The sequence below is a fragment of the Enterobacter cloacae complex sp. IR5422 genome (assembly GCF_049238165.1).
Classification (GTDB): domain Bacteria; phylum Pseudomonadota; class Gammaproteobacteria; order Enterobacterales; family Enterobacteriaceae; genus Enterobacter; species Enterobacter roggenkampii.
Genome location: NZ_JBMKHT010000011.1, coordinates 1 through 56,166, shown reverse-complemented (window position 1 = coordinate 56,166; position 56,166 = coordinate 1). Strand labels below are relative to the sequence as shown.

Annotated in this window: 56 protein-coding genes, 1 tRNA gene, 2 pseudogenes and 1 riboswitch (1 of these 60 only partly in view); of the genes and pseudogenes, 32 read left to right on the top strand and 27 right to left on the bottom strand. The window is 55.1% G+C overall.

Annotation, left to right across the window (positions count from 1 at the left end; all coding sequences use genetic code 11):
• The 5 genes in view from ACOTXT_RS07890 to ACOTXT_RS07870 are tightly spaced (at most 9 nt apart) and all read right to left on the bottom strand, a layout consistent with a single transcriptional unit that may run on beyond the window.
• Positions 1-828, bottom strand: partial view of a MurR/RpiR family transcriptional regulator gene (locus ACOTXT_RS07890; protein WP_032664435.1) — the 5' portion only. It extends 60 nt beyond the left edge of the window; only the first 828 of its 888 coding nucleotides appear in the window; it begins with the start codon at positions 826-828; the stop codon falls past the left edge of the window.
• Positions 825-1,775, bottom strand: coding sequence for an iron-siderophore ABC transporter substrate-binding protein (locus ACOTXT_RS07885; RefSeq protein ID WP_063617876.1), 951 nt, complete (start codon positions 1,773-1,775; stop codon positions 825-827). The genes ACOTXT_RS07890 and ACOTXT_RS07885 overlap by 4 nt, the downstream gene beginning before the upstream one ends.
• A 9-nt stretch (positions 1,776-1,784) precedes the next feature.
• Entirely contained in the window at positions 1,785-2,825 is a 1,041-nt protein-coding gene (locus ACOTXT_RS07880) for a FecCD family ABC transporter permease (protein WP_023294566.1), read from the bottom strand.
• Positions 2,822-3,805 carry an iron ABC transporter permease gene (locus ACOTXT_RS07875; RefSeq protein WP_333165473.1) on the bottom strand — a complete coding sequence of 328 codons (984 nt, stop codon included), beginning with the start codon at positions 3,803-3,805 and terminating at the stop codon, positions 2,822-2,824. The genes ACOTXT_RS07880 and ACOTXT_RS07875 overlap by 4 nt, the downstream gene beginning before the upstream one ends.
• Entirely contained in the window at positions 3,802-4,614 is an 813-nt protein-coding gene (locus tag ACOTXT_RS07870) for an ABC transporter ATP-binding protein (protein ID WP_333165476.1), read from the bottom strand. The genes ACOTXT_RS07875 and ACOTXT_RS07870 overlap by 4 nt, the downstream gene beginning before the upstream one ends.
• Positions 4,615-4,999: 385 nt before the next feature.
• Between ACOTXT_RS07870 and ACOTXT_RS07865 the strand changes: the two genes are divergently transcribed.
• Entirely contained in the window at positions 5,000-7,141 is a 2,142-nt protein-coding gene (locus ACOTXT_RS07865; protein ID WP_333165480.1) for a TonB-dependent siderophore receptor, read from the top strand.
• A gap of 83 nt (positions 7,142-7,224) precedes the next feature.
• Here the strand turns inward: ACOTXT_RS07865 and parE are convergent, their stop codons facing one another.
• The 5 genes from parE to nudF are packed head-to-tail and all read right to left on the bottom strand — an operon-like array spanning position 7,225 to position 11,633.
• Complete coding sequence (parE, locus tag ACOTXT_RS07860; protein WP_008502977.1) at positions 7,225-9,117, bottom strand: DNA topoisomerase IV subunit B; 1,893 nt, start codon at positions 9,115-9,117, stop codon at positions 7,225-7,227.
• A gap of 28 nt (positions 9,118-9,145) precedes the next feature.
• Positions 9,146-9,727, bottom strand: a complete 582-nt coding sequence (gene yqiA, locus ACOTXT_RS07855) for an esterase YqiA (RefSeq protein WP_032675509.1) — start codon at positions 9,725-9,727, stop codon at positions 9,146-9,148.
• The gene (cpdA, locus tag ACOTXT_RS07850; protein ID WP_008502975.1) at positions 9,727-10,554 is read right to left on the bottom strand and encodes a 3',5'-cyclic-AMP phosphodiesterase; all 828 of its coding nucleotides are present in this window, start codon (positions 10,552-10,554) and stop codon (positions 9,727-9,729) included. Before cpdA ends, yqiA begins: the two co-directional genes overlap by 1 nt.
• 27 nt (positions 10,555-10,581) lie before the next feature.
• Positions 10,582-11,004: a DUF1249 family protein gene (locus tag ACOTXT_RS07845; protein WP_003862516.1), complete on the bottom strand. Its 423-nt coding sequence runs from the start codon at positions 11,002-11,004 to the stop codon at positions 10,582-10,584.
• Entirely contained in the window at positions 11,001-11,633 is a 633-nt protein-coding gene (gene nudF / locus ACOTXT_RS07840; RefSeq protein WP_008502974.1) for an ADP-ribose diphosphatase, read from the bottom strand. Before nudF ends, ACOTXT_RS07845 begins: the two co-directional genes overlap by 4 nt.
• A 204-nt stretch (positions 11,634-11,837) precedes the next feature.
• On the opposite strand from nudF, the gene tolC reads away from it, so the two are divergent.
• The 3 genes from tolC to ACOTXT_RS07825 all read left to right on the top strand — a co-directional run bounded on the left by tolC (position 11,838) and on the right by ACOTXT_RS07825 (position 15,339).
• Positions 11,838-13,316: an outer membrane channel protein TolC gene (gene tolC / locus ACOTXT_RS07835; RefSeq protein ID WP_032664451.1), complete on the top strand. Its 1,479-nt coding sequence runs from the start codon at positions 11,838-11,840 to the stop codon at positions 13,314-13,316.
• Between the two features lie 194 nt (positions 13,317-13,510).
• On the top strand, positions 13,511-14,176 hold the full coding sequence (locus tag ACOTXT_RS07830) for a DUF1190 family protein (protein ID WP_008502972.1): 666 nt from the start codon (positions 13,511-13,513) through the stop codon (positions 14,174-14,176).
• 2 nt (positions 14,177-14,178) lie between these two features.
• A complete protein-coding gene (locus tag ACOTXT_RS07825; protein WP_055322139.1) occupies positions 14,179-15,339 on the top strand; it encodes a glutathionylspermidine synthase family protein in 1,161 nt (386 codons plus the stop codon).
• 82 nt (positions 15,340-15,421) lie between these two features.
• Here ACOTXT_RS07825 and ygiD read toward each other — a convergent pair whose 3' ends face one another.
• Complete coding sequence (gene ygiD / locus ACOTXT_RS07820; RefSeq protein ID WP_055322140.1) at positions 15,422-16,210, bottom strand: 4,5-DOPA dioxygenase extradiol; 789 nt, start codon at positions 16,208-16,210, stop codon at positions 15,422-15,424.
• Between the two features lie 196 nt (positions 16,211-16,406).
• On the opposite strand from ygiD, the gene zupT reads away from it, so the two are divergent.
• From zupT to ACOTXT_RS07795, 5 genes are all read left to right on the top strand, one after another.
• Entirely contained in the window at positions 16,407-17,180 is a 774-nt protein-coding gene (gene zupT / locus ACOTXT_RS07815) for a zinc transporter ZupT (RefSeq protein WP_008502969.1), read from the top strand.
• Positions 17,181-17,512: 332 nt separating this feature from the next.
• A complete protein-coding gene (locus ACOTXT_RS07810; RefSeq protein WP_021242311.1) occupies positions 17,513-18,073 on the top strand; it encodes a fimbrial protein in 561 nt (186 codons plus the stop codon).
• A gap of 78 nt (positions 18,074-18,151) precedes the next feature.
• A complete protein-coding gene (locus ACOTXT_RS07805; protein ID WP_055322142.1) occupies positions 18,152-20,590 on the top strand; it encodes a fimbria/pilus outer membrane usher protein in 2,439 nt (812 codons plus the stop codon).
• A gap of 9 nt (positions 20,591-20,599) precedes the next feature.
• Positions 20,600-21,361 (top strand): fimbrial biogenesis chaperone, encoded by a 762-nt coding sequence (locus tag ACOTXT_RS07800; RefSeq protein WP_055322143.1) that lies wholly within the window; start codon positions 20,600-20,602, stop codon positions 21,359-21,361.
• Complete coding sequence (locus ACOTXT_RS07795) at positions 21,345-22,406, top strand: type 1 fimbrial protein (RefSeq protein WP_021242314.1); 1,062 nt, start codon at positions 21,345-21,347, stop codon at positions 22,404-22,406. The genes ACOTXT_RS07800 and ACOTXT_RS07795 overlap by 17 nt, the downstream gene beginning before the upstream one ends.
• A 44-nt stretch (positions 22,407-22,450) precedes the next feature.
• Here the strand turns inward: ACOTXT_RS07795 and ribB are convergent, their stop codons facing one another.
• On the bottom strand, positions 22,451-23,104 hold the full coding sequence (gene ribB / locus ACOTXT_RS07790; RefSeq protein ID WP_008502964.1) for a 3,4-dihydroxy-2-butanone-4-phosphate synthase: 654 nt from the start codon (positions 23,102-23,104) through the stop codon (positions 22,451-22,453).
• 106 nt (positions 23,105-23,210) lie between these two features.
• A riboswitch (FMN riboswitch) is annotated at positions 23,211-23,361 on the bottom strand.
• 119 nt (positions 23,362-23,480) lie between these two features.
• Between ribB and ubiK the strand changes: the two genes are divergently transcribed.
• Complete coding sequence (ubiK, locus tag ACOTXT_RS07785; protein ID WP_003862539.1) at positions 23,481-23,777, top strand: ubiquinone biosynthesis accessory factor UbiK; 297 nt, start codon at positions 23,481-23,483, stop codon at positions 23,775-23,777.
• A gap of 114 nt (positions 23,778-23,891) precedes the next feature.
• Here ubiK and hldE read toward each other — a convergent pair whose 3' ends face one another.
• From hldE to ACOTXT_RS07770, 3 genes are read right to left on the bottom strand one after another with little or no spacing between them, the layout of a single operon-like run.
• On the bottom strand, positions 23,892-25,322 hold the full coding sequence (hldE, locus tag ACOTXT_RS07780; protein WP_008502962.1) for a bifunctional D-glycero-beta-D-manno-heptose-7-phosphate kinase/D-glycero-beta-D-manno-heptose 1-phosphate adenylyltransferase HldE: 1,431 nt from the start codon (positions 25,320-25,322) through the stop codon (positions 23,892-23,894).
• A 40-nt stretch (positions 25,323-25,362) separates the two neighbouring features.
• Positions 25,363-28,218: a bifunctional [glutamate--ammonia ligase]-adenylyl-L-tyrosine phosphorylase/[glutamate--ammonia-ligase] adenylyltransferase gene (gene glnE, locus ACOTXT_RS07775; RefSeq protein ID WP_333165489.1), complete on the bottom strand. Its 2,856-nt coding sequence runs from the start codon at positions 28,216-28,218 to the stop codon at positions 25,363-25,365.
• Between the two features lie 21 nt (positions 28,219-28,239).
• A complete protein-coding gene (locus ACOTXT_RS07770) occupies positions 28,240-29,541 on the bottom strand; it encodes an inorganic triphosphatase (protein WP_421625299.1) in 1,302 nt (433 codons plus the stop codon).
• 229 nt (positions 29,542-29,770) lie between these two features.
• Between ACOTXT_RS07770 and ACOTXT_RS07765 the strand changes: the two genes are divergently transcribed.
• Both ACOTXT_RS07765 and ACOTXT_RS07760 read left to right on the top strand, forming a co-directional pair.
• Positions 29,771-30,391, top strand: a complete 621-nt coding sequence (locus ACOTXT_RS07765) for a TIGR04211 family SH3 domain-containing protein (protein ID WP_025912514.1) — start codon at positions 29,771-29,773, stop codon at positions 30,389-30,391.
• Between the two features lie 60 nt (positions 30,392-30,451).
• Positions 30,452-31,693 (top strand): multifunctional CCA addition/repair protein, encoded by a 1,242-nt coding sequence (locus ACOTXT_RS07760; RefSeq protein ID WP_008502958.1) that lies wholly within the window; start codon positions 30,452-30,454, stop codon positions 31,691-31,693.
• A gap of 10 nt (positions 31,694-31,703) precedes the next feature.
• Here the strand turns inward: ACOTXT_RS07760 and bacA are convergent, their stop codons facing one another.
• Together bacA and folB are read right to left on the bottom strand one after the other, a co-directional pair.
• Positions 31,704-32,525 (bottom strand): undecaprenyl-diphosphate phosphatase, encoded by an 822-nt coding sequence (gene bacA / locus ACOTXT_RS07755; RefSeq protein WP_008502957.1) that lies wholly within the window; start codon positions 32,523-32,525, stop codon positions 31,704-31,706.
• Positions 32,526-32,631: 106 nt separating this feature from the next.
• Entirely contained in the window at positions 32,632-33,000 is a 369-nt protein-coding gene (folB, locus tag ACOTXT_RS07750) for a bifunctional dihydroneopterin aldolase/7,8-dihydroneopterin epimerase (RefSeq protein WP_045408901.1), read from the bottom strand.
• Positions 33,001-33,107: 107 nt separating this feature from the next.
• Here folB and plsY point away from each other — a divergent pair, with 107 nt between their 5' ends.
• The 10 genes from plsY to ureG all read left to right on the top strand — a co-directional run bounded on the left by plsY (position 33,108) and on the right by ureG (position 40,913).
• The gene (gene plsY, locus ACOTXT_RS07745) at positions 33,108-33,722 is read left to right on the top strand and encodes a glycerol-3-phosphate 1-O-acyltransferase PlsY (RefSeq protein ID WP_008502955.1); all 615 of its coding nucleotides are present in this window, start codon (positions 33,108-33,110) and stop codon (positions 33,720-33,722) included.
• Between the two features lie 90 nt (positions 33,723-33,812).
• Positions 33,813-35,279, top strand: a complete 1,467-nt coding sequence (locus tag ACOTXT_RS07740; RefSeq protein ID WP_063929754.1) for an MFS transporter — start codon at positions 33,813-33,815, stop codon at positions 35,277-35,279.
• A 148-nt stretch (positions 35,280-35,427) separates the two neighbouring features.
• Entirely contained in the window at positions 35,428-36,255 is an 828-nt protein-coding gene (locus ACOTXT_RS07735; RefSeq protein ID WP_055321600.1) for an urease accessory protein UreD, read from the top strand.
• 10 nt (positions 36,256-36,265) lie between these two features.
• A complete protein-coding gene (locus tag ACOTXT_RS07730) occupies positions 36,266-36,568 on the top strand; it encodes an urease subunit gamma (protein WP_003862556.1) in 303 nt (100 codons plus the stop codon).
• Positions 36,569-36,578: 10 nt separating this feature from the next.
• On the top strand, positions 36,579-36,893 hold the full coding sequence (locus tag ACOTXT_RS07725; protein ID WP_048028967.1) for an urease subunit beta: 315 nt from the start codon (positions 36,579-36,581) through the stop codon (positions 36,891-36,893).
• Entirely contained in the window at positions 36,886-38,589 is a 1,704-nt protein-coding gene (gene ureC / locus ACOTXT_RS07720; protein ID WP_055321599.1) for an urease subunit alpha, read from the top strand. Before ACOTXT_RS07725 ends, ureC begins: the two co-directional genes overlap by 8 nt.
• Before the next feature lie 9 nt (positions 38,590-38,598).
• Positions 38,599-39,063 carry an urease accessory protein UreE gene (ureE, locus tag ACOTXT_RS07715; RefSeq protein ID WP_055321598.1) on the top strand — a complete coding sequence of 155 codons (465 nt, stop codon included), beginning with the start codon at positions 38,599-38,601 and terminating at the stop codon, positions 39,061-39,063.
• A gap of 9 nt (positions 39,064-39,072) precedes the next feature.
• Positions 39,073-39,612 carry a HupE/UreJ family protein gene (locus ACOTXT_RS07710; RefSeq protein WP_021242324.1) on the top strand — a complete coding sequence of 180 codons (540 nt, stop codon included), beginning with the start codon at positions 39,073-39,075 and terminating at the stop codon, positions 39,610-39,612.
• A complete protein-coding gene (locus tag ACOTXT_RS07705; protein ID WP_023344944.1) occupies positions 39,612-40,286 on the top strand; it encodes an urease accessory protein UreF in 675 nt (224 codons plus the stop codon). Before ACOTXT_RS07710 ends, ACOTXT_RS07705 begins: the two co-directional genes overlap by 1 nt.
• Positions 40,287-40,295: 9 nt before the next feature.
• Positions 40,296-40,913: an urease accessory protein UreG gene (ureG, locus tag ACOTXT_RS07700; RefSeq protein WP_008503187.1), complete on the top strand. Its 618-nt coding sequence runs from the start codon at positions 40,296-40,298 to the stop codon at positions 40,911-40,913.
• A gap of 87 nt (positions 40,914-41,000) precedes the next feature.
• Here ureG and tsaD read toward each other — a convergent pair whose 3' ends face one another.
• A complete protein-coding gene (gene tsaD / locus ACOTXT_RS07695) occupies positions 41,001-42,014 on the bottom strand; it encodes a tRNA (adenosine(37)-N6)-threonylcarbamoyltransferase complex transferase subunit TsaD (RefSeq protein WP_008503186.1) in 1,014 nt (337 codons plus the stop codon).
• Between the two features lie 236 nt (positions 42,015-42,250).
• On the opposite strand from tsaD, the gene rpsU reads away from it, so the two are divergent.
• From rpsU to rpoD, 3 genes are all read left to right on the top strand, one after another.
• A complete protein-coding gene (gene rpsU / locus ACOTXT_RS07690) occupies positions 42,251-42,466 on the top strand; it encodes a 30S ribosomal protein S21 (RefSeq protein ID WP_001144069.1) in 216 nt (71 codons plus the stop codon).
• A 114-nt stretch (positions 42,467-42,580) separates the two neighbouring features.
• Positions 42,581-44,326: a DNA primase gene (gene dnaG / locus ACOTXT_RS07685; RefSeq protein ID WP_023294585.1), complete on the top strand. Its 1,746-nt coding sequence runs from the start codon at positions 42,581-42,583 to the stop codon at positions 44,324-44,326.
• 154 nt (positions 44,327-44,480) lie between these two features.
• Positions 44,481-46,328 carry an RNA polymerase sigma factor RpoD gene (gene rpoD, locus ACOTXT_RS07680; RefSeq protein ID WP_008503184.1) on the top strand — a complete coding sequence of 616 codons (1,848 nt, stop codon included), beginning with the start codon at positions 44,481-44,483 and terminating at the stop codon, positions 46,326-46,328.
• Between the two features lie 98 nt (positions 46,329-46,426).
• Here rpoD and mug read toward each other — a convergent pair whose 3' ends face one another.
• On the bottom strand, positions 46,427-46,933 hold the full coding sequence (gene mug / locus ACOTXT_RS07675; RefSeq protein WP_008503183.1) for a G/U mismatch-specific DNA glycosylase: 507 nt from the start codon (positions 46,931-46,933) through the stop codon (positions 46,427-46,429).
• 124 nt (positions 46,934-47,057) lie between these two features.
• On the opposite strand from mug, the gene ACOTXT_RS07670 reads away from it, so the two are divergent.
• A tRNA-Ile gene (locus tag ACOTXT_RS07670) sits at positions 47,058-47,133 on the top strand.
• A 120-nt stretch (positions 47,134-47,253) separates the two neighbouring features.
• On the opposite strand, the gene ACOTXT_RS07665 is transcribed toward ACOTXT_RS07670, so the two are convergent.
• From ACOTXT_RS07665 to ACOTXT_RS07630, 8 genes are all read right to left on the bottom strand, one after another.
• Entirely contained in the window at positions 47,254-47,469 is a 216-nt protein-coding gene (locus tag ACOTXT_RS07665; protein ID WP_032681944.1) for an ogr/Delta-like zinc finger family protein, read from the bottom strand.
• Positions 47,470-47,537: 68 nt separating this feature from the next.
• Positions 47,538-48,392, bottom strand: coding sequence for a Dam family site-specific DNA-(adenine-N6)-methyltransferase (locus tag ACOTXT_RS07660; protein ID WP_071946148.1), 855 nt, complete (start codon positions 48,390-48,392; stop codon positions 47,538-47,540).
• Positions 48,389-48,616 (bottom strand): TraR/DksA family transcriptional regulator, encoded by a 228-nt coding sequence (locus ACOTXT_RS07655; RefSeq protein ID WP_055321577.1) that lies wholly within the window; start codon positions 48,614-48,616, stop codon positions 48,389-48,391. The genes ACOTXT_RS07660 and ACOTXT_RS07655 overlap by 4 nt, the downstream gene beginning before the upstream one ends.
• Positions 48,616-48,849: a DUF2732 family protein gene (locus ACOTXT_RS07650; protein ID WP_023298664.1), complete on the bottom strand. Its 234-nt coding sequence runs from the start codon at positions 48,847-48,849 to the stop codon at positions 48,616-48,618. The genes ACOTXT_RS07655 and ACOTXT_RS07650 overlap by 1 nt, the downstream gene beginning before the upstream one ends.
• Positions 48,850-48,918: 69 nt before the next feature.
• The gene (locus ACOTXT_RS07645) at positions 48,919-49,119 is read right to left on the bottom strand and encodes a hypothetical protein (protein ID WP_055321578.1); all 201 of its coding nucleotides are present in this window, start codon (positions 49,117-49,119) and stop codon (positions 48,919-48,921) included.
• Positions 49,109-49,333 (bottom strand): phage filamentation protein Fil family protein, encoded by a 225-nt coding sequence (locus ACOTXT_RS07640; RefSeq protein ID WP_055321579.1) that lies wholly within the window; start codon positions 49,331-49,333, stop codon positions 49,109-49,111. Before ACOTXT_RS07640 ends, ACOTXT_RS07645 begins: the two co-directional genes overlap by 11 nt.
• Positions 49,334-49,340: 7 nt before the next feature.
• A complete protein-coding gene (locus ACOTXT_RS07635; protein WP_333166585.1) occupies positions 49,341-49,850 on the bottom strand; it encodes a phage regulatory CII family protein in 510 nt (169 codons plus the stop codon).
• 34 nt (positions 49,851-49,884) lie between these two features.
• Complete coding sequence (locus ACOTXT_RS07630) at positions 49,885-50,121, bottom strand: hypothetical protein (protein ID WP_055321581.1); 237 nt, start codon at positions 50,119-50,121, stop codon at positions 49,885-49,887.
• 97 nt (positions 50,122-50,218) lie between these two features.
• Between ACOTXT_RS07630 and ACOTXT_RS07625 the strand changes: the two genes are divergently transcribed.
• The 6 genes and pseudogenes from ACOTXT_RS07625 to ACOTXT_RS07600 all read left to right on the top strand — a co-directional run bounded on the left by ACOTXT_RS07625 (position 50,219) and on the right by ACOTXT_RS07600 (position 55,509).
• Positions 50,219-50,842, top strand: a complete 624-nt coding sequence (locus tag ACOTXT_RS07625) for a phage repressor protein CI (RefSeq protein WP_084832403.1) — start codon at positions 50,219-50,221, stop codon at positions 50,840-50,842.
• A 9-nt stretch (positions 50,843-50,851) separates the two neighbouring features.
• Complete coding sequence (locus ACOTXT_RS07620; RefSeq protein WP_131798158.1) at positions 50,852-51,742, top strand: hypothetical protein; 891 nt, start codon at positions 50,852-50,854, stop codon at positions 51,740-51,742.
• A gap of 5 nt (positions 51,743-51,747) precedes the next feature.
• Positions 51,748-52,760: pseudogene (locus ACOTXT_RS07615) on the top strand (phage integrase).
• A gap of 55 nt (positions 52,761-52,815) precedes the next feature.
• Positions 52,816-53,766 (top strand): hypothetical protein, encoded by a 951-nt coding sequence (locus tag ACOTXT_RS07610; RefSeq protein ID WP_055321583.1) that lies wholly within the window; start codon positions 52,816-52,818, stop codon positions 53,764-53,766.
• Between the two features lie 132 nt (positions 53,767-53,898).
• A pseudogene (locus ACOTXT_RS07605) lies at positions 53,899-54,174 on the top strand (tyrosine-type recombinase/integrase); the annotation flags it as partial.
• A 96-nt stretch (positions 54,175-54,270) separates the two neighbouring features.
• Positions 54,271-55,509, top strand: a complete 1,239-nt coding sequence (locus ACOTXT_RS07600; protein WP_055321584.1) for a hypothetical protein — start codon at positions 54,271-54,273, stop codon at positions 55,507-55,509.
• Positions 55,510-56,166: the final 657 nt, after the last annotated feature.

Sequence of the window (56,166 nt, the reverse complement as noted above, 5' to 3'; positions counted from 1 at the left end):
CTTGATGGTGCGCTGCGGTTCGGTGGAGGCGACGGACAAAATGATCATCTCCAGACAGAGCAGCACCGTGCCGTGGAGCGGGATTTTACCCTTTTCACCGCCGCGCGGAACGTGGATCACCACGCTGGCCTCCTTACTGAAACGCGAATCAAGGGCGTTGGTCAGCAGGATGGTGGGAATGCCCAGACGTTTAGCTTCACGCAGGGTGGTTTGCCCTTCCCGGTGCGCGGATTTCTGCGCCATCATCACCAGCACGTCACCGCGCTGAAGCGCAATCAGCTGTTCGGCAAGCCCGATCCCGGTACGGTTGAGCGGCGTGGCGGGTAACCCCATACGGCTGAACAGCCTGGCGGTGTACTCGGCCAGAATGCCGGAGGCGCCAATGCCAAATATGGCGACCTGCCTTGCCTGCGCCAGCAGTGAGACCGCCTGCGCCATCGCGTAGCGGTTGTGGGGCTCGGATAACACCTCGCAGGTGTGCTGATGTCCCTCCAGCACGAAATCAATGCTCGCGTTGACGTCGCTGGCGAGCGTGTTCACCGTGGTGGACATCTTTTCGCTGGAGGTGACCACCGGGCCAAACCACTGCTCCAGCGTCTGCTTGAGATCGCGCAGCCCGGCGAACCCCAGCGCCTGTATGGCGCGGACCACCGTGGCATCCGAGGTTTTCAGTACGGCGGCAATCTCCATGGCGGTCTGCTCCATCACCGCTTCGCGGTTGTCATGTATATAGCGTGCGACCTGCAGCAGACGCGGCGTCAGCTGATGCGCCCGCGCGCGAAAGCGGTCGCCATAGACATCCACGCGCCCCTTCTCTTTGCGGATCACCGTGAGGCCTCCGGCAGCGGACGCCCGGCAATCTGCGACTGCACCTGCGCGGCCATCAGCCCTAAAGACGCGAACGAATTCGAGATCGCCTCTTCACGCGAGATCAGCACGTAGTGCCCGCTCCGGCAGGCAGTCAGGAACTGACACCAGCCCGGCATCACCGCCTCCATCGCTGCCAGCTCGTCCTGCGGTTTACCGCCCGTATCCCCGCGCCAGGTAGCAAAGACGAAATCGGCATCCAGCTCCGGCAGGCGCTCGGCGCTGACGTCGATGCGCCCCCCTTCCGGGATGGACTCAATCAGTGGCGGGAATTTGAATCCGGCGTCGCGCAGAACGCGGCCCAGCGAGTGGTAGCTGTGCATGGCGTTGATTTTCCCCTGATTGGCCTGAATCACCGATACGGTGATTTTGCGCGTGTCGATGGTCGCCTTCAGCGCCTTGATTTGCTCCTGATATCGCCGCTCCAGAACCTTAAGCCGCGCCTGCGTTCCTGTCAGCTGAGCCAGCTTGCGGTAGATTTCCGGCGCGCCGCCGTCGAGATGATCGATGCTCACCGTCGGGGCAATTTTCGCTAATTGTTCCACCGGCGTGTTGCGGGTCGGCTCGGTAACGATCAGGTCAGGTTTGGCGGCGGCGATGGCTTCGATGTCAATATCGGCCGTGCCGATAAATTTGATATCGGAATTATCGAAGTCGACGCCGGTTAACATGCCGCTGGAGCGCAGAAAATGGCTGCCGTCCGGCCGCGTGCGGCCATGGCTCGCCACCGGCGGCACGCCAAGCTCAATCAGCGGAATGGTGATGTCCAGATCGTGTAAGGAGACAATCCGTTTCGGGTGCACCGGCACCACCACCTTTCGGTTCAGATCGTCGGTAAAGACCTGCGTCGGCTCCGCCGCGCTCACCGCGAACCCCACCAGCAACAGCATCGAAAACAGTACACGCATCATAATCCCCTAAAATCTGTCCCGACGCTGCCAGAGCAGCAGCAGGAAAAACGGTCCGCCAATCAATGAAATGACAATTCCCGCCGGCAGCTGCAGCGGGAGGAATGCCAGACGCCCGACGTTATCCGCCAGCAGCACCAGCAGCGCGCCCAGCACGGCGCTTCCCGTCAGGAGCGCGGTCTGACCACCGCGCAGCAGCAGGCGCGCCATATGCGGGGCAATCAGCCCCACAAAGCCAATGCTGCCCACGCAGGAGACGCAGGCCGCCGTCAGCACTACCGGGGCGAGAACCCGCAGCAGTGCCAGCCGGGTTGTGCGCACGCCAAGACCTGCGGCGGCCTGATTGCCGAGCAGCGCCACGTCCGCTGCCCGCGCGGTAAAGAGCAGCAGCGCAAACGCGGGGGCAGCCCAGAGCGCGGCCAGCCCTACCAGCGTCCAGTTTGCCGCGTGCAGGCTGCCCGCCAGCCACAGCATCGCCGTCTGCACGTCGCGCACGTCGGCGGTGGTCATAAAGACGCCCATTGCCGCGGCAAACGCCCACGACACGCCGATGCCGATCAAAATAAACCGCGGGCGCGAGATATCGCGCGCCAGAGCTATCACCAGCAGCGCGGTGAGCAGCCCGCCGGCCATGCCAACCAGCGGACGCCAGGCCAGGCTCAGCGCCGGGAACTGAAAAATCAGCAGCAGTACCGCCGCGCTACAGCCCTCCTTCACGCCGATAAGCCCCGGGTCAGCCAGTCCGTTGCGGGTGATGGACTGCATCGCCGCCCCCGCCATGCCGAGCATCGCGCCGCACAGCACCGCCATCAGCAGGCGCGGCAGGCGGATATCCATCACGACGTAGCGCGTCTCCGCCGTCAGACTTTCAGGCGAAAACAGCGCCCGCCCGATGGCAGAGGCGGGAATGGGCAGAGAACCGTGCGTCAGGCCAAAGCCCAGCAGGCCTAGCGCCATCAGCGCGAAAAGCGACAGGTACGCCAGCGCCTTCGGGCGAACCAGCGCCGACAGGCGGCCAACACGGATCGCGCGGAGTCCGGACCGGTTCATTTGAACATCCTCGAGGCCATAAGGATGAACACGGGCGCGCCGACAAGGGCCGTCATGATGCCGGTTGCCAGCTCCCAGGGGGTAAACAGCGTGCGGGCAGCGATATCCGCCAGCAGCAACACCAGCGCACCGCAGAGGGCCGACAGCGGCACCATCGCGCGTAAATCTACCGACACCAGACGGCGAATGAGCTGCGGCACCACAAGGCCGATAAAGCCAATCGGTCCGGCGATGGAGACGGCCGCGCCGCAGAGCAGCGCAATGGCCAGCAGGGCAAGGAGGCGGGTTTTCAGCAGCGACACGCCAAGCCCCTGCGCCATTCTGTCGCCCAGCGCCAGCATGTTGAGCGAGGGCGACAGCCCGATAGCAAGAAGAAAACCAGCGGCTGCAGCCCACAGGGCGCTCTGGAGCATCTGCGCGTTGATCCCGGCGATATCACCCGCCAGCCAGGTTCGCAGAGAGAGCAGCGTCTGTTCATCCAGGATTAACACCGCGGCGGTAATCGACGAGGCAAACGCCGACATCGCCACGCCGCACAGGGTGACCTTCATCGGCGTGAGCCCGGTGCGACCGGTCGAGGAGAACATCAGCACCAGCAGAAACAGCGCGGCGGCACCGGCGGCGGCAATCAGCGGACGACCAAACGGCAGCGAAAGCCCAAGCGCGCTGGTCACCACCACCGCGAGCGCTGCCCCGGCGTTGAGCCCCAGAATATGCGGCTCGCCGAGCGGGTTGCGGATCACGGACTGCAGCAGCACGCCCGCCACGCCGAGCGCGGCGCCTGTCACCATTGCGGCGCAGAGGCGCAGCAGCCGTAGTCTGATGATGATGTTATGGTCGAAATTGCGCGGGTCGAAGTGAAAGAATGCCTCCACTACCGTTTGCGGGGCGATAAAGCGTGCACCGATCCCCAGATGAGCAATCGCCCCCATTGCCAACAGCAGGGTGAAAATCAGGAAAGCCAGAGAGATGCGCATCATGGCTTCTGAATGCTCTGGCGAAACGGCATAAAGAACGGTTTGCCGGTCAAGGGGTTGATGGACATATGCACGTCCACATCAAACACCGTTTTGATCAGCTCCGGCGTGCAGGCGTCGCCTTCATGTAACACCCCCTCGACTTTTCCCTGGCGTAAAAAGACCAGGGAATCACCGTAGTTCACGGCAAAGTTGAGATCGTGCAGCACCACCACGACGGTACGCCCATGCTGGCGGGTCAGGGCGTGCAGCAGTTCCAGGATCTCCACCTGATAGCGGAGATCGAGGTACGTCGTCGGCTCGTCAAGCAGGATATACGGCGTTTGCTGCGCCAGCGCCATGGCGATCCAGCAGCGCTGACGCTGGCCGCCGGATAAGCTTTCCACCGGCATATGGGCAAACACTGCAGTGCCGGTCAGGCGCAGGGCCTCTTCCACCGCCAGTTCGTCCTCGTCGCTCCACTGGCGCATAACGTTTTGCCAGGGAAAGCGCCCGCGCGAGACCAGCTCAAAAACGGTTAACCCTTCCGGGAGCAGCGGGGACTGCGGGAGAATACCAAGCTGGCGGGCGACGGCTTTGGTCGGCTGCTCGTGGATCGCCTTGCCGTCGAGAACCGCCGCGCCGCCAAGCGGCTGGAGCAGCCGCGCAATGGTGCTCAACAGCGTGGATTTCCCGCAGCCGTTTGCGCCCACCAGAACGGTTATTTTCTGCTGGGGGATCGCAAGAGAGATATCATCAACGATGATTTTTTTCTGATAGCCCGCAGAGAGGTTCTCCAGAACCAGTCCCGGTTGTTTTGTGTTGTAAGCCACGTGAACGCCAACGTAATAAAAAAGCGCAACAAATATAAATAAAAATCATTCTCTTTTGAGAGTTTGACGCCACGCCATGTAGTAGTCAAGAGAAGAAACACCCTGAAAAAACCAGGGGTAACGGAGCGTTACCATGCAGACCACGAAATTAATAAATCATTATTTTTCAATTAAATAATTAATTACCCTTGTACTTTCCCGTTGCGTTTCATGCATGTAGCCGATTTTTATCATTTTTCATTTACTACTACATTTCCGCATGATTGAATGATTCTCAATTACATGTTCGATGCCGGTTCTGGCTAACGAGCAGAGCATAAAAGGGCAATGACTCACACATTCTTCCGTGAAGGTGATTCACGGATATTTTGGGATAACAGATGTAATGGCTACGTTCACACCTTCACTCTCTGGGGTAAAAGGGCGCGCGCTCTTTTCACTGCTGTTTATGGCGCCGCTGGCCCAGGCGGCGGACACCACCGCGGCTAAAGACGGCGAAACGCTTACCGTCACTGCCGATCCAAATGCTCCGGCGGAAGCCACCAACGGCTACCAGCCGCTGAACACCTCCACCGCAACGCTGACCAACATGCCGATGCTGGATATCCCGCAGGTGGTGAATACCGTCAGCGATCAAGTGCTGGAGGATCAGCACGCCACCACGCTGGATGAGGCGCTCTATAACGTCAGCAACGTGGTCCAGACCAACACCCTCGGCGGTACGCAGGATGCCTTCGTGCGCCGCGGGTTTGGCGCGAACCGGGACGGCTCGATCATGACCAACGGCCTGCGCACCGTCCTGCCGCGCAGCTTTAACGCCGCCACCGAGCGCGTGGAGGTGCTTAAAGGCCCGGCCTCAACGCTGTATGGCATTCTCGATCCGGGCGGCCTGATTAACGTCGTCACCAAACGCCCGGAGAAAACCTTCGGTGGTTCTCTGTCCGCCACCTCCTCCAGCTTTGGCGGCGGCACCGGACAGGTCGATGTGACCGGCCCGATCGACGGCACGCGTCTGGCGTATCGCCTCACGGGTGAGTATCAGGACGAAGATTACTGGCGTAATTTTGGCAACGAACGCAGCACCTTTATCGCCCCGTCGCTCACCTGGTTCGGCGATGATGCCACCGTGACCGTGCTCTATTCGCATCGCGACTATAAGACGCCGTTCGATCGCGGAACGATCTTCGATCTCAACACCAAAAAGGCCGTTGATGTCGATCGTAAAACCCGCTTTGACGAGCCGTTTAACGTGACCGATGGTCAGTCCGATCTGGCGCAGCTGAATGCGGAATACCGTCTTAACAGCCAGTGGACCGCGAAGTTCGACTACAGCTACAGCCAGGACAAATACAGCGATAACCAGGCCCGCGTGATGGCCTACGATGCAAAAACCGGCAACCTGACCCGCCGCGTGGATGCGACCCAGGGCTCGACCCAGCGCATGCACAGCACCCGCGCGGATCTGCAGGGGAATGTCGATATTGCAGGCTTTTACAATGAGATCCTGACCGGCGTGTCGTATGAGAATTACGATTTGCTGCGTACGGACATGATGCGCTGTAAGAACGTCAAAGGTTTCAACATCTACCATCCGGTTTACGGCAAACTCAACAAGTGTACAACCGTCTCCGCCGCAGACAGCGACCAGACGCTCAAGCAGGAGAGTTATTCGGCCTACGCGCAGGATGCCCTGTACCTGACGGATAAGTGGATCGCCGTCGCCGGGATGCGCTACCAGTATTACACCCAGTACGCGGGTAAAGGTCGTCCGTTCAACGTCAACACCGACAGCCGCGACGAACAGTGGACGCCAAAGCTGGGGCTGGTTTACAAGCTCACGCCATCCGTCTCGCTGTTTGCCAACTACTCGCAGACGTTTATGCCGCAGTCGTCCATTGCAAGTTACATTGGCGACCTGCCGCCGGAAACCTCAAACGCCTACGAACTGGGCGCGAAGTTCGACCTGTTCGACGGCGTTACCGCCAATATCGCGCTGTTTGATATCCACAAACGCAACGTGCTGTACAACGAAAGCGTGGGAGGTGAAACCATCGCCAAAACCGCGGGACGCGTGCGATCCCAGGGCGTGGAGGTGGATCTTGCCGGATCGCTGACCGAGAACACCAATATTATCGCCAGCTACGGCTACACCGACGCGAAGGTGCTGGAAGACCCGGACTACACGGGCAAACCGCTGCCGAATGTGCCGCGCCATACCGGCTCCCTGTTCCTGACGTACGACATTCACAATGCGTTTGCGGGGAATACGCTGACAATTGGCGGTGGCGGGCACGGCGTGAGCCGTCGTTCAGCGACCAACGGCGCGGATTATTATCTGCCGGGCTATTTTGTGGCGGATGCCTTTGCGGCCTATAAGATGAAGCTGCAGTATCCGGTGACGCTGCAGGTCAACGTGAAGAACCTGTTTGATAAGACCTACTACACCTCGTCCATTGCGACCAACAACCTGGGCAACCAGATTGGCGACCCTCGCGAAGTGCAGTTTACGGTGAAGATGGAGTTTTGATGTAAAAAAGCCCGGTGGCGCTGGCGCTTACCGGGCCTACGATCCATTCCCTCTCCCTGCGGGAGAGGGTTAGGGTGAGGGCATCAAGCCTCAATATCCGCCATATCACCTTTCTCCTGCAGCCAGTTACGACGGTCTTCCGAACGTTTCTTGGCAAGGAGCATATCCATCATGGCGTTGGTCTGCTGTTCGTCTTCATCGCTGATCGTCAGCTGCACCAGACGGCGCGTGTTCGGATCCAGCGTCGTTTCGCGCAGCTGCATCGGGTTCATCTCGCCCAGCCCTTTAAAGCGCTGCACGTTAGGCTTGCCCTTCTTACGCTTCAGCTGTTCCAGCACGCCCGCTTTTTCTTCTTCCGTCAGCGCGTAGTAAACCTCTTTGCCGAGATCGATACGGTAAAGCGGCGGCAGCGCCACGTAGACGTGACCGTTTTTCACCAGCGTGCGGAAGTGCTTCACAAACAGCGCGCACAGCAGCGTGGCGATGTGCAGACCGTCGGAGTCCGCATCCGCGAGAATGCAGATCTTGCCGTAGCGCAGCTGGCTCAGATCGTCGCTGTCCGGATCGATGCCGATCGCGACCGAGATATCGTGGACTTCCTGCGAGGCCAGCACTTCATCAGACGAGACCTCCCAGGTGTTCAGGATCTTACCCTTGAGCGGCATGATCGCCTGATATTCACGATCGCGCGCCTGCTTGGCCGACCCGCCCGCCGAGTCCCCTTCCACGAGGAACAGCTCGGTGCGGTTGAGATCCTGTGCGGTACAGTCTGCCAGCTTGCCCGGCAGCGCAGGGCCGCTGGTCAGCTTTTTACGCACCACTTTCTTGGCGGCGCGCAGACGACGCTGGGCGCTGGAGATCGCCATTTCGGCCAGCATCTCCGCCGCCTGAACGTTCTGGTTCAGCCACAGGGTAAAGGCATCTTTCACCACGCCGGAGACAAACGCCGCGCACTGGCGTGACGACAGACGTTCTTTGGTCTGACCGGCAAACTGCGGATCCTGCATCTTCACGGAGAGCACGTAGGCGCAGCGGTCCCAGATATCTTCCGCCGACAGCTTCACGCCGCGCGGCAGGATATTACGGTATTCGCAGAATTCGCGCATCGCGTCCAGCAGCCCCTGACGCAGGCCGTTGACGTGGGTCCCGCCGAGCATAGTGGGGATCAGGTTAACGTAGCTTTCGGTCAGCAGCTCGCCGCCTTCCGGCAGCCACAGCAGCGCCCAGTCCACCGCTTCGGTATCGCCGCTAAAGTTGCCGACGAACGGTTTTTCCGGCAGCGTTGGCAGGCCGTTTACCGCTTCGCACAGGTAGTCGTTCAGGCCATCGGCGTAGCACCAGGTCTGCTCGGTATTGTTAACGTGATCTTTAAAGGTGATTTCCACGCCCGGGCAAAGCACCGCTTTGGCTTTCAGCAGGTGCGTCAGGCGGGATACGGAAAAGCGCGGGCTGTCGAAGAAACTCTCGTCAGGCCAGAAGTGGACGCTGGTGCCGGTGTTGCGTTTGCCGCACGTGCCGACAACCTGCAGATCCTGCACCTTCTCGCCGTTTTCAAACGCGATGTTGTAGACCTGACCATCGCGACGGACGTTCACTTCCACGCGTTTGGACAGGGCGTTGACGACGGAAATCCCCACGCCGTGCAGGCCACCGGAGAACTGGTAGTTTTTGTTGGAGAACTTACCGCCAGCATGCAGACGACAGAGGATCAGCTCAACGGCCGGGACGCCCTCTTCCGGGTGGATATCCACCGGCATGCCGCGCCCGTCGTCAATGACTTCCAGCGACTGATCGGCGTGCAGGATGACGTCAACGCGTTTGGCATGGCCCGCCAGCGCTTCGTCCACACTGTTATCAATAACTTCCTGGCCCAGATGGTTTGGGCGCGTCGTATCGGTGTACATCCCCGGGCGGCGGCGAACCGGCTCTAGCCCGGTGAGGACCTCAATGGCATCAGCGTTATAGGTTTGCGTCATGATTTAAACTAGCAATTCGCATTGATTGTCAGTGGCTGTGCAGTCCAAGAAAATCGACAATCTGGGTGAAATGATTCTCAAAGCCCGTGAAAGCATGGTTTCCGCCCTCTTCTATAGTCTGGCGGCAGGAGGCGTAATACGCCACTGCCTGGCGGTAATCCAGCACTTCATCACCCGTCTGCTGCAGCAGCCAGATGAGATCCGGCGCCTCGAGCGGGTCGACCTGCATAACTTTGAGATCGTAAATATGGCGTGACTCTAGCACATATTGCTGGCCGGTGTAGGGGTTCTCGTTTTCGCCAAGAAAGTCCCGCAGCAGCTCAAATGGCCGTACCGCCGGATTAACCACCACGGCGGGCAGCATAAAGCATTGCGAGAGCCAGGTGGCGTAATATCCCCCCAGCGATGAACCGACCACACCAAAGGTTTCGCCGCCGTGCGCAAGCACGATGGATTCCAGCATTTCCGCGGCTTCTGCCGGGTAAGGCGGCAGCTGTGGGATAATCATCTCAACGTCAGGGTGATGCGCGCTCAGCCACTGGCGAAACTGTGTCGCTTTTGCGGAGCGCGGCGAACTGTTAAATCCGTGCAGATAAAGGAGCGTAGACATCAATAGCCTTCTGAAGCGGTGTCCGGGCGGAACTGTGCGCCGGTCAAACGGCAGACTTCCGTGGTCAGCGTGCCGTCGGGATGCAGTTCCAGCCAGCGCCAGCCTGGCGCGATGGTATCCAGCGTAAAGTTGGCGCAGTGCGGCTTAAACTGAACGCAGGTCGACGGCGTCGCCAGCATGCGGCGTCCGTTCCAGTCGAGATCCTGCTCCTGGTGAATATGCCCACACAGCAGATTTTTCACCCGCGGGAACTTCGCCAGCACGCGATCCAGCGCCGCGGAGTTGCGCAGGCTGTGCTGATCGAGCCAGCTGCAGCCCGCTGGCAGAGGATGATGATGAAGCAACAGCAGCGTATGACGTTCAGGTTCAGCCGCCAGTTTGGTCTCCAGCCAGTCGAGTTGAAACTCACTGAGTTCACCGTGCGGGACGCCGAACACCTGGCTGTCCAGCAGCAGGATCTGCCACTGTTCACCCGCAAAAACACATTTCGCCGGAGAAATCCCCGCATCCTGGAGAGAACTGTACATGGCGGGCTGAAAATCGTGGTTACCCGGCAGCCAGACGCAGGGCGCGCTAAAGCTCGCGATGCCTTCAGCAAAATGCTGGTAGGCCGCGGAAGATTGGTCCTGCGCCAGATCGCCCGTTGCGACAATCAGATCGCATGCACGGTTTTCAGCGTGAATGGCGCTCAGTACCGCCTGATAACTCTCCCAGGTATTCACCCCCAGCAGCGTTTCATGCTTTTCGGCAAAAAGGTGGGTATCGGTGATTTGTAATATCCTGACTGGCGCCCCACCAGCAACAGTCAGGTTCAACAGGCTTTCCAAATGGTGTCCTTAGGTAGGTTTATGACGCTAACAAACCGGAATCGCCATTGCTCCATGTGCTAAACAATACCTTAGCCAGTCGGCTAAAAACTGGTTAATTTGATGCTTTTCGTCGCGTTGATGCAACTTTTTATTCGGGTAATCATACCGCGCCTTGAAGCGAAAGATCTGCTGGCTTGAACACACTTCAGCGACCATCGCGTCGTGATAGAGGCGTACCGTCATCGACGGCAGGCTCCAGTAGCTAATGCTGGGTGCCGTTTGCTCAATCTCCACCAGCGTAGTGTAGCGCGTTGATTCTGTTATCGTTAATCGATACTGCGCGTTGCTCACCTGATAGCTTACCGTTTCGCCGGGTGCGTCGTTTCTCGGCAGCAGGCGGCGCAATTGTGCAAAATTCGTTTCGCACAGGCGCATCATTTCTGGGAAGTCAGGCGTATAGCGCTTCATTTTTTCCACTCGTTTCGTAATGTCTGATAATGCAGCTGCAGCCATTGCAGGGCGATGACAGACGCTGCGTTGTCGATTTTCCCCTCTTCTACCCACTGATAAGCCTGTTCCCGGCTCACCACATGAACCCGAATATCTTCGTTTTCATCAGCCAGACCGTGAATGCCTTCTGCGGTCGTGGCGTCCACTTCGCCCACCATAATGGATAAGCGTTCGCTGGTGCCACCCGGACTCGCCAGATAGCTCAACACCGGTTTGGTTCGGCCCACCACCAGCCCCGCCTCTTCCAGCGCCTCGCGCCGGGCGACGTCTTCAACCGTCTCGCCTTCTTCGATCATCCCGGCCACCATCTCCAGGAGCCACGGGCTCTCACTGACGTCATAAGCGGCGATGCGGATCTGCTCCACCAGCACGACTTCGTCACGCACTGGGTCAAAGGGTAGCAAGACTGCCGCATGCCCGCGCTCAAAAATTTCGCGTCTGATTTCGCCGCTCATTTCACCGTTAAACAGGCGATGCCTGAAACGGTAAAGATCCATTGAAAAAAAACCGCTATAAAGCGTTTCTCGTGCAATAATTTCTACATCGTTTTTGGCGAATGTCACGGGCAACTTTTCTGGTTTTTGCATGAGTCGAGTCCTGGTAGCAATGGTGATGAAATTGTGAATTTCAAGGCTGTTTGGCTGCCGTTTGTAAGGCTATATGATAGATTGGTGCAAATTACCGCCAGATGGCACGTAACGCCAACCTTTTGGTGTGGATGATTCTGTTAGAATCGGCAATTATTTTTTAATTAGATCAGCGCTAATACTGCTTCACAACAAGGAATGCAAATGAAGAAATTGCTCCCCATCCTTATCGGCCTGAGCCTGACGGGCTTCAGTGCAATGAGCCAGGCGGAAAACCTGTTACAGGTCTACCAGCAGGCACGTCTGGGCAACCCTGATTTACGTAAATCAGCGGCCGATCGTGATGCTGCGTTTGAAAAGATTAACGAAGCGCGTAGCCCCTTGCTGCCACAGTTAGGGTTAGGTGCAGATTATACCTACAGCAACGGTTTCCGCGACGCTAACGGCGTAAACTCCAATGCTACCAGTGCCTCACTGCAATTAACACAGACGCTGTTTGATATGTCCAAATGGCGTGCCCTGACCCTGCAGGAAAAAAGCGCGGGCATCCAGGATGTGACCTATCAGACCGACCAGCAGACGCTGATCCTGAATACAGCTACGGCGTACTTCAACGTGCTGAGCGCCATTGACGCGCTCTCCTACACCGAAGCGCAGAAACAGGCCATTTACCGTCAGTTAGATCAAACCACCCAGCGCTTCAACGTGGGTCTGGTGGCGATCACCGACGTGCAGAACGCCCGTTCACAGTACGACACCGTGCTGGCCAACGAAGTGACGGCGCGTAACAACCTCGACAACGCGCTGGAATCCCTGCGCCAGGTGACCGGGAACTACTATCCTGAGCTGGCCTCCCTGAACGTCGACAGCTTCAAAACGGATAAGCCGCAGGCCGTTAACGCCCTGCTGAAAGAGGCGGAAAACCGCAACCTGACGTTGCTGCAGGCGCGTCTGAACCAGGACCTGGCCCGCGAGCAGATTCGTCAGGCGCAGGACGGCCATTTGCCAACCCTGAGCCTGAGCGCCTCTACCGGCGTTTCTGACACCACCTACAGTGGCTCTAAAACCAATTCTGCCCAGTATGACGACAGCAATATGGGTCAGAACAAAGTGGGCCTGAGCTTCTCCCTGCCGCTGTATCAGGGCGGTCAGGTTAACTCCCAGGTGAAACAGGCGCAGTACAACTTTGTTGGCGCGAGCGAGCAGCTGGAAAGCGCCCATCGTAACGTGGTGCAGACCGTACGTTCATCCTTCAACAACGTGAACGCCTCAATCAGCAGCATCAACGCCTATAAACAGGCCGTTGTGTCTGCACAGAGCTCCCTGGACGCGATGGAAGCGGGTTACTCGGTCGGTACACGTACTATCGTTGACGTGCTCGACGCCACCACCACGCTGTACAACGCGAAGCAGCAGCTCTCCAGCGCGCGTTATCAGTACCTGATTAACCAGCTGAACATTAAGCAGGCTCTGGGTACGCTGAACGAGCAAGACCTGCAGATGCTGAACAGCGCACTGGGCAAGCCGGTCTCTACCTCACCGGACAGCGTTGCACCGGAGAACCCGGAGCAGGTTGCCGCGGTTGATAACTTCAACGCTAACGGCACTACCCCTGCTGCACAGCCTGCTGCCGCGCGCACCACAGCGCCTGCCAGCAAGGGCAACAATCCGTTCCGTAACTAAGCATTGCCCGATGGCGCTTCGCTTATCGGGCCTACTGAATCGTAGGCCGGGTAAGCGCAGCGCCACCCGGCGCAAAATCACATCCGAACGTAAGCCAACGTAAAGATCCCCCTTATTCCGCCCCTCTTCGCTTCATTTTCAACCACTCATCCTCTATCCTGAGCGTTATTACCACTGGGTCCTGGAAGACAAACATGAAACGGACAAAAACGATCAATCACGCGTCGTTCCGCAAGAGCTGGAATGCACGTCACCTCACCCCTGTTGCGCTGGCGGTTACCGCTGTCTTTATGCTGGCAGGCTGTGAGAAAAATGATGAAACGGTTTCGCTGTATCAAAACGCGGACGACTGCTCCGCCGCAACCGGTAAAGCGGCCGAATGTAAAACGGCCTACACCAACGCGCTGAAAGAAGCGGAACGCACCGCGCCGAAATATGCCTCACGCGAAGACTGCGTAGCGGAATTTGGTGAAGGTCAGTGCCAGCAGGCACCGGCTCAGGCAGGCACGGCACCTGAAAATCAGGCACAGGCGCAGTCCAGCGGCAGCTTCTGGATGCCGCTGATGGCAGGCTACATGATGGGCCGTCTGATGGGCGGCGGTGCAGGCTACCAGCAGCAGCCGCTGTTTAGCTCGAAAAACCCGGCCAGCCCGGCTTACGGTCAATATACCGATGCCAGCGGTAAAGGCTACGGCGCAGCGACTCCGGGCCGCACCGTAACCGTACCGAAAACCGCGATGGCGCCGAAGCCTGCGACCACCAGCACCATCACCCGCGGCGGGTTCGGTGAGTCTGTGGCGAAACAGACCAGCATGCAGCGCAGTGCATCAGGCACCTCTACTCGCTCAATGGGCGGCTAATCATGGAACGAGTCAGTATTACCGAGCGCCCGGACTGGCGCGAAAAAGCCACCGAGTACGGCTTTAACTTCCACACCATGTACGGCGAGCCGTACTGGTGTGAAGACGCTTACTACAAGCTCACCCTGGCCCAGGTTGAGAAGCTGGAAGAGGTCACGGCTGAGCTGCACCAGATGTGCCTCAAGGTGGTGGAAAAAGTCATCGACAGCGACGAGCTGATGGCCAAGTTTCGCATTCCAAAGCACACCTGGAGCTTTGTCCGCCAGTCGTGGAAAACGAATCAGCCTTCGCTTTACTCTCGCATGGATCTGGCGTGGGACGGCAAAGGCGAGCCTAAGCTGCTGGAAAACAACGCCGATACCCCAACGTCCCTGTACGAGGCGGCGTTCTTCCAGTGGATCTGGCTGGAAGACCAAGCCAATGCCGGAAACCTGCCGGAAGGCAGCGACCAGTTCAACAGCCTGCAGGAGAAGCTGATCGAGCGCTTTGCCGAGCTGCGCGAGCAGTTTGGCTTCAACCTGCTGCATCTCGCCTGCTGCCGCGACACGGAAGAAGATCGTGGCACGGTTCAGTATCTGCAGGATTGCGCCGCCGAAGCGGAAGTGGCGACCGAGTTCCTCTATATCGAGGATATCGGCCTGGGTGAAAAAGGTCAGTTTACGGACATGCAGGATCAGGTCATCAGCAACCTGTTCAAGCTCTACCCGTGGGAGTACATGCTGCGCGAGATGTTCTCCACCAAGCTGGAAGATGCGGGCGTGCGCTGGCTGGAACCGGCCTGGAAGAGCATTATCTCCAACAAGGCCCTGCTGCCGATGCTGTGGGAGATGTTCCCGAATCACCCGAACCTGCTGCCAGCGTACTTTGCGGAAGATGATTACCCGCAGATGGAGAAATACGTCGTTAAGCCGATCTTCTCCCGCGAAGGCGCGAACGTGTCGATCATCGAAAACGGTAAAACGCTGGAAGCGGTTGAAGGGCCTTACGGCGAGGAAGGGATGATCGTCCAGGCGTTCTATCAACTGCCGAAATTTGGCGACAGCTATACGCTAATTGGCAGCTGGCTCATTAACGATCAACCTGCCGGAATTGGCATTCGCGAAGATCGCGCGCTGATCACGCAGGATCTGTCGCGGTTCTACCCGCATATTTTTGTGGAGTAAGACTTGCCCGGTGGCGCTACGCTTACCGGGCCTACGCTCGACCTGTAGGCCGGGTAAGGCGAAGCCGCCACCCGGCATGTTTTCACCCTACCTGCACCGACAGCATACTCAGACTTCCCATCTCTATTCCATCGACCGGGATCGTAACCGGCTCCTCACCGTCCCATGCGCCAAGCACGTACAGCAGCGGCAGGAAGTGCTCTGGGGTCGGGTTAGAGAGCGAACCGCCTTCGTGATCCAGATAGTTCACCAGCGGATGCGCCTCAGCCGGGCCTTGCCAGGTCAGGTTCGCTTTAACGTAGTCGTTAAAAGCGGTCGCCCACGGGTATGGCGTGTTTTCGCCATGCCAGCGCGCCGTACGCAGGTTGTGCACCACGTTGCCGCTTGCCACCAGCATGATGCCTTCATCACGAAGCGTCGCCAGCTTGCGCCCCATCTCCAGATGCCAGGCAGCCGGTTTGGTGCTGTCGATGCTCAGCTGCACCATCGGGATATCCGCATCAGGATACATTTTGATCAGCACGCCCCATGAGCCATGGTCAAAGCCCCAGGCTTCTTTATCCAGCGCAACCGGAACAGGCGACAGCAGATCCACCAGCCTTTGTGCCAGCTCAGGCGAGCCGGGGGCCGGATAATGCGTGTCATACAGCGCCTGCGGGAAGCCACCAAAATCATGAATGGTTTTTGGCGCTTCCATGGCGGTCACGCCCGTGCCGCGGGTGAACCAATGCGCAGATACCACCACAATCGCTTTTGGACGCGGCAGCGTCTCGCCCAGATGACGCCATGCGCGGGTATAGACGTTATCTTCCAGAACGTTCATTGGGCTGCCGTGGCCTAAAAACAGGGCTGGCATACGGGAAGAAGTCATGATGATATCCTTACAGAAGGTGTCAATTTAATGGTGCTACATTACGCGCAATCGGACAAAGATGAACGCTGATAAGCGTGAAGATCATCATCAGGAATTTTGAATGTAAGGAATGTGTAAAGCCGGAGTTCGCCCCTCGCTTTGCCAGAAATGAATCATTTATATTAATGATAATCATTATCATAAGGAGCAATCCATGTCAGTCCCTCTGATCCTGACCATACTGGCGGGCGCCGCGACCTTTATCGGCGCAATCCTCGGCGTGCTTGGTCAGAAGCCGTCAAACCGCGTGCTGGCCTTCTCGCTGGGCTTTGCTGCCGGGATCATGCTGCTTATCTCCCTGATGGAGATGCTCCCTGCTGCGCTGGGCACCGACGGGATGTCTCCCCTGCTGGGCTACGGCATGTTTGTCGTTGGCCTGCTGGGTTACTTTGCCCTCGACCGGATGCTACCCCACGCGCATCCCCAGGATTTAATGCAGAAAAACGTAACGCCTGTGCCGCGGAATATTAAGCGAACGGCGGTTCTGCTCACGCTGGGGATTAGCCTGCATAACTTCCCGGAAGGGGTCGCGACCTACGTGACGGCCAGCAGCAATCTGGAAATGGGCTTTGGCATCGCGCTGGCGGTGGCCTTACACAATATTCCTGAAGGACTGGCGGTCGCCGGACCGGTGTATGCCGCCACGGGCTCGAAACGTACCGCGGTATTCTGGGCAGGAATTTCCGGGATGGCTGAAATCCTCGGCGGTGTCCTGGCCTGGTTGATTCTCGGAAGCCTGGTCTCCCCTGTCGTGATGGCCGCCATTATGGCCACAGTTGCCGGGATTATGGTGGCGCTTTCCGTCGATGAATTAATGCCGCTGGCGAAAGAGATCGATCCCAATAACAACCCCAGCTATGGCGTGCTGTGCGGAATGTCAGTCATGGGCTTAAGCCTGGTGTTATTGCAATCTGCAGGTATCGGTTAGGATTTGTCTGCCTCCGTATAATACGGAGGCAGACTTTCGAAACGTTAAGATATAGATAGAAATGATACGTTATTTTGTTGCCTACAAAGCCCTTGCAAAATATATAGCTCATAGAAATAGAATGATGAAACTTTATCAGTCCATTATCTGAGTTACTGCATATATTATGAATGTTAGCCGATACTTACAATCAACATTAATTATATATTAAAATAATCTTAAAATAGCTTTAAGATGCAGTAATCGCATCTCCCCTTCGTCCTCCCATATACTCCATTTGCGTTTTGAAACTTATATTCAGAGTATGAATTCGTTTGAAAAAGGATATTTTCATGTATATGGGTAAAAAAATTCTATTAGCTGTAACTATCGCTGCCGCAGTATCGGGTTCCGCCTTTGCTGCCGAGCAGGGGTCGGGAAAAATCAAATTCAAAGGCGTTGTGATTGATGCGCCTTGCAGCATTGCACCAGACAGCGTTGATAAAGAAGTCGATCTCGGTGAAGTGACCACAGCTGTGATCAATGCCAACAAGAAGTCCTCCGCTGTTCCGGTTGATATCAATCTGGAAAACTGCCAGCTTGACGATCCGGCCGACGAGACTGACACACCAGTGACCAAAGTCGATGTCACGTTTACCAGCTCAGCGACAGACGCGACCGACACCAGTCTGATGACCAATACCTATGCAAGTGGTGCACAGAACGTGGGCGTTCGTCTTCTGAATAACGCCGAAGCCAACATTACGCTGGGTGCTGCTAATGAGGTTGCTCTGCTGGCAGGTTCAACGACTCAAACGCTGCACTTCAAAGCATTAATGGAAGTGGTAACGGGTAAAACGGCGACTGCTGGCCAGGTGGAAGCTACAGCCAACTATATTCTGGCGTATAAATAACTACGCCATGTTTCAAATTAAACCGGCTGGCATTTAATGTCAGCCGGCGTTGAGTGTATTTATTTGAGTAACAGGGCGATGACATATAAATTACAATGCATAATTATTATGACGTCCCTGTTTATGGTGGAACTTGCCTCCGCCACCGAATTTAACATCAATGCCATCGATAAAGATCAGCGTGGCAGCGTTGATTTATCTCTTTTTAAAGATCAAATATCGATCACACCAGGCGACTATTTTGTTACCGTTTCAATTAATGATATCCCGCTGGCAAATGGCTGGCAGCTCCGCTGGCAGGAGATAAACAAGAGCGTACAAGTCTGTATTCCACCTGAACTGGCCGATACATTTGCTCTGCAGGACAATATCCGTAGCGCATTGGCGGAAAAAGACGGGTGCGTCGACTTTGCATCAAAACCGGATATTAAATTTAATTTTGAGCAATCCAGCCAGACGCTGAAGGTCACAATACCTCAGGCCTGGTTACAGTACCGTGCCGCAGACTGGATGCCCCCTTCAACCTGGGACAACGGCGTGCCGGGCATACTACTGGATTACAATCTTTTTGCCAGTCATTACCAGCCGAACGATGGCAGCAGCACGGATAACGTCAACACTTATGGCACTGCCGGCGCGAATATGGGCGCGTGGCGACTGCGCGGTGATTATCAGTATACTCAAACCCATACCGACGCAGGTTCAGAGAATGACGGGCGCTTTTCACGCCTCTATATGTTCCGTCCTCTCCCCTCGCTCGGAGCCAAACTCACACTGGGTGAAACGGATTTCCAGTCCGCTATTTTTGATGCCTTCACCTATACCGGAGCCTCCCTGATTAGCGATGAGCGCATGCTGCCATGGTCGCTGCGCGGCTACGCGCCACAAATTACCGGCATCGCGCAAACTAACGCCACGGTAACGGTTAGCCTGGCTGACCGTGTCATTTACCAAAGCAACGTTCCGCCAGGGCCGTTTGTTATTCAGGATCTAAACCAGTCTGTACAGGGTACGCTGGACGTCAAAGTGGCAGAAGAGGATGGGCGCGTAAGCACCTTCCAGGTTTCTGCGGAATCGGTGCCTTTTTTAACCCGCAAAGGTCAGGTTCGCTATAAGCTGGCGGCAGGAAAAGCACGCAAAGACGCCTCGCATGACGTTGAAGATAACGCGTTTATGAGCGGCGAATTCTCCTGGGGGATGCTGTCACAAACCTCCCTCTACGGCGGTACGCTCGCCGATGGCGATCGCTACCGGTCCGTTGCCGCCGGAATAGGTCAAAACATGGAGTACCTGGGCGCGCTCTCTTTTGACGTGACGCAGGCAACCAGCCAGTTGCCCAATCAGAATAGCCAGACAGGTTACAGCTACCGTTTCAACTACAGTAAGCGTTTCGATACCACCGGCAGCCAGCTTACGCTCGCCAGTTATCGCTATTCCGACCCGCAGTTTCTCAGCTACGCCCGTTTTCTGGATGATGACAATAACGATCGGCAGTCAGAAAAACAGACGCTCAGCGTGACGGCAAGCCAGTACATTTCGGCGCTATCGCTCAACCTCTATGTGAACATGCTGCGTCAAACCTGGTGGAACGATTCCTCCTCCACGACGGGCAGCGTGACCGCAGGCTATAACTTTGATATCGGTTGCTGGAAAAATCTGGGCGTCACCGTGTCATGGAGTAAAACCCACTATGAAGACGAAGACGACGATACGCAGTTCTATCTCTCACTGAGCGTACCGCTCGATCCCGATCATCGTCTGAATTACGACCTGCGCAACAGCGACAGTCTGAGCCAGAACGTATCGTGGTATGACACATCAGACCGCAACAACACCTGGGGCGTTTCGGCAGGTACCGAAAGCGAGAAGTCAGATGCCGGCGCGCAGGTGAGCGGCAACTATCAACATTATTCTCCTTATGGCGACCTGAATCTCTCCGGGAGTATTAAGGCTAACGAATACAATTCCCTGAGTGCCAGTTGGACCGGTTCATTCACCTCGACGGCTAAAGGCGCTGCGCTGCACCGCCGCAGCTACGGTAACGAGCCGCGCGTGATGGTCAGTACCGATGGCGTAGGCAACATCCCGCTGAACATGTCGCGGGATGAAACCAATCGCTTCGGGATTGGCGTTTTACCGTCCATCTCCAGCTATTCGCCTTCCAGCGTGCAGGTCAATATGAACAACCTGCCCGATGGCGTAGACGTTGACACCCGCGTCGTCACCTCAACCTGGACGGAAGGCGCCATCGGGTACCGTCAGATTGCGACGCGTGCAGGCAATGATATCACAGGCATCTTACGTACTTCCTCTGGCACGCCGCCGCTGGGCGCCGTTGTTCGCCAGCTTGAAGACGATCGGCAGATTGCCATGGTCGCCGATGACGGCCACGTCTGGCTCGGCGCCGTAGAGCCACAACAACAGTTTCGCGTGACGTGGGGAGACAATCAGCAGTGTCGCTTCACGTTACCTTCACACCTTGAAAACAGTATGCAGTTGATACTGCCATGTCAGTAAGAAATCATGATGAAATTAACCTTACTCAAAAGCCTGTGCCTGATGCTGGTCGGCACAGCATTCACCACTCACGCGGCCGTAAACCTGGACCGCACGCGCATTGTCTTTCCGGAAAGCGACAAGGCCAGCAGCCTGAAGATTGAAAACCAGAGTAAAGCGCTGCCCTATCTGGCGCTCTCCTGGATTGAAGATGAGAAAGGCCGTAAAGAAGACAGGCATTTCATGGCGCTGCCTCCGATTCAACGCATTGAAGCGGGTTCCGCATCGCAGGTCAGGATCGTTAAGCAAGCGGCCACCAGTCAGTTACCGAAAGACAGAGAATCCCTGTTTTATTTCAACCTGCGCGAAGTGCCCCCGAAAAGCACCAGCGCCAGCGATGAACGCAGCGTCATGCAGGTGGCGATGCAGAGCAGGATCAAGCTGTTCTGGCGCCCTAAAGCGATTACCAAAAAACCCGGCGAGCAGGCGGAAATGCGGATGGAAGTTTCAGCCACTGCGAATGGGCTGACCATACATAACCCGACGCCGTACTACATCACGCTGGCGTGGCTCAGTAAGAATGCCAGAACCATGCTGCCGGGCTTCGACAGCCTGATGCTTGCGCCTTACGCGACAGCAACAACCTCTACCGGTGACTACCACGGTAACTATTACAGCATCGGTTATATCGACGATTACGGCGCGCTGAAAAAGGTCGACGTACAGTGCGCGGGAACGGCGCAGTGCTCGCTCACCGAACGGAAGATCGAAAAAGATGCGCAATCTCGCTAACGTATTGTTCATAGTGCTGCTCTCAGTGCTGCCTTTAAGAGAAGCGCTGGCGCTCGACTGCTACCTGGGCGGTTCGGGCGGCCCCGTAGAAGAAACTAAAACGATCTCGCCGTTTGCTATCCCCAGTAATGCACAGGCAGGTGAGAAAATTTGGGAATCGGATGACATCAAAATCCCGGTGACATGCAACCACAATGTCACAAGCAGCTTTCAACCGGAGGATATTTTTGGCTGGGTGAATCCTTATCCTTCAACCTCCGATCCCTATTATGAACTGGGCGTAACCTATGAAGGGATAGACTACGATGCAAAAGGCCAGCCTAACGGCGTCGATACCCGACAGTGTCTGGACAACCAAAACATCACGATTTATACCCCCGAGCAGATCCGACAAATGGGATGGGAAAATCGTATCTGTTCCGGTAACCCGGATGATATCCACACTTCACGAACCTTCATTGCTCGTCTGCGCTTATACGTAAAAATTAAAGCCATGCCGCCTCACGGCTACGTCAGCTCGCTGAGCGATTACATCGTTGTCCAGTTTGACGGAAAAGGCGGCGTGAACCAGATGTCGGATGCGAAAAACCTCAAATATCACATCAACGGGCTGCAAAATATTACCGTTCTGGACTGCGGGGCAACGTTCAGTATTTACCCTGAGAACCAGGAGATTGATTTCGGCACCTTTAGCGCACGCGATATCGTGAATCAACAGACGCGTAAACGGACCTTTTCGGTGAAGACGACGAAAGTGCAGGATGCCCAATGTTCAGATGGCTTCAAAATGGACTCGTCGTTCTATACAAATGAAGCGCTTACCGCCAACGATACCGCACTGCTGATAGGCAATGGCCTGAAGCTGAGGATCCTTAACGGAACCGAGCCCTACACCTTTAACCACTACAACGAATACGTGGATTTTACGGGCAGCACGCTTGAGCATGAGCAGCAATACACCGCAGAGCTGTCGCCGGTCGAAGGAAAAGCGATCCAGTCCGGCCCGTTCGAAACGGTGGTGCTGTTCAAAATTAACTATCACTAGAGACAAAAAAGCCGGGTTTCCCCGGCTTTTTCACATCAGCCATTTCAGCTGGCTTTGCGCTCGTGCGCCTGGCGATACTCGATCAGATCTTCAATCGTTACCACCGGCATGTTGTGCAGACGTGCGAAGGTGATGCACTCTGGCGCACGCGCCATGGTGCCGTCGTCGTTGGTCAGTTCACACAGCACGCCCGCAGGTTTGAAGCCTGCCAGCGTCACCAGGTCGATCGTCGCTTCGGTGTGACCGCCGCGGGTCAGCACGCCACCCGCCTGCGCGCGCAGTGGGAAGACGTGGCCTGGACGATGCAGATCGGATGGCTTCGCATCATCAGCAATCGCGGCACGTACGGTGGTCAGACGGTCAGCCGCAGACACACCGGTGGTCACGCCATGCGCCGCTTCAATGGTCACGGTAAATCCGGTACCAAAGGCGCTGGTGTTGTTTTCGACCATCATCGGCAGCTCGAGCTGCTTACGACGATCTTCGGTAATACACAGGCATACGATGCCGCTGCCGTGACGGATGGTCAGCGCCATCTGTTCAACGGTCATGTTTTCGGCGGCGAAAATCATGTCGCCTTCGTTTTCACGGTTTTCATCGTCAAGCACCATCACACCGCGGCCTTCGCGCAGTGCATCCAGTGCATGTTCAACACGTTGAGTTGAAGTGCCAAAAGAGGAAAGTAGCGTCTGATTCATGGTAAAAAAACCTCATTAACATTATGGTTACCAGAATCAGGGCAGTCTTAGGAGCGCCGTATAAGCGGCAAAAAGATAACGTGAGCGGGCCCATGCCCGACTGGATCGTTACTCTCTCCCATCCGGACTCTAACCGTCGGCCCCGGAATTACACCGGATCTGCTGACCTTTGAGAATTCACCCAAAGCGCTCGCGGGCTTTCAGCGTTAAGCTGATTTACCGCCGGTGGGGAATTTCGCCCCGCCCTGAGAATAAGCGAGATAACTATAACGCTATTGATTATCCTGGGCAATGCATAAGCATCAAACAATTTTGTTTACCCCGGGCATGACGCGCTACAATGGACACTAACACCTTTTCATCAAGGGAAACGACAATGATTGACCCGAAGAAAATTGAGCAAATTGCGCGTCAGGTTCACGAGTCTATGCCAAAAGGCATTCGTGAATTTGGTGATGACGTTGAGAAGAAAATCCGCCAGACGCTGCAGGCGCAGTTGGTTCGCCTTGATCTCGTCAGCCGCGAAGAGTTTGACGTGCAGACCCAGGTTCTGCTGCGCACCCGCGAGAAGCTGGCACTGCTGGAACAGCGTCTGACCGAGCTGGAAAACCGCAATGCGCCGGAAGAAGTGAAGCCAGCGCCAGCCATTCCACCGGTGGATGACCAGGCATAGTGCGGCCTGTTGTGCCCGGTGGCGGCTATGCCTTACCGGGCCTGAATGAACGCGTAGGTCGGGTAAGGCGCAGCCGCCACCCGACATAAAAAAACGGGCCAATAGGCCCGTTTTTTACTGACTGTCTTTCTGGATCTTCTTAATGATGTTGGTGGTTGAACACCCGTCCTCAAAGTTGAGCACCATCACCTCGCCGCCGTTGGCCCAGACCTCTTCGCTGCCCGCGATTTGCTCCGGCTTGTAATCCCCACCCTTCACCAGCAGGTCCGGCAGAATACCGGCAATCAGGCGCTGCGGCGTGTCTTCTTCAAACGACACCACCCAGTCCACGGCTTCCAGCGCGCCGAGCACGATCATACGCTGCTCAAGCGGGTTCACCGGACGCGTTTCACCCTTCAGGCGCTTCGTGGACGCATCGCTGTTCACCGCCACAATCAGGCGATCGCCCAGCTTTCGCGCATTCGCCAGATAAGAGACATGGCCCGCGTGCAGGATGTCGAACACGCCGTTAGTCATCACCACTTTTTCACCGCGCTTGCGCGCGGCAGCAACGGCCACTTTCAGCTCCTCTTCGGTCATGACGCCAAAGCCGGTATCCGCACGGCCGCGCACCGCGTTTTCCAGCTCGATTGGGGACACGGTTGAGGTACCGAGTTTACCGACGACCACACCTGCCGCGGCGTTGGCGAAGTAGCACGCTTCTTCCAGAGAGTTCCCCGCCGCCAGCGTCGCCGCCAGCACGCCGATCACCGTATCACCGGCACCGGTCACGTCATACACTTCCTGCGCCTGGGTTGGCATATGCAGCGGCGCCTTGCCCGGCTGCAGCAGCGTCATCCCCTGCTCGGAGCGGGTCACCAGCAGCGCAGATAATTCGAAGTCAGCAATGATCTTCATGCCGCGCTCAACCAGCTCTTCCTCGGTTTTGCATTTGCCCGCCACCGCTTCAAACTCGGAGAGGTTTGGCGTCAGGAGGGTTGCGCCGCGATAGCGCTCAAAGTCGGTGCCCTTAGGATCGATCAGCACCGGTACGCTGGCCTTACGCGCCAGCTGGATCATCGTCTGCACGCTGGCCAGCGCGCCTTTCGCGTAGTCGGACAGCACCAGCGCGCCGATATTGCCTAACGCCTGGTTAATGCGCTCGTGCAGCGGCTCGGGATCAACGCCTTCGAACCCTTCTTCAAAGTCGAGGCGGATCAGCTGCTGGTTACGTGACAGCACGCGCAGCTTGGTGATGGTCGGGTGGGTCGGAACAGAAACGAAGTCACACTTCACGTTCACGTCCGCCAGCGACTTGCTCAGCGCGCGCGCCGCATCGTCGATACCGGTCAGGCCAACCAGACGCGAGTGCGCGCCCAGAGAGGCTATGTTCATCGCCACGTTTGCCGCGCCGCCGGGACGCTCTTCAATGGTGTCGACCTTAACCACCGGTACTGGTGCTTCCGGAGAGATGCGGCTGGTCGGCCCATACCAGTAGCGATCCAGCATCACATCCCCAACAACCATTACTCCAGCACGTTCAAACTCTGGCAGTGTTACTTTCATTCCTGACTCCAGAAAGATTCACAATTTGCGCGCGATAATATCACACTTGATTTGTTACGCACGGTTCCACCAGCCACTTCTGCCAGCTGGCCGTTACCTGAGCACGCTCTGCGACAAAACAGTCCAGCGCCACGTGCCCGGGCTGCTCCTGTAGCGCCAGGTGATGCAGCTCGTCGCGCAGCGTGGTGTAGGCGCGGGTTAAAGCCTGCGCCTCCTGCTCGTCCATAATGTCGTTTTGCGCCAGCAGCTCCAGAATGCGCACGTTATCCGACCAGCGGGTCAGCTTCGGCTTGTCGTGCGCGTGGAGCAGCACCAGATACTGAGTAATGAACTCAATATCGGTAATCCCGCCCTCGTCGGCTTTGATATCAAAGCGATCGCGGTGTTTATTACCCAGGTGCGCGCGCATTTTCTCGCGCATCTCGCGCACTTCGGTCTGCAGCGTACTGCCCTCGCGCGGGGTGGTCATCACATCCTTACGGACGGCATCGAACTGCGTTTTGAGCTGCGGATCGCCATACACCACGCGGGCGCGCACCAGCGCCTGATGCTCCCAGGTCCAGGCTTCATTCTTCTGATAATCGGCGAAGGACTCCGTTGAGGTGACCAGCATACCCGCCGCGCCGGACGGACGCAGGCGCGCATCGACTTCATACAAAATGCCCGACGAAGTGCGGGTGCTGAACAGGTGCATAATGCGCTGGGCCAGGCGCAGATAGAACTGACGCCCGTCAATCTCGCGCTCGCCGTCGGTCATCACGTCAACCGGGCAGTCGTGCAGGAAAATTAAATCCAGATCGGAGCTGTATCCCAGCTCCCAGCCGCCGAGCTTGCCATAACCGACCACGGCAAAGCCTCGCCCCTCACGGTCAGCAAGGTGCTTCGGCTGGCCGTAGCGGGACACCATCTGCACCCACGCCTGCTGCACGACCGCGTCGATGATCGCCTCCGCGAGCCAGGTTAAGTGATCGCTCACTTTCATTACCGGCAGCGTTCCGGCGATATCCGCCGCCGCCACGCGCAGCATCTGGGCCTGCTTAAACTGTCGCAGCGCCTCCAGCTGCTGCTCTTCGTCCTCTTCCGGCACGCGCAGCAGATACTGACGCAGCTCGTCACGGTAGGCATCCGTCGCCGTGGGTTGATACAGGGTGTTAGGGTCGAGCAGCTCATCCAGCAGCAGAGGGTAGCGCGCCAGCTTGTTGGCCACCATCGGAGAGGCGGCGCAGAGGGAAATCAGGTGCTTCAGCGCCCCCGGAAACTCGCTCAAAAGCTCAAGGTACGTGGTGCGCGTGATGATCCCGCTCAGCAGCGGCATCATGCGCGACAGCGGCACCGGCGCATCCGCCCGCGAGCAGACCTCGCTCAGCAGGTGCGGCATCAGGTGATCCAGCACCTGACGGCCGCGCGGGCCAATGGCGCGCTTGTTCAGCTCAAGACGGAAATCGGCAATCAGCGCCACCACGCGATGGCGCGCGTCGTCGGTTAGGTGCGACAGCACCGGGGTGGTGTCATCTTCCTGGAGCGCGTCCTGCCACAGCTCGCGCCAGTGCTCGGAAAGGGCATCGTCCTGCGATTCGCTTTCGTCATCACCGATTAGCTCGTTGAAGATGCGGCGCACGCCTGCCATATGGGCATCGAGCCGTTCGGCCAGCGTTGACCAGTCATCCACGCGCATCCCCCAGGCCAGACGCGCCCGGTTAAGGTCATCCCCCGGCAGGGTCTGGGTCTGTTCGTCGTTGATGCTTTGCAGCAGGTTTTCCAGACGGCGCAGGAAAAGATAGGCCTCGCGCAGGGTTTGCGCGTCGCCGTCCGGCAGCAGGTGAAGCTGCTCAATAGCGCTCAGCGTCGGCAGCAGCGAGCGGGACTGTAGCGACGGCTCGCGTCCGCCGCGAATCAGCTGGAAGACCTGGACGATAAATTCGATTTCGCGAATGCCGCCCGCGCCGAGCTTGATGTTGTCCTTCAGACCGCGACGGCGCACCTCACGGGCGATCATCCCTTTCATATTTCTCAGGGACTGGATCACGCTGAAGTCAATATAGCGACGGAACACGAACGGGCGCAGCATGGCGCGCAGCTCGTTGGCGTAGGCGTCGTCGCTGTCGCCCATGATCCGTGCCTTGACCATCGCGTAACGCTCCCAGTCGCGCCCCTGCTCCTGGTAGTAATCCTCCAGCGCGGCAAAGCTCAGCACCAGCGGCCCGCTGTCGCCAAACGGACGCAGGCGCATGTCCACGCGGTAGACAAAGCCGTCCTGCGTCGGCTGATCCAGCGCCTTAATCAGACGCTGGCCGAGGCGGGTAAAGAACTGGGCGTTGTCCAGCTCGCGACGGCCGCCGCGCGTGGAGCCGTTCTCAGGCCAGGCGAAAATCAGGTCGATATCGGAGGAAAAGTTCAGCTCGCAGCCGCCCAGCTTGCCCATCCCCAGAATCAACAGCGGCTGAGGAACCCCTTCCTCGCTGCACGGCGTGCCCCACTCTTTACAGCAGGCGGCGTAGAGCCAGTCGCGCGCGGCGACAATCAGCGTCTGCGCCAGCTCGCTTAACTGCTGCAACGTACTCTCTTCACTCACCAGTTCCAGCGCCTGCGCCCAGGCAATGCGCACCATCACACGACGGCGGAACTGACGCAGGACGCGCATCAGCGTCGCCTCATCCGCGACGTCTTCAAGCGCGGCCTGCAGCCAGGCGGCATAGTGCCGCCACTCGTCCGCCTGCGGCGGTGCGTTCTCAAGCTCCGTCAGCCAGTCCGGGTAGACGGCTATGCTTTCCTGCACAAAATCACTGAAGACGAGCACGCTTTTCGCCTGCTCGCTTAACGATGACGCCGGTAATGACTCAGGCAGACGTTCGCAAACGGTCTGCCACTGCTGCTGTAACGGTGAAGAAAGCGGCATTCTAGGGGTTCCTTGCCAGAGTTAACGTTTTCCGCTGTGCAGCCAGTACGGCTCCTGCGAAATGGCCTCGTTACGGAAATGCTCTATCTCAATATGCTGACGGGTTTCGATGGCATGCTTCAGCCCCTGCCAGTTTTCCAGCCACGCCTGCGCCTGTGGCCCGTCGTAGGCACCGGAAAGGAGCAGCATGCTGTCGATGTTGCGCGAAAGACGGGGAAGCTGATCGCCATACTTATCGCCGAGCGGATACGCAAAGGTGCTCTTCAGTTCGGCCGCATGACGGGAAAGATGAATATCTGCGAAACGCTTAAAGTTTTCCGCGATTTTGGCCTCGGCTTTCGCATCCAGGAAGGCGCGCCAGCCGCGCGTCACCAGAAACTCGGTCAGCGCCAGTTTTGCCGAAGCGGCTTGCGGACTGTAGATCGCCGTTTGCGCAGATACGTCCGAGAGCATCAGCGTTTCGGTTTGCGTCAGCAGATCACGTAAGTGAGCGCTCGCTTTGCGAGGAACAATACCGCCGAAGAGCGTCAGGGTATGGCGCACCAGGGCAATGGCCGCCAGCACGTGGGATTTGGCGTTTTTCACATTTCGTACCCACAGCTCATCATGGTACTGCCACTGAGAAAGCGCCAGCTCCAGCGCGGCTTCCAGCCCCTGCTCAACGCTGGCTTTCGGCGCAACGCGCAAAATGGTCGTCTCTTTCAGCACGCGCGGCGCATTTCCGGCGGCCAGATGGTAACCCCGCGCGGCTTTGCTCAGGCTCCCCTGGCGCAATCCGGACTGGTTCACCAGCCTGCGCGCCAGCTTCAGCACGTCATTTGCGTCCCCTTCCAGCAGCTCAAGCTCCAGTTCGCAGATCGGCTCCTGGTACTCACCCGCCTTCACCTCACCCAGATCGAGGGCGATTTCGATGCGGCTTTTACCTTCCGTCACCAGCCATTTCTCGCGCCAGAAATCGGTGCTGAACAGCGGCTGCACCTGCTCCGCCAGCGTGGCAGGCAACTCGCCTTCCGGCCAGACTTCCGCCGGAAAACGTTCCAGCTCAAGTTCTGGCTGACTGATGTCGATATTGTATTCCGGACGCTGATGTAACCCGCCGACCACGCGGCCGGCAATTTTCATCGTCATCTCGTAGCGCCCACTCGCGCCACGGATGCGCAGCCCCATATCGTGGCGGCGTAGCCAGTTATCCGGCGTTTCGTAATAGATATTAAGCAGTTGTACCGGTGCATGGTGTTCGCCGGAGAGCGTATGCAGATGCTGGCGGAGTGCGTCAACGCTGTCTTTTTCGACGATAAATTTTAATTCGATTTCCTGAGCCATAGCCTTGTACTTTTGCGGGCGTCACAGACGCGTCAATGAGGGCGAACTTCCTCGCCATTTGTTTGTCAGTACATAGTATTTTGCGCCAAATTGCCATGCAATGAGCAATTTGACGGGCGTAAATGTGTAGAGTCGTGACACAGATGATTCTGATTGCTGATGAATGCTTTGCGTAGAGACACTGTTGCCACTACTATCGTTCCACTATTTATGAAAATAACGACTAATGATGCTTAAATTACGCCTGATTGGACTTACTTTACTCGCTTTTAGCGCCGCAACCGCAGTGCACGCTGAAGAGAAGCGTTACGTTTCTGACGAACTGAACACCTGGGTACGCAGTGGCCCCGGAGATAATTATCGCCTCGTGGGTACGGTAAATGCCGGCGAGGAAGTCACCCTGTTACAGACCAACGCGGACACCAACTACGGTCAGGTTCGCGACAGTTCTGGCCGCACGTCCTGGATCCCACTGAAAGAGCTGAGCACCGTGCCAAGCCTGCGCACCCGCGTACCGGATCTGGAAAATCAGGTGAAAACCCTGACCGACAAGCTGAACAATATCGACGGAACCTGGAACCAGCGTACCGCCGAGATGCAGCAGAAAGTGGCGCAGAGCGACGGGGTGATTAACGGCCTGAAAGAAGAGAACCAGAAGCTGAAAAACGAGCTGATTGTCGCGCAGAAGAAAGTGAATGCCGCCAACCTGCAGCTCGATGACAAACAGCGCACCATCATCATGCAGTGGTTTATGTATGGCGGCGGCGTGCTGGGCGTCGGTCTGGTGCTGGGTCTGGTTCTGCCGCACCTGATCCCAAGCCGTAAACGTAAAGATCGCTGGATGAACTAATTCGTCTTCTCTGCCAGACTTACGTATCATTCTGGAAAAGAGAAAACGGGAGTGTCAGGCGTGAAGAGTTATCTGGTCGGTGGTGCGGTACGTGATGCGTTGTTAGGTCTGCCGGTCAAAGATAAAGACTGGGTGGTGGTGGGCGCCACCCCGGAAGAGATGCTCGACGCGGGCTACCAGCAGGTAGGCCGCGATTTTCCCGTCTTTTTACACCCGAAAAGCCGCGAAGAGTACGCCCTGGCGCGTACCGAGCGGAAATCAGGTTCGGGCTACACTGGCTTTACCTGCTACGCCGCGCCGGACGTCACGCTGGAGGACGATCTCCTGCGTCGCGATCTGACCATTAACGCGCTGGCGCAGGACGAGCACGGCCAGATTATTGACGCTTATGGCGGCCAGGACGATCTGCGCAACCGTCTCTTACGTCACGTCTCCCCGGCGTTTTCTGAAGATCCGCTCCGCGTGCTGCGCGTGGCGCGTTTTGCCGCGCGTTACGCCCATCTCAGCTTCCGAATTGCCGATGAGACCATGGCGCTGATGACCGCCATGACCGAGGCGGGCGAGCTTGAACACCTGACGCCAGAGCGCGTCTGGAAAGAGACCGAGAATGCGCTCACCACGCGTAACCCGCAGGTCTTTTTCCAGGTGCTGCGCGACTGCGGCGCCCTGAAGGTGCTGTTCCCGGAAATAGACGCGCTGTTTGGCGTACCGGCTCCGGCGAAATGGCATCCGGAGATTGACACCGGCGTGCACACGCTGATGACCCTGAGCATGGCGGCCATGCTCAGCCCTGACGTGGACGTGCGCTTTTCCACCCTGTGCCACGATCTCGGCAAAGGCTTAACGCCAAAAGAGCTCTGGCCTCGGCACCACGGGCACGGTCCGGCAGGGGTGAAGCTCGTCGAAGGGCTGTGCCAGCGCCTGCGCGTGCCGAACGAAATCCGCGATCTGGCGAAACTGGTGGCCGAATTCCACGACCTGATCCACACCTTCCCGATCCTGAAACCGGCCACCATCGTTAAGCTGTTCGATAACATCGACGCCTGGCGCAAACCCCAGCGCGTGGAGCAGATCGCGCTCACCAGCGAGGCTGACGTGCGCGGGCGTACCGGGTTTGAAGCCTGTGACTACCCGCAGGGACGTTTACTGCGTAAAGCCTGGGAGGTAGCCAAAGCGGTGCCGACGAAGGACGTTGTCGAGGCGGGATTCAAAGGCCCGGACATTCGCGAAGAGCTGACGAAACGGCGGATTCAGGCGGTATCAGAGTGGAAGGAAAAGCATTGCCCTCAGCCAAAAGACTGAGGGCAGTCGGTCAGAAGAAGACCACGTAAACCGCAGCCGCGACGATAAAGCGGTAGATCGCGAACGGAATGAACGAGATACGCTTAATCAGCTGCAGGAAGGTTTTGATGGCAATCAGCGCCACGATAAACGCGGTGATGAAGCCGACGGCGAACATCGGAATGTCGCCCGTGGTGAGGAAACCGATGCTTTTATAGAGGTCAAGCGCGGTGGCGCCCATCATCATCGGCACCGCCAGCAGGAATGAGAACTCTGACGCGGCGTAACGGCTTACGCCCATCAGCATCCCGCCGGAAATGGTTGCACCTGAACGGGAGAAGCCCGGCCACAGCGCCAGACACTGGAAGCAGCCAATGATAAATGCCTGACGATACGTCATATCGTCCAGCCCTTCCGCGCGCGGCGTTTTTGGCTTCAGCACTTCCGCGGCGATCAGCAGGAAGCCGCCCACCACCAGCGCGTACATCACGTTAATCGGGTTAAACAGCGATTTGATGGCGTCGTGGAAAACCAGGCCCAGCACCACCGCCGGGATCATCCCGAGCAGAATATGGATCAGCGACAGGCGGCCTTTACTCATCCCTTCGTGCTGCGGCGGACGGCCAAAATGGATACCGATCAGGCCAAACAGACGGCGCCAGAACATCACCACCACCGCCAGAATCGAACCCAGCTGGATCACCACTTCAAACGTTTTTGCAGTATCGCCTTCAAAGCCCAGCAGATGACCAACAATGATCATATGGCCGGTACTGGAAACCGGTAAAAACTCCGTCAATCCTTCGACCACACCCAGTATTGCCGCCACCAGCAGCGAGTGCATATCGCTCATCTATAAACCCCTAAAAAAATATAAAAAAAACGGTCGCCCCAACGGCTACCGTGAAAGATACAGCTTTAAGACCGGTATAACCTAAAATGGTTTAGCTATTATGACGTTAAATCTTGCCTTTCAGATTTGTGCCACGCTCGATAATGACGCCCACGTTGGCCGCGCGCGCCACCGCGCCCGGTTTGCTCAGCTTGATGCGCACCCACGGTGAGTTGAATTTTTCCAGCAGCAATTCTGCGACCTCTTCCGCCACCCGTTCGACCAGCGCAAAACGTTGCCCTTCCACGTGGCCGATGACCGTTTCACTGATGTCGGCGTAGCTGAGACAGTCGTTCACGTCATCGCTTTTTGCCGACTTGCGGTTATCCCATCCCATTTCGATATCGAACACCAGCTTCTGCTCGATGGTCTGTTCCCAGTCGTAAACACCAATAGTGGTGATTACCGAAAGTTGCTCTATAAATACAATATCCATCACGACCTGCCTGCTTTTTGGCTAAACCGGATACCACTTCCGGCGAATTATGCGTATTATCCACAGATGCTGAGAATACAGATACATTTTCAAAACGGAACAGCGTTATGAGTGCAATCGCGCCTGGAATGATCCTCCTCGCCTATCTTTGCGGCTCAATCTCCAGCGCCATTCTGGTCTGCCGCATCGCCGGGTTACCTGACCCGCGTGAAAGTGGTTCCGGGAATCCGGGAGCGACCAACGTACTACGAATTGGCGGCAAGGGAGCAGCCGTAGCGGTTTTGATTTTTGATGTTCTGAAAGGGATGCTACCCGTCTGGGGCGCGTATGCGCTGGGCGTCACGCCGTTCTGGCTGGGGCTCATTGCGATTGCTGCCTGTGTCGGCCACATCTGGCCCGTATTCTTCGGTTTTAAAGGCGGCAAAGGCGTGGCAACCGCTTTTGGTGCCATTGCGCCTATCGGCTGGGATTTAACCGGCGTGATGGCTGGCACCTGGCTGCTCACCATTCTGCTGAGCGGCTATTCGTCGCTGGGCGCGATCGTCAGCGCGCTGATTGCCCCGTTCTACGTCTGGTGGTTCAAACCTCAGTTCACCTTCCCGGTATCAATGCTCTCCTGCCTTATCCTGCTGCGTCATCACGACAATATTCAGCGCCTGTGGCGTCGTCAGGAGACCAAAATCTGGACGAAGCTCAAGAGGAAGAAAAAAGACGCTCCGTAAGGTTAGTTATGCCTTATAGCCAAATGTGATTTTGGTCACCTTCTGCCTGTGGTAACTGTTAATGACACAACACAACCACATAAGAAGAAAATGGCAGAAATCACAGAAACAACTCCCCTTTCAACGGCAGGAAAACGTTCCGATGGCGACATCCAGTGGGTGCGCAGCGCATCGGATGTTTCACGCCTCGTTAATGATGGTTCTCAGGGCCGGGCCAATGCTCGCATCGTGATCGGTATCGCGCTGGGCGGGATTTTCCTCGATGCCTACGATCTGGGCGCGCTGGCCTTCGGCATAAAAGATATCACCCGCGAATTTAACCTGACGCCCGCCGGTACCGGCATGGTGGCGTCCGCCATTACGTTTGGCGCGATTGTCGGGGCGCTGCTCGGCGGTTATCTCACGGATAAAATCGGGCGCTATCGCGTCTTTATGGCCGACATGCTCTTCTTCGTGGTGGCCGCCATCGCCTGTGCGCTGGCCCCGAACGAATATGTGCTGGCGGGTGCCCGCTTTGTCATGGGACTTGGCGTCGGGATCGACCTTCCCGTGGCGATGGCATTTTTAAGCGAGTTCGCCAGGCTAAAAGGCCCCGGCAATAAGGCCTCCAGCGTCGCCATGTGGTGCCCCACCTGGTATGCCGCCATCAGTATCTCCTACCTGCTGGTGCTCTTCTTCTACGCCGTGCTGCCGGAAAGCCACAGCGACTGGCTGTGGCGCCTGATCCTTGGCTTCGGCGCGGTACCCGCGCTGGTGATTATCGCCATCCGCAGCCGCTATATGAGCGAATCGCCGGTCTGGGCGGCAAATCAGGGCAACCTGAAGGAGGCGGCGTCCATTTTACGTCAGTCGTATAACATCAATGCCCACGTGCCGCAGGATGCGCTCAGCCAGCCAGCTCCCGTCGTGAATAAAGCGAAATGGTCCAACTATCTGAACCTGTTCCGCGGCGTCTACTTACGCCGCACGACGCTCGCCACGCTGCTGTCCGTCGTCTCTTCGTTCGCCTATAACGCGGTGGCGTTTGGTCTGCCGGTGATCATCTCCAGCTTCTTTGTCCAGTCGATGCTGACCACCATCCTGATTTCTCTGGTGCTTAACCTGCTGTTTGCCTTCGTCGGCGGACTGCTGGCGGTACGCTACGTGCCGCGCTTCGGCGCATGGCGGATGTCGCTGGCGGGTTACGCCTGCCAGCTGGTCGCGCTGCTGGGCCTGGGGCTGATTGGTCGTCCGGAAGGCGCCACCGAAGGCGTGCTTGCCGTGGCAATGCTGGCGCTCTTCCTGTTCGGCCAGGGCTTCGGCCCGGGCGCGCATACCATGACGTTTGCCTCACTGAGCTACCCGACCTCGCTGCGCGGCGTCGGCGTTGGCCTTAACCAGACGCTGATGCGCAGCAGCTCGACGCTGTCGCTGTTCATGTTCCCGCTGCTGGTCGCCTCGCTGGATACCGCCGTGTTCTGGGTGATTGCGCTGGCGCCGTTTATCGGCCTGGCCTCGCTGCTGGCGATCCGCTGGGAGCCGTCGGGGTATGATGTGGATGCGGAGGATTACCGCTAATCATAAATAATGTCATCGCTTTTCTTGCCGGGTGGCGCTGCGCTTACCCGGCCTACATTACAGACCATCCATAAGCGACTCATATGACAGCCTTCAATTCTGCCAGGGCATACTGAAACGACCCCGATGATGAGCAGATGGATGCAGCATGTTAGCAGCTCAGGTCACTGATAATTCGTACAAAGGCTGGCAGGCGTCGCTTGCCCTGCAGTTTTGTCACACCCCTGAGAAAACCCTCCTGCACTCCGCTCATCACGTCGGGCCGCTTACCGTTCAGCGTCCGTTTTACCCTGAAGGCGAGACCTGCCACCTTTACCTGCTGCACCCGCCGGGCGGGGTTGTGGGCGGCGATACGCTGGACATTTCCGTTCGGCTGGACGCCAAAAGCCACACGCTTATCACCATGCCCGGCGCCAGCAAGTTCTATCGCAGCAGCGGCCCGCAGGCGCGTCTGAGCCAGCACTTTTATCTCGATGAGGGATCCACGCTGGAGTGGCTACCGCAGGACACCATTATCTTCCCCGGTGCGAATGCCGCGCTGCGTTCCGTCTTTCACCTTAAGGCCTCCAGCACGCTGCTGGCGTGGGAGCTGTACTGTCTGGGACGACCGGTAATCAATGAGACCTTCAGCCACGGCACGCTGGAGAGCCGCCTTGAGGTGTGGGTGGATGACGAACCCCGCCTGATAGAGCGCCAGCACCTCGGCGACGGCGATCTCACGCCCGTTGCCGGACACCCGTGGATCGGCACGCTGCTGTTCTATCCGGCCAATGAAGAACATCTCGACACGGTGCGCGCGCTGCTCGCACCGCTGGAAACTTTTGCGGGCGCTACGCTCGTGGACGACCTCATGTCGGTGCGTTTTCTCTCCCACGATAACCTGATTTGCCAGCGGGTGATGCGCGATATCTGGCAGTCGCTTCGCCCGCTTCTCACCACCAAAACCGCCTTTTCGCCGCGTATCTGGCAGACATAAGAGAAACGTTATGGAACTGACCCCCAGAGAAAAAGACAAGCTGTTGCTGTTCACCGCCGCGCTGGTTGCCGAACGCCGCCTTGCGCGCGGGGTAAAGCTCAATTATCCGGAATCGGTCGCGCTGATCAGCGCCTTCATCATGGAAGGCGCGCGCGATGGCGAAACCGTCGCCTCGCTGATGGAGGCGGGCCGCCACGTCCTGACGCGCGACCAGGTGATGGAGGGCGTGCCGGAGATGATCCCGGACATTCAGGTGGAAGCCACCTTCCCGGACGGATCCAAGCTCGTCACCGTCCACAACCCGATCGTCTAAGGAGCGCGTGATGATCCCAGGCGAATACCAGATCCAGCCCGGCACGATTGCGATCAACGTCGGGCGCGAAACCCAAACCGTGATTGTCGAAAATCACGGCGACAGGCCGATCCAGGTCGGATCGCACTATCACTTTTACGAGGTCAACCCGGCGCTGAAGTTTGACCGTGAGGTGACCCGAGGCTACCGGCTGAACATCCCGGCAGGCACCGCCGTGCGCTTTGAGCCCGGCCAGAAGCGCGAAGTGACGCTGGTTCAGGTCACGGGTGCGCAGCGCATTGTCGGCTTTCGCGGCGAGGTAATGGGCGAGGTGAAACATGGCTGAGATTTCGCGCCAGGCCTATGCCGATATGTTCGGCCCCACCACCGGCGATAAAGTGCGGCTGGCCGACAGCGAGCTGTGGATTGAAGTGGAAGACGATCTCACGATCTACGGCGAAGAGGTCAAGTTCGGCGGCGGGAAGGTGATCCGCGACGGCATGGGCCAGGGGCAGATGACCGCAGACGACTGCGTGGATCTGGTGCTGACCAACGCGCTGATCGTCGACCACTGGGGGATCGTGAAAGCCGATATCGGCGTCAAGAACGGGCGGATTTTTGCCGTCGGCAAAGCCGGCAACCCGGACATTCAGCCCGGCGTGACGATCCCGATTGGTGCCGCAACCGAAGTCATCGCCGCCGAAGGGAAGATCGTCACCGCAGGCGGGATCGACACCCACATCCACTGGATCTGCCCGCAGCAGGCGGAGGAGGCGCTGGTCTCCGGCGTCACCACCATGATCGGCGGCGGCACCGGACCCGCAGCGGGCACCAACGCCACCACCTGCACGCCAGGGCCGTGGTATATCGCCCGCATGCTGCAGGCCGCCGATACGCTGCCGGTGAATATCGGCCTGCTCGGCAAGGGGAACGGCTCCAACCCGGATGCCCTGCGCGAGCAGATTGCCGCGGGCGCCATCGGGCTGAAGATCCACGAAGACTGGGGCGCGACGCCTGCGGCAATCAACTGCTCGCTGGAGGTGGCCGAAGAGATGGACATTCAGGTGGCGCTGCACAGCGACACGCTGAACGAGTCCGGGTTTGTCGAAGACACGCTGGCGGCTATCGCCGGGCGCACCATCCACACCTTCCACACCGAAGGGGCGGGCGGCGGCCACGCGCCGGATATCATCACCGCCTGCGCACACCCGAATATTCTGCCCTCCTCCACCAACCCGACGCTGCCCTACACGGTGAATACCATCGACGAGCATCTCGACATGCTGATGGTTTGTCATCACCTCGACCCGGATATCGCCGAGGACGTGGCGTTTGCCGAATCCCGCATTCGTCGGGAGACCATCGCCGCCGAAGACGTGCTGCACGACATCGGCGCGTTTTCGCTCACGTCGTCAGATTCGCAGGCCATGGGCCGCGTCGGGGAAGTGATTATCCGTACCTGGCAGGTGGCGCACCGCATGAAGGTCCAGCGCGGCGCGCTGCCGGAAGAGACCGGCGAGAACGACAATTTCCGCGTGAAGCGCTACGTCGCCAAATACACCATTAACCCGGCGCTGACCCACGGTATCGCCCATGAAGTGGGTTCGATTGAGGCGGGCAAGCTGGCAGATCTGGTGGTCTGGTCCCCGGCGTTCTTCGGCGTAAAACCCGCCACCATCGTCAAAGGCGGGATGATCGCCTGCGCGCCGATGGGTGACATCAACGCTTCAATCCCCACACCGCAGCCGGTCCATTACCGCCCAATGTTTGCCGCGCTGGGCGCCGCGCGCCACGCCACGCGGCTGACGTTTGTCTCGCAGGCGGCTCACGCGAACGGCATCCCCCAGCAGCTCAACCTGCAGAGCGCCACCGCGGTGGTGAAAGGCTGCCGGACGGTGAAAAAGGCGGACATGATCCACAACGCTCTGCAACCGAACATCACCGTTGATTCGCAAACCTACGAGGTGCGCGTCGACGGCGAACTGATTACCAGCGAACCGGCTGACGTTCTGCCGATGGCGCAACGCTATTTCCTGTTTTGAGGAGTGATGATGATTTATCTGACCCAACGTCTGGACCACGCGCACCCGACTACCGCCAGCGTCACGCTGCCGATTGACGTGCGGGTGAAAAGCCGCGCCCGCGTAGCGCTGAACGACGGCCGCGAAGCCGGGCTGATGCTGCCGCGCGGCCTGCTGCTGCGCGGGGGGGACCTGCTGACCACCGACGACGGCAGCGAAGTGATCGAAGTGATCGCCGCGGCTGAGTCCGTCTCCGTGGTGCGCTGTGCCGATCCGTTCCTGCTCGCCCGCGCCTGCTACCACCTGGGCAACCGCCACGTGCCGCTGCAGGTGATGCCCGGCGAGCTGCGCTATCACCACGATCACGTTCTCGACGATATGCTGCGCCAGTTTGGGCTGGAGGTGACCTACGCCAGCCTGCCGTTTGAACCAGAAGCGGGCGCGTATGCCAGCGATGCCCACAGCCATAGCCACACTCACGCCCATTCACATTAAGGATCCATCATGCGCAAGTTACTCCCCCTGTTACTGCTGGCTTTTTCCGTTCCCGCGCTCGCGCATCCCGGCCACGGTGCCGACAGCTTTCAGGCTGGTTTTTTCCATCCGCTGACCGGGCTCGATCACCTGCTGATGCTAGCGGGCGCAGGCGTGCTCTCGGCACTGAGCGGCCGCAAGCTCCTGCTGCCGTTTGCCACCCTCGGGATGATGCTTGTCGGCGCCATCGCAGGCAGCCTGCTCGGCGGCTTTAGCGGCATGGAGATGCTGATTATCGCCTCGCTGGCGGTCAGCGGCGTGATGATGTTTAAGACTGAAAACCGTCTGCTGCTGGCGGTGCCTGCCCTGGCGATGTTCCACGGCTGGGCGCACGGCGTGGAGATGTCCGGCCATAGCTTCTGGCTGTTCACCAGCGGGTTTATGTTCGCCAGCGCCACGGTGCTGTGCGCCAGTTTCGCCGCAGGCTTGCTGCTGCGCCGTCACGACGGGCTGCGTAAAACCTTCGGCGGCGGGCTGATTGTTTCCGCCCTGCTGGCGCTGATGAGCTGATGGAGCACGCCCGCCAGTGGCTGCGCCTGATGCAGCTCTCCAGCAGCAGCCTGCCGGTCGGATCGTTTACCTGGTCGCAGGGGCTGGAGTGGGCCGTTGAGGCGGGCTGGGTCACGGACGCCGACGCCTTTAAACGCTGGCAGATCCAGCAGATGGAGCAGAGTTTTTTCTGCGTCGATCTGCCGCTGTTTCACCGTCTCTGCCAGGCCTGCAATCGGAACGACCTGGCAACGGCCAGACGCTGGACGGCATACCTGCTCGCCTGCCGGGAAACGCGCGAGCTGCGTGAAGAAGAACGCAACCGCGGGGCGGCCTTTACGCGTCTCATCAAAAGCTGGGAGCCGGACTGCCCGGCAGAATGGCTGGCGCTGTGCAGGCAAAGCCAGCTCTGCGGCATGGCGTGGCTCGGCGTGCGCTGGGGCATTGACGTGCGCGAGCTGGCGCTGAGCCTGGGCTACAGCTGGATTGAGAGCGCGGTCATGGCAGGCGTCAAGCTGGTGCCGTTTGGGCAGCAGGCGGCGCAGCAGCTGATTATCGAGCTGAGCGACCATTTTGCCGCCGGGCTTGAACAGGCCTTTTTACGTCGCGACGACGCGCTGGGGGCAGCAACGCCGCTGTCCGCCATCGCCTCCGCGCGCCACGAAACCCAATATTCACGACTATTCCGTTCCTGAGGAGTCAACATGGCTGATTACAAACATCCCCTGCGCGTGGGCGTGGGTGGCCCGGTAGGGTCGGGCAAAACCGCGCTGCTGGAAGCGCTCTGCAAGGCAATGCGCGACACATATCACCTGGCGGTGGTGACCAACGATATCTACACCAAAGAGGATCAGCGCATCCTGACCGAGGCGGGCGCGCTGGCGCCGGAGCGCATCGTGGGCGTGGAGACCGGCGGCTGCCCGCATACCGCCATCCGCGAAGACGCCTCGATGAACCTGGCGGCGGTGGAAGCGCTCAGCGAGAAGTTCGGCAATCTGGATCTGATCTTCGTGGAAAGCGGCGGGGACAACCTGAGCGCGACCTTCAGCCCGGAGCTGGCGGATCTGACCATCTACGTGATCGACGTGGCCGAAGGGGAAAAAATCCCGCGCAAGGGCGGGCCGGGGATCACCAAGTCCGATTTTCTGGTGATCAACAAAACCGATCTCGCGCCGTACGTGGGGGCGTCGCTGGAGGTGATGGAGCGCGATACCAACCGCATGCGCGGCGAGCGTCCGTGGACCTTTACCAACCTGAAAGCGGGAGACGGTCTGGGAACGATCATTGCGTTTCTGGAAGAGAAAGGGATGCTGCGGGTGTAGTGCAGGTTATTGCCGGGTGGCGGCTTCGCCTGACCCGGCCTACGGTTTTGTAGGCCCGGTAAGCGCAGCGCCACCGGGCAAAAAAACTCACGCCTCAGGCAGTTCCGCCAGCGGCCAGCGCGGACGCACGGACACGCTCAGGTCAGACGTTGCGCCAGCGTTCAGGCGCACCATACCGGCGTAGGCAATCATCGCCCCGTTATCGGTACAGAATTCGGGACGGGCGTAGAACACTTCCCCACGACGCTTTTGCATCATCTCGGCGAGCTTCGCGCGCAGCGTGCGGTTGGCGCTGACGCCGCCCGCCATCACCAGACGCTTGAAGCCGGTCTGATCCAGCGCGCGCTTGCACTTGATCATCAGCGTATCCACCACCGCATCTTCAAACGCGCGGGCGATATCGGCGCGGGTCTGCTCGCTGTCGTCGTTATTGCGGATCGTGTTGGCCGCGAAGGTTTTCAGCCCGGAGAAGCTGAAGTCCAGCCCCGGACGGTCGGTCATCGGACGCGGGAAGACAAAGCGCCCTTCCGTTCCCTGCGCCGCCATTTTGGACAGCATCGGGCCGCCTGGGTAATCGAGTCCCAGCAGCTTGGCGGTTTTGTCGAACGCTTCACCGGCAGCGTCGTCGATTGACTCGCCCAGCAGCTCGTACTTGCCAATGCCCGTGACGCTAATCAGCTGCGTATGGCCGCCGGAGACCAGCAGCGCCACAAACGGAAATTCAGGCGGATTCTCTTCCAGCATCGGTGCCAGAAGGTGCCCTTCCATATGGTGAACCGGGATGGCTGGCACATCCCACGCGAAGGCCAGCGAACGGCCAACCGTCGCGCCGACCAGCAGCGCGCCGACCAGACCCGGCCCCGCGGTGTAGGCCACGGCATCAATATCGGTTGAACTCAACCCGGCCTCTTTCAGCGCCGCCTGAATCAGGGGAACGGTTTTACGCACGTGGTCACGAGAGGCCAGTTCAGGCACGACGCCGCCGTAGTCAGCGTGCAATTTCACCTGACTATACAGTTGGTTGGCCAGAAGCCCTTTTTCGTCGTCGTAAATGGCGATGCCGGTTTCATCGCAGGATGTTTCAATACCCAGTACACGCATGACTTGTTTTACCTCGTTTCAATACCGCGCAGTGTAGAGCCTGGGCGGGTTGATGTAAAACTTTGTTCGCCCCAGGAAGAAGGCTCGTGTATACTCCTCACCCTTATTAAAGTCCCTTTCAAAATCGCATCGGTGCTTTACAAAGCAGCAGCATTTGCAGTAAAATTCCGCACCATTTTGAAATAAGCTGGCGTTGATGCCAGCGGCAAACCGAATTTATTAAAGGTGAGAGTTACATGCCGGTAATTAAAGTACGTGAAAACGAGCCGTTCGACGTAGCACTGCGTCGCTTCAAACGTTCATGCGAGAAAGCAGGTGTTCTGGCTGAAGTTCGTCGTCGTGAGTTTTATGAAAAACCAACGACCGAACGTAAGCGCGCTAAAGCTTCCGCTGTGAAACGTCACGCGAAGAAACTGGCTCGCGAAAACGCACGCCGTACTCGTCTGTACTAATTGGTTGAGGGCCTCAGCCCTCAATTGACAGACAGAGTAGTAGTCGTAAGGCCGTGCTTCCGGAAGGAATGCGCGGCTTGTTTTCGTTTATAAGTCGCTTAAATTTTGGGGCATATGGCCGGAAGAATCCCACGCGTTTTCATCAATGACCTGCTCGCCAGAACCGACATCGTCGATCTCATCGACGCGCGGGTAAAGCTGAAGAAGCAGGGCAAGAATTACCATGCGTGCTGTCCGTTCCATAACGAAAAAACCCCCTCCTTCACCGTAAACGGTGAAAAGCAGTTTTACCATTGCTTCGGCTGTGGTGCTCACGGTAATGCCGTCGATTTTTTAATGAACTACGACAAGCTCGAGTTCGTTGAAACCGTCGAAGAGCTGGCGGCAATGCATAACCTTGAAGTGCCGTATGAAGCTGGCAGTGGGCCAAGTCAGATCGAGCGCCATCAACGGCAAACGCTGTATCAACTGATGGATGGCCTGAATTCGTTTTACCAACAGTCTCTTAAGCACTCTGCGGCTGAGCCTGCGCGTCAGTATCTGAACAAGCGCGGACTGAGCGACGATGTCATTGCGCGTTTCGCTATTGGCTACGCCCCGCCCGGCTGGGACAACGTGTTAAAGCGTTTTGGCGGCAATAGCGAAGATCGTAAGTCTCTCATCGATGCAGGCATGCTGGTCACCAACGACCAGGGACGAAGCTACGACCGCTTCCGCGAACGGGTAATGTTCCCAATCCGCGACAAGCGAGGCCGGGTAATTGGTTTTGGTGGTCGCGTGCTGGGTGATGCCCTGCCGAAGTACCTCAACTCCCCGGAAACCGATATTTTCCATAAGGGCCGCCAGCTTTACGGCCTTTATGAGGCGCAGCAGGATAACGCGGAACCTCCGCGTCTTCTGGTCGTCGAAGGCTATATGGACGTCGTTGCGCTGGCGCAGTACGACATTAACTACGCGGTTGCGTCGTTAGGAACGTCCACGACGGCGGATCACATCCAGCTGCTGTTCCGCGTGACCAACAACGTGATTTGTTGTTACGACGGAGACCGCGCCGGACGCGATGCCGCCTGGCGCGCGCTGGAAACCGCGCTACCCTATATGACCGACGGGCGTCAGTTGCGCTTTATGTTCCTGCCCGACGGTGAAGACCCGGATACGCTGGTGCGTAAAGAGGGCAAAGCGGCGTTTGAAGCGCGGATGGAGCAGGCACAGCCGCTCTCCACGTTTTTGTTTAACAGCCTGATGCCGCAGGTCGATTTGAGTACTCCTGACGGGCGCGCGCAGCTCAGCACGCTGGCGCTGCCGTTAATCAGTCAGGTGCCCGGCGAAACGCTGCGCATCTACCTACGTCAGGAGTTAGGCAACAAGCTCGGCATTCTGGATGACAGCCAGCTTGAACGTTTAATGCCTAAACAGGCTGAAAACGGTGCGGTTCGCCCCGCGCCTCAGCTAAAACGCACAACCATGCGTATACTGATAGGGTTACTGGTACAAAACCCCGAGCTGGCGCCACAGGTGCCGTCGCTGGCGGGTTTGAACCACGAAAAATTGCCCGGGCTTGGCTTATTTTCAGAACTGGTCAACACCTGTTTGTCTCAGCCAGGTCTGACCACCGGACAACTTTTAGAGCATTATCGCGGCACAAAAGAGGCCGCTACCCTTGAAAAATTGTCGATGTGGGACGATATAGCAGATAAGGACATTGCAGAAAAAACGTTCACCGACTCACTCAACCATATGTTTGATTCGATGCTTGAGCTGCGCCAGGAAGAGTTGATAGCTCGCGAGCGCACACACGGTTTGAGCAGCGAAGAACGCCGGGAGCTCTGGATGATTAACCAGGAACTGGCGAAGAAATAAAGAAATTTAACGGCTTAAGTGCCGAATATCGATCGGGAAGCCCCCGGCAGCCGCACTGAGAGGCAGCGGCAAAAATATAAGTACGCCCTCGCTTTAAAGGTTGGCAGCCCCATCGCCGACACCAATCAAACGAATTAAGTGTGGATACCGTCTTATGGAGCAAAACCCGCAGTCACAGCTGAAACTTCTTGTCCAACGTGGTAAGGAGCAAGGCTATCTGACCTATGCCGAGGTCAATGACCATCTGCCGGAAGATATCGTCGATTCAGATCAAATCGAAGACATCATCCAAATGATCAATGACATGGGCATTCAGGTGATGGAAGAAGCACCGGATGCCGATGATCTGTTGCTGGCTGAAACCTCCAACAACACTGACGAAGATGCGGAAGAAGCTGCTGCACAGGTACTGTCCAGCGTGGAATCTGAAATCGGGCGTACCACTGACCCGGTCCGCATGTACATGCGCGAAATGGGTACCGTTGAACTGTTGACCCGCGAAGGCGAAATTGACATCGCAAAACGCATCGAAGACGGGATCAACCAGGTTCAGTGCTCTGTTGCCGAGTACCCGGAAGCGATCACCTATCTGCTGGAGCAGTACGATCGCGTTGAAGCGGAAGAAGCGCGCCTGTCTGACCTGATCACCGGTTTTGTCGACCCGAACGCTGAAGAAGATATGGCGCCTACCGCCACTCACGTCGGTTCTGAACTGTCTCAGGAAGAGATGGATGATGACGAAGACGAAGATGAGGAAGAGAGCGACGACGACAGCGCCGATGATGACAACAGCATCGACCCGGAACTGGCGCGCGAGAAGTTTGCCGAGCTGCGTACTCAGTACGAAGTGACGCGTGACACCATCAAAGCGAAAGGCCGCAGCCACGCAGCCGCTCAGGAAGAGATCCTGAAACTGTCTGAAGTGTTCAAACAGTTCCGCCTGGTGCCAAAACAGTTCGACTACCTGGTGAACAGCATGCGCGTGATGATGGATCGCGTACGTACCCAGGAACGCATCATCATGAAGCTGTGCGTTGAGCAGTGCAAAATGCCGAAGAAGAACTTCATCACCCTCTTCACCGGCAACGAAACCAGCGAAACCTGGTTCAACGCGGCTATCGCGATGAACAAGCCGTGGTCTGAAAAACTGCACGACGTGAAAGAAGACGTGTATCGCGGCCTGCAGAAGCTGCAGCAGATTGAAGAAGAGACCGGCCTGACCATCGAGCAGGTTAAAGATATCAACCGTCGCATGTCCATCGGTGAAGCGAAAGCCCGCCGTGCGAAGAAAGAGATGGTTGAAGCGAACTTGCGTCTGGTTATCTCTATCGCCAAGAAATACACCAACCGCGGTCTGCAGTTCCTGGATCTGATTCAGGAAGGCAACATCGGTCTGATGAAAGCGGTAGACAAGTTTGAATACCGTCGTGGTTACAAGTTCTCCACCTACGCAACCTGGTGGATCCGTCAGGCTATTACCCGCTCTATCGCGGATCAGGCGCGCACCATCCGTATTCCGGTGCATATGATTGAGACCATCAACAAGCTCAACCGTATTTCCCGCCAGATGCTGCAGGAGATGGGTCGCGAGCCGACGCCGGAAGAGCTGGCCGAGCGCATGCTGATGCCGGAAGACAAGATCCGTAAAGTGCTGAAGATCGCCAAAGAGCCAATCTCCATGGAAACACCAATCGGTGATGATGAAGATTCGCATCTGGGTGATTTCATCGAGGATACCACCCTCGAGCTGCCGCTGGACTCTGCCACCACCGAGAGCCTGCGTGCCGCAACGCACGATGTTCTGGCTGGCCTGACCGCCCGTGAAGCGAAAGTGCTGCGTATGCGTTTCGGTATCGATATGAACACCGACCACACGCTGGAAGAAGTGGGTAAACAGTTCGACGTTACCCGCGAACGTATCCGTCAGATCGAAGCGAAGGCGCTGCGTAAGCTGCGTCACCCAAGCCGCTCTGAAGTGCTGCGTAGCTTCCTGGACGACTAATCTGTTCTGACAGTGAAAAAGCTCCCCACGGGGAGCTTTTTTTATTGCCTCGACCTGTGGGAAAGGGTCAGGGTGAGGGCATCAGGCCGTAGAGGTCCCTAAAGCCCCCGCACCATCAGCGCCTCATCCAGCTCCCGATACGCCTCTACCAGCTTGTCCAGCGTCGCCCTGTTGAGCCCGCTCGGGTTCGGCAACACCCACACCTGCGTAACGCCAATCATGATGCTCTGCTTACCCCACTTAGCCCCGCGCTGGCTGAACGCCTGCTCGTAGGCCTGCTTACCGAGGATCGCCAGCGCGGCGGGCTGATAGTCTTCAATCTTCTTCACCAGTTCCCGCCCGCCGCTGCGCAGCTCATGCAGGTTGACCTCGCTTGCCTGTACCGTCGGCCGCTCGACCAGCATGGTAATTCCGCAGCGCGTGTCCAGCAGATGCTGCTCCTCTTCGGGCTTGAGTAACCTGTCGGTAAACCCGGCCTGGTAGATCACCTTCCAGAAGCGATTGCCCGGATGGGCAAAGTGAAAACCGGTGTGCGCCGAGGACTTGCCCGGGTTGATTCCGCAGAACACCACCCGCAGGCCAGGGGCCAGAATGTCGTTGATCATTTTTACTCCCGCTGATACATCGTTATGGAAGTATAAAGGATTGATAATGCGTTGTTTATAAAAACAGCAGGCAGGTGTGAATGGCTGGATTGCTGCGGGGAGTTACTTTATAATTCACCGCCACGGCCCCTTAGCTCAGTGGTTAGAGCAGGCGACTCATAATCGCTTGGTCGCTGGTTCAAGTCCAGCAGGGGCCACCAAATTTTTGAAGTAAATACATATACTTAGGCCACTCTCGCGAGTGGCCTTTTTGTTTATTCAAACCCCATTGGCAGCAAAATGGCAGCGGGAGTTTCATTAAAAAACCCGCCAGCGGCGGGTTAGTACGACAGTTGTTGCTGCAAACCCTTCGGATGCGGAGGTGCAGAACTGATTTTTTGAGGACGACAAACAGACCTGACGAACGTTTCATGAGTAACAAAAGTGTGCCCGCATTCAATATTTGTGCACTGGTTATAACGTTCTTTGGTTTGGCGGGAAACTTCAAAGCTGCTGCGTGTATGTGCGGCCTGGCCGCACAACGGACAATTCATCATTTTAGTCTTATCCCCACTTTTGCTGTAATCGCAATAATGATACAACATAATTCCATTTTGTGAAGTAATCATTCCATTTCTAAATCATCAATTCTCACCTCAAGCTCTAGAGTAGTCGTGAAACCGCTATCTGCACTGACACTATGCGTCAGCGTGGTAATGGTCCATTCTCCATCATCAATGGGCTGTTTAAACCCGCTAACCTTCACCGGCATTTCGGTATACAGATCAGCCCTTCCCTCTGCGAGCTGCAGTGAAAATGTTGCTACCCCGCGCTGCAGGCGCTCCCACTGCATCTTTGAGCGGCGTTCAAGAATAGACGCCAAATGATACTGATCATCCTCAGTAAACCCGGCGGTATGATAATCAGTGAAAGTACCGTCATAAGGCGGGTCGCAATAAACAACATCGCCAGGCACCAATAAGGCCAACGTTTCGTCGTAGCTGGCACAAATGAACGTTGCGCGAATGGCTTTCTCTGCAAAAGCGCGGATTTCGCTTTCCGGGAAATAAGGATTTTTATAATTACCGTAAGGGACGTTAAACCCCCCCTTTTTGTTATAACGGCAAAGCCCACGGTAACAGTGACGATTTAAGAATAAAAAAAGCGGCGCGCGCCATTCAGGATCTTTATCGTAATTGAATGAATCACGGCTATCATAATAACCATCTTCACTATTAAAGACTTTAAACAGATGTTTGGCACGCTCAATAAAAGCAGATGCGTCTGTTGCTATGTCACGATATAGGTTTATTAAATCAGGGTTAATATCCGCGACAAGATAATGAGGATAGTCTGTTGCCATCATCACAGCACAGGAACCCGCGAAAGGTTCAACCAATCGCGGGCCAGCGGGAAGGTGTTTTTTCAGTTCGGACATAATGGCGGTTTTGTTTCCCGCCCATTTCAGGATAGTGCTCATACAACACCTCCGTTGTAGTGCTTGCCTTTAAGTTCTGCGATTTCCTGACAGGTCACACAGCACTGCACGCCCGGAATAGCGCGGCGGCGAGCTGGCGGGATGGGAGCATCACACTCCGCACAGAGAACACGGGAAACGCCCGGCACTCTGGCGCGGGCATTGTTAATATGGCGCTCACGATCTTCCTGTTCGCGCTGCTGGACGAGGTCCATTGAATCAGCCATTAATACAGCTCCTGCGCTTCGTTCTGGATTCGTACCGCTTCAACGCGAAGCAGTTCGGCCGCCTCGATATGGCTCAACTGACGAGAAACGATACGCACGGCCAGACTATCCAGACGAGCCGCCATTGCATCAGCACGGCAACGGCGCTCATCCAGGCGCGTTTCATTTAACAAAGCGAACAGACCAGCATCGTCTGGGCCTGTTTTCGTTGAGTGGGTTTTAGTATTTTTCATATTCATTTCCTCAGAACGCGGGCAAAAAAATGCCCGGCGGGTTTACGCCATAAAAAACGGGTTAATTACTTAGATATAACCAGAAACAGGGACAGGCTTACTTTTAATTTGGCTGATAATTTCAGCCTGCAAACCTTCTTTAAATTCTTTGCAGCATTCCCATTCAGGATCGACACGCAAAACAGCACCATCACGGGTTTTAATTTCAAAACCTTCCGCCATATTCGGGATGATTACGCCTAGAATAATTCTCAGCTCATTACGAGACATGTTTCACTCCTTTTACAATCAAGCGAACAATGCGAATAATTAAAAAAGCTGACGGCTTACCAGAATTAGATTTCAGCCCGTTTAATAATTCGGACTGATCGTGGCACGAGCGCCAGCGCTTGCCGTTATCCCCTGCAATCCAGCCGTGGCCGTAATGCATTGCCGGACTTTGCTTTACCAAGAGGGAAGCGAGAGAAGGTTCATTTTTCAGCATGGCTTCCTTACATAAATCCGAAAGTCGCACTGATACCTGTAACCGTATCAATAGTGCTAGCCATGGCAGGGTTAGCCTGCAGACGCGCCTGCATGGAAATCGCAGCCAATGCCATAAGGCGGGTAACAGAATTGATGCTACTAATCACATCACGACGTCCAGTTGTAGTCCCGACATCACCGGACACAGCTCCTGCAGCCACACGACCAATCTCAGCTGTCGCACTCATTACGTAATGCGGGAGTTTTTCTTTTGCCACTTCGTTCGTAGGTACGCACGGTAGGCTATGAATTTGAGCCAGGAACCCATCAACCAGCGTGGAGTCCTCAGTGATATCCGTCAGCAGCCAGATTTCCGGCGGCGTGAGCTGATGGGGCTGTTCAGGGTTAAGCTTATTGCGCAGCGTCTGGACCTTCATTCCTGCGCGGTTTGCCAGTTTCGCCATATTGTGACGAAGTGCGAAAACACGGCAGGCTTCATCAAAGTGAGGATGTTTGGAAACGCGATAATCAAACATGTTTAAAGTCCTTTTCTATCCCAGAATGGAACTATCAGGCTTGCATTGTGATTTCGCAGCCCTGGGCAGCTTCCATCGTCAACGCAAACATGTTGATTTCGATAAGGCTGTTAACTCCGGCTTTTTTCCTGATAGGCAGGCGGTTTTCCCGGATCATTTGACGTACATAACTGGGCTTGTAACCAGTACGACGGCAGAACTCATCCAGCGTGATGTAAGGCTCAGAAACCACGAGATTGATGCTTGGCCGCATTGAAAAGTTTCTATTCATGATGCACTATTCCTCTGTTAGGTAAAAAACACTATTCGGCACTTTAAAACAACATTACAAACATCTTGAATCGAGATGCTAGGATCTCTATATAGAAATGTCAATCAAAAAAAACACAAACCAAGATGATATGGTCGCTGTTCGAGATGCTGTTTCCCAGAACCGAGGTGGAAAAGAGGTAATAGCCCGCATCCTTGAAGCTTATGGATTTAGCACTCGTATTGCGCTGTGCAAACAGCTTGGGGTATCTCAGAGTACGATGGCAAATAGGTATGCACGTGATACGTTTCCAGCTGATTGGGTGATGATTTGCCATCTTGAAACTGGGGCATCCTTGGTTTGGCTTAGCACTGGGAATGGCAGCAAGTTTATTGAAGGGAAAGATAGCAATGTATTTTCACTTCGACATATAGACATCACAAATGGGAGCATGACGTTACTTAGAGATTTACAGTTTGATAGAGCGATGATTCCTGATGGTTTATCAAAACCTTTTATGGTTTCATTTGATAAAACTAGTTATCTTGCTGATACATATGACGGCGAGCTTGTTGATGGTGTCTGGTTTATAGAAATTGATGGTATTTCAAGTGTTAGGCAAATTTATCGATTCCCAGCTGGTAGAGCACGCATAGAAAATGGCAGAGCTTCATTTGACTGTCATATTTCAGAAATAAAGGTTCTGGGTAAAATAATTACTAAAACTGAATTTATTGGTTAGGTGTATAAAATGAAGAAAAACGATACTAATCCTGTTAATAGTAATGTAGCAATAGAAACTGAGGAAAAAAAACCTACATGTTTTGTTATAATGCCCATTGCAGACACCCCCGGATATGAAAATAGGCACTTCGACAGAGTTTACAGCCACATTATCAAGCCTGCTTGTGAAAAGGCTAATTTCCTTCCAATTCGTGCAGATGAAATAACCAATACTAACTTTATAGTTTTGGACATACTCAGACGTATTGTTGAATGTGATATTGCCATTTGCGACTTAAGCTCTAGAAACCCTAATGTAATGTACGAACTAGGTCTTAGGCAGGCATTTAATAAAAAGACAGTTTTAATAAAAGACGATATAACCACAAATCCATTTGACGTTCAAGGGTTTAGATATTGTGGTTATGACAGTTCCTTGAGAATAGATTGTGCTCATAATAATGTAAATGCCATTGCTAAAGCCTTAACAGCCACACACTTAGCGAGCAGTGAGGAAGTAAATTCCATTGTACAATTATTACGAATAGAACCAGCTCAAATCGGTGAGAGAACTCAATTATCAGATCAAAACACTGTTATTTTAGACGCTATCAAAGAATTAACCGTAAAAATTAACAGACAAACACCAAGAGCTATCGAAATAAAATCGCAATCAGAATTAAAGGATGAAAGCACCGCTATTGGAGATAGTTTTTTATATCAATTTAACACATACAAACTCAATAATCTAATCGGTAACATATATGACCTCAATGACAAAGAGTTCGGAACATATAGAGGAATAAAGCAAGCTCCGAATGGTAACGATTGCCATGCATTTACTTATAAAAACACAACAAAATATATAGAACCAGACTCTGACATCTTAGGCCAACTCGTTGAAACTGTTCCTTTTTAAATACAATGTCTGTTACTAAGCTTAGCAATGGAAAATGGCAGGCTCAAGTTTTCCCCAATGGTAGGAATGGACGGCGCATTCGTCGCCAGTTCGCCACTAAAGGGGAAGCTCTGGCCTTTGAACGACACATCAAAGATCAGGCGCAGGAAAAACCCTGGCTCGGAGAGAAAGTCGAAAAACGACGGGTTACTGACCTTGTTGAGACTTGGTTCAATGTTCATGGAGTAACACTTTCTGATGGTGTAAAGCGCAAAGGGGCGATGGAGTTTGCCTGCTTAGCCATGGGCAACCCTTTAGCGACTGAGTTTAACGCAAAGTTATTTGCGACCTACCGCGAACAACGTTTAAGCGGAAAAATAACCCGCTCAGATCGAGTAAAGTCCGTTACCCCGCGCACAGTTAATCTTGAGCTGGCCTATTTTCGGGCCATGTTTAACGAACTGAAAAGGCTTGATAATTGGGTAGCACCGAACCCTCTGGAGAATGTCCGCGAGTTTAAAATTGACGAGGCGGAGCTGGCCTGGTTAACCGTTGATGAAGTTAAAATCTTGCTTGCTGAATGTGAGAACAGCAGAGCGAAGGACCTGGTGACCATAGTAAAAATTTGTCTCGCTACTGGCGCAAGATGGGGTGAGGCTGAATCCATCACCGGTAAGCAGATTAGCCCGGGCAAGATCACGTATATCAAAACGAAAGGAAAAAAGAACAGAGCTGTTCCAATCAGTGAAGAACTGTATCAGATGCTCCCCAAAATGAGAACATCAAAACCTGTGTTTACGGGGTGCTATTCTGCATTTCGTGGGGCTGTTAAGAGAGCGGGGATTGAACTACCGGACGGGCAGCTATCACATGTATTACGACATACATTTGCAAGCCACTTCATGATGCGGGGGGCAACATACTCGTTTTGCAGCGTATTCTCGGACACTCTGATATTAAAGTAACTATGCGGTATGCTCACTTTGCACCAGATCATCTTAACGAGGCGATAAAACTCAACCCTTTAAATCTAATTTGATTAAAGAAAAGAAAGTTAATGCCGATACTTAATGAAAAACCCGAGGAGAACGAACTTGAAAATATTATATGACCAATATCAACTAGAAACAGTAATATTTATATTCTGCCTATACATCTTTATCGCTTTCGTAAATGGATGGTATAAACTCTCTCCAAAACCATTATATGAACACCCATTTTTCTGGGCTTCAATATTTCTTCCCGTTTTGATTTTCTGTATTTGCGCCTATTATGACTTGCAAAACAAAACAATATCCAATAATAGCATTGAACAATATGATATATCGACATTTACATTGTCTATATTAGCATTAGTATTGCCAGCCACAACAATTCTCGCCGCTATTCATAGATCTATACAAACTGACGAACAAATAAAAGTTACGGAAAAAAAGAATGAGAGCGACAAATACTACGCCCATCAAAAATATATTGTAGAATGTTTGAATTCATTAACAAAGTATGAAGTAAAAAGCTCATGGAACAATAATGACAATAGCAGAGTTATTACTGTTTCAAATCCTCACAAACTCTATCGGCAAGCATTTAAAAAATCATCTCCGGAAAACGTTTCGTTTGAATTAAATGAATTTATTAACCAAGCTTTCCCCGCTCTTTGGAAGTGGTTGAATGAAGAATTATGCTTGCTTCACAAAAATAACTCACCTGCTATTTCAGCTAATTTTCTTTATAAAGCAGAGGGAAGGTTAGTAGGTTTATCACGTCACCTGGGATTCTCAAGACCAAATGGTCCTTGGAGCGCAAATATTAATAACAACTTTAATTTGATCACTTCCTTCTTAAGCGAAGAAGAGTTCATTAGAACAATACATTATTATAATGAAGTCACTTCTGAAGTATGTGATATTTTAAATATTGAGATTGACTTTGGTAAAATATGTCCTGACGTAATGAATTATATTTATGGCGGCAAGAAAATTTTACAATGTTACCATCCAAATTTCATAGGTTACATGCCATACAAGCAACCGATGTTTACATGACTATGTAGATAAATAAATGAGGATTAAAATGGCAGCAAACCTAATCACTATACAAGAAAATTCAACACTATGTGGCATCGCAATGTATTGAAATGAAAGCAAATCATTGTTTTTCTTCATATTAGCTTGGGACTCTTTAAACCTTGTTACTCTGCTTTTAGAAAAGCCATGCAACGTGCCGGTATTCATACACCTGCTGGACAACTAACGCACATTTTGCGACACACCTTCGCATCTCATTTCATGATGAACGGGGGAAATATTCTCGTACTACAGCGTATATTAGGGCATACAGATATTAAGATTACTATGCGATATTCACACTTTGCTCCTGACCATTTGTCTGAAGCTATGTTACTTAACCCATTAAATATAATGGAATCACAACAAAAACAAACCATAAAATAATTTAACACAATGCGTTCCAAACCATGTTTAGTATTAAAAAGCATCAACACTGTATAACATCCACAACAAGAAACCAGCAGCAAGGGAGGATTTATTTTGGAATTAGAAAAATTCAGCTCAAAAAAAATTAAGATTACAGTCGATTACTATGATGATGCTCACAGAAATCTTCTAAACAGCACCAGCAGATATGATCAATACTTCATTGACAATATGAAAAAAATAATAAGCGAGGGGGTTGAAGTCACGGGGGCAGAATATTTAATCAATTCCCTGGTATTTAAACAACACACCAACCCCGAGAAGTACACTCAAAGAAATGATTTAATGAGCGCCATAAGTTCTGCCACTCAATATTTCATAGATGATCTTGAAATATCCAACAATTCCTTACGCATTCCAGCAAATTCAAATCCAGAAGCCGCAATTGTAATGAAAAGGGTTGGAGAGTCTATTGGTCTTTCTGTAGTTTCCAGAATAATTGGGGTTAACGAGGCAGATTGGACTGTCATTCCAGAATTAGGCGTTAAGGCTTTTGATTTTCGATATGCTGCAACAACTAAAGGGATTGTACAGGTCGAGACAAAGGGTACACACTCCATTGATATTAGCAAGAAAAACAATAACATATACTCACACGCCAGTAGCATAAACGATAAAAAAAATGAAATGTCCACTAACAGCAAACACCCATATCCCGGCGACTATAATTATGGAACTATAGCTTTCTGCCCTAAAGGTGGAAATAAAAATTTGAAATGTTATCTACTTGATCCACCATCAGGTTCGTCTAGAGAACGTTTAGCAGAAGCTATATTAGCTAAAAAATTAGGATTTTATTATAGATTTATGAACTTCATATCTCCTGACTCAAAATTAATTAACTTATTACATGAAAGGACTCTTGCATTTGCCGATGGCAAGTTAAATCTTAACACAGCAAAAAAGCTAGATTACTATGGCACAAGCAAGAGTGGGGATTTTGATGAGAGCTTTTTCTTAAATAAAAAAACAATTAAACTTAATGGGTTAAGAGTATCTGGAGATTGGTTCCATCTCAAAAAAAACTACATTGTTTTTATTGGAATAAAAAACTCAATAATCAATGATATTGTTTTACAAAGTAATGAAAAATTGTCACAACTTAAATATGAAACTTTCTCACACAATAAAGAAATAATATTCAACATACAGACTGGCTATCAGAAACAACAATTAAAAAGGCTTCAGGAAGAAAACGGAAATATTTATAATTCAAAGGTTTTGAAAACAAAAGGTAACATAACTCTTTTGGCAAGTGGTGTAGCAATAGGCATATTGAAAGTAATGGATTAAAAATGCCAACAATTATTGAGCCGTAACCTTGTCTACTGTTTAACGTAAATGCCTTATGAGAGGCTCATCCCTACTCATTCTAGTGGCAACAGTGGCAACAAAGTGGCAGCAGAGCGCAACACTATGCGCCACTATTGAACAATATTCGGCCTAAAGAATACATAACTATCAGTAACTTACTGATTTTTCACGCTTTGAATTGGGACTCATAATCGCCAGGTCGCTGGTTCAAGTCCAGCAGGGGATACCAAATTTAAGCTGTAGAATCATATGATTAAGCCACTCGATTGAGTGGCTTTTTTGTTGGCTGAATAACGGGTGCCCCCTTGTTGTCCCCTGAGTTTTCCCCCAAGCATTTGCCAGGTTACACCCCGCCTCTGATTTTTGCTGCACCCTATTCAAGCACATACGGAATCAATCACACATAGTCCGGCCTGCCGCTCACCCTCACAAACCCTAAAAACTAAAGAAATCCCCCATCGCGCCGATCATCATCCGTGTGTATTATTTCCTGTAGCTTTTACAACAACTAAGGAAGTTGCGATTAAGTGGTCCGCAGCTCCCGATATGACGCCCCAAACCGTCCTTTATCGACGTCCTGTGGCTCAATTTTCCAATTTTCAGCCCAAAATCGTCTCTTCGTGGCTGATTTTGGCC

Coding starts and splice junctions, on each gene's coding strand:
- zupT (WP_008502969.1), top strand. CDS start 16,407: ATGTCAGTCCCTCTGATCCTGACCATACTGGCGGGCGCCGCGACCTTT.
- tolC (WP_032664451.1), top strand. CDS start 11,838: ATGAAGAAATTGCTCCCCATCCTTATCGGCCTGAGCCTGACGGGCTTC.
- ACOTXT_RS07630 (WP_055321581.1), bottom strand. CDS start 50,121: ATGAATAGAAACTTTTCAATGCGGCCAAGCATCAATCTCGTGGTTTCT.
- ribB (WP_008502964.1), bottom strand. CDS start 23,104: ATGAATCAGACGCTACTTTCCTCTTTTGGCACTTCAACTCAACGTGTT.
- ACOTXT_RS07625 (WP_084832403.1), top strand. CDS start 50,219: ATGTCAATCAAAAAAAACACAAACCAAGATGATATGGTCGCTGTTCGA.
- ACOTXT_RS07880 (WP_023294566.1), bottom strand. CDS start 2,825: ATGAACCGGTCCGGACTCCGCGCGATCCGTGTTGGCCGCCTGTCGGCG.
- ACOTXT_RS07765 (WP_025912514.1), top strand. CDS start 29,771: ATGCTTAAATTACGCCTGATTGGACTTACTTTACTCGCTTTTAGCGCC.
- ureC (WP_055321599.1), top strand. CDS start 36,886: ATGGCTGAGATTTCGCGCCAGGCCTATGCCGATATGTTCGGCCCCACC.
- ACOTXT_RS07710 (WP_021242324.1), top strand. CDS start 39,073: ATGCGCAAGTTACTCCCCCTGTTACTGCTGGCTTTTTCCGTTCCCGCG.
- ACOTXT_RS07865 (WP_333165480.1), top strand. CDS start 5,000: ATGGCTACGTTCACACCTTCACTCTCTGGGGTAAAAGGGCGCGCGCTC.
- ygiD (WP_055322140.1), bottom strand. CDS start 16,210: ATGACTTCTTCCCGTATGCCAGCCCTGTTTTTAGGCCACGGCAGCCCA.
- ACOTXT_RS07730 (WP_003862556.1), top strand. CDS start 36,266: ATGGAACTGACCCCCAGAGAAAAAGACAAGCTGTTGCTGTTCACCGCC.
- ACOTXT_RS07645 (WP_055321578.1), bottom strand. CDS start 49,119: ATGTCTCGTAATGAGCTGAGAATTATTCTAGGCGTAATCATCCCGAAT.
- ACOTXT_RS07875 (WP_333165473.1), bottom strand. CDS start 3,805: ATGATGCGCATCTCTCTGGCTTTCCTGATTTTCACCCTGCTGTTGGCA.
- ACOTXT_RS07800 (WP_055322143.1), top strand. CDS start 20,600: ATGAAATTAACCTTACTCAAAAGCCTGTGCCTGATGCTGGTCGGCACA.
- ACOTXT_RS07830 (WP_008502972.1), top strand. CDS start 13,511: ATGAAACGGACAAAAACGATCAATCACGCGTCGTTCCGCAAGAGCTGG.
- ACOTXT_RS07665 (WP_032681944.1), bottom strand. CDS start 47,469: ATGATGAATTGTCCGTTGTGCGGCCAGGCCGCACATACACGCAGCAGC.
- ACOTXT_RS07725 (WP_048028967.1), top strand. CDS start 36,579: ATGATCCCAGGCGAATACCAGATCCAGCCCGGCACGATTGCGATCAAC.
- ACOTXT_RS07885 (WP_063617876.1), bottom strand. CDS start 1,775: ATGCGTGTACTGTTTTCGATGCTGTTGCTGGTGGGGTTCGCGGTGAGC.
- ACOTXT_RS07795 (WP_021242314.1), top strand. CDS start 21,345: ATGCGCAATCTCGCTAACGTATTGTTCATAGTGCTGCTCTCAGTGCTG.
- folB (WP_045408901.1), bottom strand. CDS start 33,000: ATGGATATTGTATTTATAGAGCAACTTTCGGTAATCACCACTATTGGT.
- tsaD (WP_008503186.1), bottom strand. CDS start 42,014: ATGCGTGTACTGGGTATTGAAACATCCTGCGATGAAACCGGCATCGCC.
- ACOTXT_RS07740 (WP_063929754.1), top strand. CDS start 33,813: ATGGCAGAAATCACAGAAACAACTCCCCTTTCAACGGCAGGAAAACGT.
- rpoD (WP_008503184.1), top strand. CDS start 44,481: ATGGAGCAAAACCCGCAGTCACAGCTGAAACTTCTTGTCCAACGTGGT.
- ACOTXT_RS07640 (WP_055321579.1), bottom strand. CDS start 49,333: ATGCTGAAAAATGAACCTTCTCTCGCTTCCCTCTTGGTAAAGCAAAGT.
- ubiK (WP_003862539.1), top strand. CDS start 23,481: ATGATTGACCCGAAGAAAATTGAGCAAATTGCGCGTCAGGTTCACGAG.
- parE (WP_008502977.1), bottom strand. CDS start 9,117: ATGACGCAAACCTATAACGCTGATGCCATTGAGGTCCTCACCGGGCTA.
- ACOTXT_RS07635 (WP_333166585.1), bottom strand. CDS start 49,850: ATGTTTGATTATCGCGTTTCCAAACATCCTCACTTTGATGAAGCCTGC.
- ACOTXT_RS07620 (WP_131798158.1), top strand. CDS start 50,852: ATGAAGAAAAACGATACTAATCCTGTTAATAGTAATGTAGCAATAGAA.
- mug (WP_008503183.1), bottom strand. CDS start 46,933: ATGATCAACGACATTCTGGCCCCTGGCCTGCGGGTGGTGTTCTGCGGA.
- ACOTXT_RS07805 (WP_055322142.1), top strand. CDS start 18,152: ATGACATATAAATTACAATGCATAATTATTATGACGTCCCTGTTTATG.
- ureG (WP_008503187.1), top strand. CDS start 40,296: ATGGCTGATTACAAACATCCCCTGCGCGTGGGCGTGGGTGGCCCGGTA.
- ureE (WP_055321598.1), top strand. CDS start 38,599: ATGATTTATCTGACCCAACGTCTGGACCACGCGCACCCGACTACCGCC.
- plsY (WP_008502955.1), top strand. CDS start 33,108: ATGAGTGCAATCGCGCCTGGAATGATCCTCCTCGCCTATCTTTGCGGC.
- ACOTXT_RS07660 (WP_071946148.1), bottom strand. CDS start 48,392: ATGAGCACTATCCTGAAATGGGCGGGAAACAAAACCGCCATTATGTCC.
- bacA (WP_008502957.1), bottom strand. CDS start 32,525: ATGAGCGATATGCACTCGCTGCTGGTGGCGGCAATACTGGGTGTGGTC.
- ACOTXT_RS07705 (WP_023344944.1), top strand. CDS start 39,612: ATGGAGCACGCCCGCCAGTGGCTGCGCCTGATGCAGCTCTCCAGCAGC.
- ACOTXT_RS07770 (WP_421625299.1), bottom strand. CDS start 29,541: ATGGCTCAGGAAATCGAATTAAAATTTATCGTCGAAAAAGACAGCGTT.
- yqiA (WP_032675509.1), bottom strand. CDS start 9,727: ATGTCTACGCTCCTTTATCTGCACGGATTTAACAGTTCGCCGCGCTCC.
- glnE (WP_333165489.1), bottom strand. CDS start 28,218: ATGCCGCTTTCTTCACCGTTACAGCAGCAGTGGCAGACCGTTTGCGAA.
- nudF (WP_008502974.1), bottom strand. CDS start 11,633: ATGCAAAAACCAGAAAAGTTGCCCGTGACATTCGCCAAAAACGATGTA.
- ACOTXT_RS07825 (WP_055322139.1), top strand. CDS start 14,179: ATGGAACGAGTCAGTATTACCGAGCGCCCGGACTGGCGCGAAAAAGCC.
- dnaG (WP_023294585.1), top strand. CDS start 42,581: ATGGCCGGAAGAATCCCACGCGTTTTCATCAATGACCTGCTCGCCAGA.
- ACOTXT_RS07810 (WP_021242311.1), top strand. CDS start 17,513: ATGTATATGGGTAAAAAAATTCTATTAGCTGTAACTATCGCTGCCGCA.
- rpsU (WP_001144069.1), top strand. CDS start 42,251: ATGCCGGTAATTAAAGTACGTGAAAACGAGCCGTTCGACGTAGCACTG.
- ACOTXT_RS07655 (WP_055321577.1), bottom strand. CDS start 48,616: ATGGCTGATTCAATGGACCTCGTCCAGCAGCGCGAACAGGAAGATCGT.
- ACOTXT_RS07735 (WP_055321600.1), top strand. CDS start 35,428: ATGTTAGCAGCTCAGGTCACTGATAATTCGTACAAAGGCTGGCAGGCG.
- hldE (WP_008502962.1), bottom strand. CDS start 25,322: ATGAAAGTAACACTGCCAGAGTTTGAACGTGCTGGAGTAATGGTTGTT.
- ACOTXT_RS07650 (WP_023298664.1), bottom strand. CDS start 48,849: ATGAAAAATACTAAAACCCACTCAACGAAAACAGGCCCAGACGATGCT.
- ACOTXT_RS07845 (WP_003862516.1), bottom strand. CDS start 11,004: ATGAAGCGCTATACGCCTGACTTCCCAGAAATGATGCGCCTGTGCGAA.